Below are 54,162 nucleotides of genomic sequence, written 5' to 3' on the forward strand. Positions count from 1 at the left end.
ACACCCTTGAGTGCCGTCACCGACACCTGCGACAGCTCAGTCATACCCTGGCTTAGCTCGCGGCAGTCGGCTTGGCGACCGAACACAGGCGGATCGAGTCGGCGAGGATCTCAATCGCTTTGGGCCGTGGGAAGCTGGCGCGCCAGGCGATCGCCACGGTGCGGAACGGCACCGGCGGCGTGAGTGGGCGCACTTCGATCACGCCGGGGGCGTAGTGATGGCTGTCCACCGCCGACAGCGGCAGGATCGAAATGCCCAGGCCGGACGCGACCATGTGACGGATGGTTTCCAGGGAGCTGGATTCCACGGTGGTGTGCTTGGCGCCGTCATTGCCCTTGGTCAGGGTCGGGCAGGCTTCCAGGACCTGGTCGCGGAAGCAGTGGCCTTCGCCGAGCAGCAGCAAGCTCTTGTCGTTGAGCAGGCCAGCGTCGATGGTGTCTTTCTGTGTCCACGGGTGCGAGGCCGGCATGAGCACGTAGAACGGCTCGTCGTAGAGCGGCAGGGTCAGCACGTCGGCTTCATTGAACGGCAGGGCAATGATGATAGCGTCCAGCTCGCCGTTGCGCAGTTTGTCGCGCAGCACGTGGGTGAAGTTTTCTTCGATATACAGCGGCATCTGCGGCGCGACGCGGTGCAGTTGCGGGATCAGGTGCGGGAACAGGTAAGGCCCGACGGTGTAGATGGCGCCGACCTTGAGCGGCGCGGTCAGCTGGTTCTTGCCGGCCTGGGCCAGTTCGCGAATGCTCTGCGCCTGCTCAAGTACCTTCTGGGCCTGGGCCACAATGCCTTCGCCCACCGGTGTGAGGCGCACGGCGCTCTTGCTGCGCTCGAAAATCAGCACACCGAGTTCGTCTTCAAGCTTTTTCACGCCCACCGACAGCGTCGGTTGGCTGACATGGCAACGCTCGGCCGCGTGGCCGAAGTGCTGCTCTTGGGCGAGGGTAACGATGTAGCGCAATTCTGTAAGAGTCATAGCGGGCGTCCATGAGGTTGCGGGCCAAGCATACCGGCTGCAATCGATAGACGCACGTTATCAGACACGATGGGGTTTGCGACACCGGCTAATCGGGTGCCGCAGGTGTTTTGCCGGTTATTTCTGCGGGTATTTGAAGGTGAAGGTCTCGGTGAAAGGACCCCACCACTCGGGTACGCCGGTTTCTTTGTCGACGTGGTGGAAGAAACCATTGATCTGCGGGCTCTCGTAGCGCAGCACCACGGTATAGGTGCCTGGGCCGTCCATCTTCACGTTGTTCGCATAGTGGGCGCCGTCTTTGGCGACCATCGGCAGGAGCGTGCCGATTTGCTTGTAGTCCGGAGCGCCTTCCTTGACCAGGGAATAGGAGATGCTCAGGTAAGGTACCCATTCACCGTTGGACAGTCCGTACTTGTTGTCAGCGGTGGCATGCACATCGGTTTCAAGGTGCACCGAGTCCTTGTCCATGACCATGCCCGGTGGCATTGGCGCCATCTCGATTCCGGTGAGGTACGAGGAGGCGATTTCCATGTCGTGGGTCTGGACCGGGCCGCCGATGGGGTATTCACGGGCTTGGCTGAAGGCAGAAAAAGCCAGGGTGCTGGTCAGGACCAATGCAGCGGCCACAGGTTTGTGCAGGTGTTTCATGGGTGACGCTCCAGGGTGGGTGACGACGATTGAGTGGTGCGCGACTGCACAAGGCGGCTACCCAGTACCAACAGGGTAAGGGTGGTCACCCAGGCAAACAGTTGAACGCCCAGGGGGCGGTCGGTGTAGCCGGTCAGCGCTTGCAGCGCCCGACCGGTGAGGCTTGCGTCGGACACCAGCCAGGAGGTGTCCCACAACTCGTAGCCCCAGGCCGGGATCAGGTTGATACCGGCCAGGATCGCGGCGGCGCGGTCGGCCATTCCCGCCGCGAGTACGGCGATCATCCACGTGGTGACCGAGAACAGACGCTTGAGGCTGATCACCACCAGCCCGCGATACAGCAGCCACGACAGCACGCCGCCGCCGGCAATCCCGAGCATGCCGCCGATGAGCATCGTCAGGGGTTCGGTGTGGGTGGATGCAGCGATGCCATACAGGAACAGCACGATTTCCGAGCCTTCGCGCAACACGGCAACGGTGATCACGATGGCCAGTGCCCACAGGGTCTTCTCGCCGCGTTGCACCGCGGCGCCGCTTTCGCGCAGTTGAGTGGCGAGTTCGCGGCCATGGCTGCTCATCCACAGGTTGTGCCAGCCGAGCATGCACACCGCGACGATAAGGATGGCGGCGTTGAAGATTTCCTGGCCGAAACCGTCCAGGGCCTGGGTGATGGCGCCGGTGAACAGCGCGAGGATCGCCGCGCCGCCAACACCGGCAGCGATGCCGCCGATGATGTAGGTACTGCGCCGCGCCAGCCCCTGGGTGGCGGCCATGACGATACCGATGACGATGCCGGCTTCCAGCACTTCACGAAACACGATCAGCAGACAGGCCAGCATGACTTACTCCTTGGCCGCGACGACGGTGACGGTGCCTTTGGCCTGGTCGGGATGGTAGTCGTCGAAAAAGCTGTAGGTGCCTGGATGCATAGGGCCGGCGAAGACGGTAATAGTGTTGCCGGGCACGACGATCTTTTCGAACTTCATGTCGTAGCTTTCAAATTCGTCGACGGTGTCGTCGTTATTGGTGAGCTGGATGCGAAAGCGCTCGCCGGCCGGCACGGTGAAGCTGGCCGGCGTGAAGGTGTGGTTCTGCACGGTCAGGCTGACCAGTTGATCCGCATGGGCTGCGCAGGGGGCGCCAGCGATTGCGAGCAGGGCAAGCGTCAGGCGGGGAGGGCAGGACATGGCGAAAGGCCTCTCAAATGAGAATTGTTCGCGCATGATTGGTGGTGTATTGAAGTGTTACAAGTGAAGAACCATGACATTGGTTTCACATTCAGTCACGGTTCAGCTTGCGGGTCTGCAAGGCTTGAAATACGGGGGAGGGGAAATGCAATGGGCACCCGAGGGTGCCCATTGGGAGCGGCTCAGCGACGACGTTTCTCGATGTTGTACACGAACGGTGCAACGATCTCGATACTGCCACCCTTGAGCATGTCTGCCGGCGGCTTGGGCAGCGGCTGGGCACGCCGGATCATGTCCAGCGTGGCGCGGTCCAGGTCGGCGTTGCCGGAGCGGCCCACCAACTCGTAGGACAGCACGTTACCCTCGGCATCCACCACGAACTTCAGGCGGTTGAGGCCTTCCTTGCCACGTGCCTGGGCACCTGGCGGGTACTTCTTGTACTTCTGCAGGTGAGCCAGCAGGGTGCCTTCCCAGGACGCTTTGGCGGCGATCTGTTGCGGCGATGGGCCAGGAACGGGCTGGGCTGATTTTTCAGCCGGTGCCTGGGTCGGCGGAGCGTCGCTCGGCGGATCCTCGGAAGGTTTCTCCTTGGGCGGCTCGATTTTCTTCTCCACCGGCTTGGGCGGCTGCGGTTTGGGCTTGGGCTTGACCGGCTTGGGCACCTGGATCGTCGGCTTGGGTGCCTCGGCCAGTTTCGGCAGGGGCAGCTCTTCCACCGGTGCAGGCGGTTGCGGCGGCGTGACCACCTTGGGCGGTGCCGGCGGCGGTGGGGCTGGCATCGGTGCCAGGTCGATGACCATGGCAGCCGGTGGCAACTGCACCGTGCGCGGCGCCGACCAGTGAAGCGCGATAGCGATCGCGATGGCATGCACGCCCAGTACGACGGCGAGGCTGGTGCCATAACGCGTCAGTTTGTGGCGCGTCGTGATCATTTCTTGGCTGCCGTCTCGAGTCCGACCAGGCCTACCTTGAGGTAGCCGGCTGCCCGCAGGGCATCCATCACGCTCATCAGGTCGCCGTAGTCCACGCCTTTGTCAGCCTGGAAGAAGATCGTCGTGTCCTTCTTGCCCTGGGTCTTGGCGTCGAGCACCGGCCCCAGGGTTTCAGCCTTGACTTCTTCTTCACCCAGGAACAGGCGTTGGTCCGCCTTGACGCTGAGGAAGATCGGTTTCTCCGGCCGTGGCGCTGGCTTGGCGCTGGACGCGGGCAGGTCGACCTTGATGTCCACGGTGGCCAGCGGTGCCGCCACCATGAAGATGATCAGCAGCACCAGCATCACGTCGATAAACGGCGTGACGTTGATTTCGTGGTTCTCGACGAGTTCGTCGTCGCCTTGATTCAAATGCAGGCCCATGGCCGATTACCCCACTTTCACCATGTGCGGTTGCGAGCTGCGCTCGGTAGGCAGGTGATCGAGGTCGCGGCTGACCAGCAGCAGGACTTCCGCCGACGCGTCCGATACCTGGGCCTTGTAGCCGGCAATCGAACGGGCAAAGACGTTGTAGATCACCACCGCAGGAATCGCGGCAACCAGGCCCAGGGCGGTGGCCAGCAGGGCTTCGGCGATGCCTGGGGCAACGACGGCGAGGTTGGTGGTCTGGGTTTTGGCGATGCCGATGAAGCTGTTCATGATGCCCCACACGGTACCGAACAAACCGACGAAGGGCGCGGTGGAACCGATGGTCGCCAGCACGCCGGTGCCGCTGCTCATGTTACGACCGCAGGCTGCCACCAGGCGCTCCAGGCGGAAGGCCACACGTTCCTTGATGCCTTCTTTTTCGCGGGTGTTGGCCGACAGGCGCATTTCTTCCAGCGCGTCGTGCACCAGGGTGTTGGCCAGGGTGCCTTTCTTGGTCGCGCTTTCGCTGGCTTCCTTGAGGGTGGTGGCCTTTTTCAGGTGGACGATTTCGGTGCGCAGACGACGCTTGGCGCCCAGCAGCTCGAAGCCTTTGGCGATCCAGATGGTCCAGGTGATGATCGAGGCGATGGCCAGGCCGATCATCACGGCTTTTACCACCACGTCAGCGTTCTGATACATGCCCCAGGGCGACAGGTCGTGGGCCATGCCCAGGGTGTTGTCTTCTTCCAGCACTACGCCGGTGTCGTCGGCGGCGGCAGGGTCAGCGGCCTGGGCCGGGTCGGTGGCAGCGGGTGCTGCGGCAGGTGCTGCCGGTGCCGCGGTGTTGTGCTCGGCAGCCGCGGGGGTGGCTGGTGCGGTGGCATCAGCGAAGGCGGCGGTCGGTGCCAGCAGTACGCTGAACAGCAGCGCAGCAATCGCGCGCCAGGCGCGGGATGGGCTGTGAAGCTTGGTTGGCGAAGCGGGGGTTGTATTACGTGTCATGCTGGCCGGACCTGAGTAAAAAAATGAGTGATCGTCCTTCCAGACCCAGGGGTCGAGGACAAATGGGTGGTTATTATTGCAAGTAATTCTTGTTAACAGAAGTAATACAGTAACTTTATTTGTGCTTTTTCTGGCCGTCTGTCATCTGCGAAGGCTAACCTAGACCTTTCTGTGCGGAGTTTTGTGATGTCAGCGCCTTCTGTTGTGATTGCCGGATGTGGCGATGTGGGGAGCCGGCTGGCCAGCCAATTGCTTGCCTCGGAATGGGAGGTATATGGCCTGCGCCGTGATATTTCGCGGCTTCCCGACGGCGTGATCGGCATTGCCGGTGACCTGTTCAAAAAGGATTGCCCCGACACCTGGCCGATTGGTGGGGTGGATTACCTGGTGTACTGCGCGGCTGCGACGGATCACGACGAGGCGGGCTACCGCGCCGCTTATGTAGAAGGGCTGAAACATGTGCTGGAGTGGCTGAGTGACTACGGCCAGGAACCCAAACACCTGCTGTTCGTATCCAGCAGCAGCGTCTACGGGCAGCAGAATGGCGAGTGGGTCGACGAAACGTCGGAGACTCAATCGAAAGGATATTCCGGGCAGGTGATGCTGGAAGCCGAGCAAGTGGCGCTCAATAGCGGCATCCCGGCGAGTGTCGTGCGGCTTACCGGCATCTATGGTCCTGGTCGCGAACGGCTGCTGACCCAGGTTCGCCAAGGCTATCGCGTGGCAATCGATCCACCTTTATATGGCAATCGCATTCATGCGGACGACGCGGCGGGGCTACTCGCCTTTTTGTTGCGCCATGTGGAAGAGGGCGGCTCGCTGGACAAGGTCTACATCGGTGTCGACGATGCACCTGCTCCACTGGCCGAAGTGGTGGGCTGGTTGCACGAATACCTGGGTGTGACTGAGTGGGCTGAGGATGCGAGTGTGCGGCGAGCGGGCAGCAAGCAGTGCAGCAATGCTCGGGTGAAGGCGTTGGGTTGGACGCCGACTTACCCGACCTTCCGCGAAGGCTACGCAGCAATTCTCAAAGGCTGAAACTCAAAACCCGATAGCAGTGTGTCAGACACCGTTGTAGTGGCTGATGCGCCGCCATCGGTGGCAAGCCCCCTCCCACATTTGGATCATGTTTGGTTGCTTATTGCTTTTCAAGCAGCCATTGGCGTGGGCCTGGTGTGAACGAGGGCACTTCATCCGCCTGCGCGGTGTTGATCGCCTGGAAGATTTCCAGCTGTTTGCCTTTGCGGGTAAAGATCCACGGGTTGCCCTGGCCGTTGAGCTGCAGCCAGATGCTGTCGTAGCCACCGCTCATTGAGGCGCAATCACCGGCCAGGCACAGCGAATACCGGTCCACATTGGGCAGGCCGGCGACCTTGCCGTCAGCCTGGAACTGCACGATGGCGCCGCTGCCGAAGCCGTCGCTGATCTTCCAGTCGCCGCCCAGGTAGGCTCCGTACAGCGCTCGCTCGAAGTTGGCACCCAAAGGTGCACCTTCCGGGGCCGGGTCTTTGGCGCGGGCAAACAGCTGTTCGGGCTCGTTGTCGTTGGCCACTTGCAGCAGTTGCTTGCCTTTGCGCTTGAGTTCGGTGGCGGAGCTGCCGTAGAAATCCACGCTCCACGCGCCGGACTGTTCACCCAGCAACTTGCCTTCCGCTACTTCAAAACCGTTGTAGTAGCGGGCCTGTGAAGCCTTGGTATTGACCTCCCACTCGAGGTTCGGGCCATAGCTCTGCAGGGCTTCACGCAAAGGGCCGCCCTTGGCTGCCGCATCGATGGCGACCTGGTTGATCCAGGTGCCGCTCACATCCCTGTCGGCAGGGTTACTGGCACAGCCGCCGAGCAACAGGGCGAGCATTGATGAGGCTACAAGCGCTTTGCGCATCATGAAATCCTTCTGAAACGAAGTCGGCGCAGCCTGTGGGGGCTGCGCCGGGTGTTTTACTCGATGACCAGGATCGCGTCCATCTCGACCTGCGCACCCTTTGGCAGGGCGGCAACGCCGATGGCGGCGCGGGCTGGATACGGCTGTTCGAAGTACTTGCCCATGATCTCGTTGACCTTGGCGAAGTGGCTCAGGTCGGTGAGGAAGATGTTCAGCTTGACGATGTCCTTGAACGAACCACCGGCTGCTTCAGCCACCGACTTGAGGTTTTCGAAGACCTGTACGGTCTGTGCTTCGAAGCCTTCCACCAGTTCCATGGTCTTCGGGTCCAGCGGGATCTGGCCGGACATGTAGACGGTGTTGCCCGCCTTGATCGCCTGGGAGTAAGTGCCGATGGCGGCAGGGGCTTTATCGCTGGTGATAACGGTCTTGGTCATGAATGACTCCTTGTAATGTGGGTTAGGCGCGCATGCGAGTGATGCGGATCACACCGGTCAAGGCACGCAGTTTCTTGATCACGCGGGCCAGGTGCACGCGGTCGTGTACGCTGACCACCAACTGGACCACGCTGATGCGGCCATCGCGCTCGTCCATGCTGATTTTTTCGATATTGCCGTCGGCTGCGTTGACGCTGCTGGCGAGCAGGGCGATCAGGCCGCGCTGGTGTTCCAGCTCCACCCGCAACTCGACGTTGAATTCGCCGGTGACATCCTTGGCCCACGAGAGCTGGATGCATTTTTCCGGGTTGTGGCGGATTTCGGTGATGTTGCGGCAGTTGTCCAGGTGCACCACCATGCCTTTGCCTGCGGACAAGTGGCCGACAATCGGGTCGCCCGGGATCGGCGTGCAGCACTTGGCGTAGCTGAGCACCAGGCCTTCGGTGCCGCGAATCGCCAGCGGGCCTTCCGGGCTTGGCAACTGTTCGCCTTCGCCGAGCAGGCGGCGGGCGACTACATAGGCCATGCGGTTGCCCAGGCCGATATCTTCCAGCAGGTCCTCGATGGTTTCCTGGCGGTACTCGTGGAGCATCGCTTGCACGCGTTCCTGCGGGATCTTGTCGAGGGCGCTGTCGAAACCGTTGAGCACCTTGTTCAGCAGGCGTTCGCCCAGGCTGATGGACTCGGAGCGGCGCTGCAATTTCAGCGCGTGACGGATGTGCGTGCGCGCCTTGCCGGTGACCACGAAGTTGAGCCACGCCGGGTTCGGGCGTGCGCCCGGGGCGCTGACGATCTCGACCGTGGAGCCACTTTGCAGCGGTTCGGACAGCGGTGCGAGACGACGATTGATCCGGCAGGCGATGCAGCTGTTGCCCACATCGGTGTGCACCGCATAGGCAAAGTCGACCGCCGTGGAGCCCTTGGGCAGCTCCATGATCCGGCCTTTGGGCGTGAACACGTAGACCTCGTCCGGGAACAGGTCGATCTTCACGCTTTCGATAAATTCGAGGGAGTTGCCGGCGCGTTGCTGCATTTCCAGCACGCCTTTGACCCATTGGCGGGCGCGGGCGTGAGTGCCCTTGGGCTGCTCGTCGCCGCTGGACTTGTACAGCCAGTGGGCGGCGATGCCGTTGTTGGCCATCTCTTCCATTTCGCGTGTGCGGATCTGGATCTCGATCGGCACCCCGTGCATGCCAAACAGCGTGGTATGCAGCGACTGATAGCCGTTGGCCTTGGGAATCGCGATGTAATCCTTGAAACGGCCCGGCAGGGGTTTGTACAAATTATGTACAGCGCCCAGCACGCGGTAGCAGGTGTCGACCTTGTCGACGATGATCCGGAACGCGTACACGTCCATGATTTCGTTGAAGGCCCGGCGCTTGCCGCGCATCTTCTTGTAGATGCCGTAGATATGCTTTTGCCGGCCGCTGACCTCGCCTTCGATCTCATCGATTGCCAGGCAATGGCTCAGCGACTCTTCGATCTTGTTGACGATTTCCTTGCGGTTGCCCCGGGCGCGCTTGACTGCCTGGTAGATGCGCGCCGAACGCATCGGGTGCATGGCCTTGAAGCCGAGGTCTTCGAACTCGATACGTATGGCGTGCATGCCCAACCGGTTGGCGATGGGCGCGTAGATTTCCAGGGTTTCCTTGGCAATGCGCCGGCGTTTTTCGCCGGACAGCACTTCCAGCGTGCGCATGTTGTGCAGCCGGTCGGCCAGTTTGACCAGGATCACGCGAATATCGCGGGCCATGGCCATGGCCATCTTCTGGAAGTTTTCCGCCTGGGCCTCGGCCTTGGTCTCGAAGTTCATCTGGGTCAGTTTGCTGACCCCGTCGACCAGTTCGGCCACGGTTTCGCCGAATTGCGCGCTGAGCGCTTCCTTGGCGATGCCGGTGTCTTCGATCACGTCATGCAGCATCGCGGCCATCAGGCTCTGATGGTCCATGTGCATGTCGGCAAGAATGTTTGCCACCGCAAGGGGATGGGTGACATACGCCTCGCCGCTACGGCGGCGTTGGCCGTCGTGGGCTTGTTCGGCGTAGAAATACGCTCGGCGGACCAGGTTGACCTGGTCTGGGCCGAGGTAGGCCGATAAGCGATCGGCGAGGGCGTCTATGCTCGGCAAAGTGTGAACTCCTGCCGTTGGCTGTGACCCCGCGCCGTGCTACGTCGACCAGGCATAGGCTTAGACGGCCTCGTTGGACTCGTCCTCGAACGCTGCAAACAGCGGTTCGTCTTCAACGATTTCAGCGTTGGCGATGAACTCGTAGCTCATCAGGCCTTCGGCGATTTCACGCAGGGCCACAACGGTAGGCTTGTCGTTTTCCCACTGGACCAGGGGCTCTTTGCCGCCAGTGGCCAGTTGACGGGCACGCTTGGTAGAGAGCATGACCAGCTCAAAGCGGTTATCCACGTGTTCTAGGCAGTCTTCAACGGTTACGCGGGCCATGGTATTCCTCGGAGCGAATGCAAGATGCGCGCTGCCCGGTTGGGCGAGCGGACTAAACAGTTTAAAAAATCACCAGCGTTTAGGGAAGCGCTGATTTTTCGCAGGCCCTCGCAAAACCGCTACAAGCGCCAATGTAAAGCCCTTGCAGCGGTTTTGGGAAGAGCCAATCAACCGAGCAGTTCGGCGAGTAATTTGCCGAAACGCTGTTGCTGACGCTTTTGCTGGAGCTGATTGGCGCGGAAAATCGCCTTCAAGTCGTCCAGCGCGTGGGCAAAATCGTCGTTGATGATCAGGTAGTCGTAGTCGACGTAGTGGCTCATTTCGCTGACGGCTTCACGCATGCGGCCTTCGATGATCTCGTCGCTATCCTGGCCGCGGTTGGTCAGGCGCTGATGCAAGGCTTCAAGCGACGGCGGCAGGATAAAGATCGAACGCGCCTTGGGCATCAGTTGGCGCACTTGTTCGGCACCCTGCCAGTCGATTTCCAGGATCAGGTCGTGGCCTTCGTCCAGGGTCTGCTGCAAGTGGCTTTGCGAAGTGCCATAGAGGTTGCCGAACACTTCGGCGCGCTCCAGGAAGTCGCCGTGTTCGATCATCTTGACGAACTCGGTGCGCTCGACGAAGTGATAGTGCACGCCGTTCACCTCGCCCGGGCGCATGGCGCGGGTGGTGTGGGAGACCGAGATGCGGATCTGCTCGTCAGCGTCGGTCAGGGCCTTGACCAGGCTGCTCTTGCCTGCGCCAGAAGGCGCGGAAATGATGTAAAGGGTGCCGGTGCTGTGGGTCATGGAGGTTGCCTTACTCAATATTCTGTACTTGTTCGCGCATCTGCTCGATCAACACCTTGAGGTTGACCGCAGCCGTGGTGCTGCGCGGATCGAAAGCCTTGGAGCCCAGTGTATTGGCTTCGCGGTTGAGTTCCTGCATCAGGAAGTCCAGGCGCCGACCGGCGGCGCCGCCGGACTTGAGCACGCGGCGTACTTCGAGGATGTGGGTGCTCAGGCGGTCCAGTTCTTCGGCCACATCGCTCTTCTGCGCCAGCAGCACCATTTCCTGCTCCAGGCGCACCGGGTCGAGATCGGCCTTCATGTCGGTGAAGCGGTCGAGGACCTTCTGGCGCTGGGTGGCAAGCATCTGCGGGACCAACTCGCGCAGGGTGACCACGTCTTCTTCGATCGAGGTCAGGCGCTCGCTGATCAGGCGGGCCAACTCGGCGCCTTCACGCTCGCGGCCGGCCTTGAGCTCCTTCAAACCCTGATTGAACAGGGCGAGGGCTTCGGCGTTGAGCGCCTGCGGGTCGGTGGCGTCGGCCACCAGCACGCCGGGCCAGGCCAGCACTTCCAGGGGGTTGAGCGCGGCCGGCTGCTTGATCAGACCGGCGATGGTTTCGGCGGCGGCGACCAATTGCGCGGCGCGGTCGCGGTCAACCTGCAGCGGCTTGCCGGTGGTTTCTTCGGTAAAGCGCAGGGTGCATTCCAGCTTGCCGCGGGAAATGCCCTGGCGCAGCGCTTCACGCACAGCGCCTTCGAGGTCGCGGAACGATTCCGGCAGACGCAGATGCGGCTCCAGGTAGCGGCTGTTGACCGAGCGCAATTCCCAGCTCAGGGTGCCTTGTGCGCCGGCTTTTTCGACGCGGGCAAAGGCGGTCATGCTGTGCACCATGGAGGTACCTCGCGTTGCAGCCCTTTAAATGCGGGCTGATGATTGGGAAGGCGCAGGATTGTAGCGCAGTGGGGCGAGTGCGCCCAAACCCGGGCATTCGTAACTGGATTTTTTAGCAGTGCCCCGAATCGGCTCGCGGCTCTATAATGCTCGGCAGTTTTTCGTCCTCAGTACAGGTGTTCCCTATGAAACGTCCAAGTGGTCGCGCTGCCGATCAGCTCCGCTCGATCCGCATCACCCGCAACTACACCAAACACGCCGAGGGATCCGTACTGGTCGAGTTTGGCGATACCAAGGTGATCTGCACCGTCAGCGTCGAAAACGGCGTGCCGCGCTTCCTTAAAGGCCAGGGCCAGGGCTGGCTGACCGCCGAGTACGGCATGCTGCCGCGCGCCACCGGCGAGCGTAATCAGCGTGAAGCCAGCCGTGGCAAGCAAGGCGGCCGCACCCTGGAAATCCAGCGCCTGATCGGCCGTTCACTGCGCGCCGCCCTGGACATGTCCAAGCTGGGCGACGTGACCCTGTACGTCGACTGCGATGTGATCCAGGCTGACGGCGGTACGCGCACTGCCTCCATCACCGGTGCCATGGTGGCCCTGGTTGACGCGCTGAAAGTGATCAAGAAGCGTGGCGGCCTCAAGGGCGGTGACCCGCTCAAGCAAATGATCGCCGCTGTTTCGGTGGGCATGTACCAGGGCGAGCCAGTGCTGGACCTGGACTACCTGGAAGACTCGGCCGCCGAGACCGACCTGAACGTGGTGATGACCAGCACCGGTGGTTTCATCGAAGTGCAAGGCACCGCCGAAGGCGCCCCATTCCAGCCGGCTGAATTGAACGCGATGCTGGCCCTGGCCCAGAAAGGCATGACAGAGATCTTCGAACTGCAGAACGCCGCCCTGGCTGACTGAGCCCGCCTCAAGGAGAAGCGCCATGAATGACAGCAGCCAAATGCCTGTGCCGACGCCTTCCTACGAAGTGCGCCAGGGCGCAATGTTGTGCCATCTCGCGGCGTTTCTGGGTTTCGTGTTCCCCTTCGGCAGCGTCGTGGGGCCACTGATCCTGTGGCAGATGAAGAAAGAAGTGGACCCGTTCATTGATGATCAGGGCAAGGAAGCCCTGAACTTCCAGATCACCGTCGCCATCGCCTGGATCGCTTGCATTGTGCTGGCCTTCGCAGTGATCGGTTTTTTCCTGATGGTTGCCCTGGCAATCGCCACGGTGGTGCTGACCATCATTGGTAGCATCAAGGCCAACAAGGGGATCGCTTACCGCTACCCCTTGACCTGGCGAGTGATCAAATAGTGAACAGGCACAAAAAAACCGACAGCGATGTCGGTTTTTTTGTGCCTGGGAAAAGACCTCAGATGGTCAATGTCCAGTCGTAGTCCACGATCAGCGGCGCGTGCTGCGAGAATCGCGGCTGGCGCGGCAGGCGTGCACTGCGAACGAACCGGCGCAGGCCCGGGGTCAGCAGTTGGTAGTCGAAGCGCCAGCCCAGGTTGAGCATCTCAGCCTGTTCGTTATCCGGCCACCAGCTGTACTGGTCGCCTTCGCGGCTGACTTCGCGCAGGGCATCCACATAGCCCATGTTGCCGACAATCTCGTCCATCCAGGCCCGTTCCGGCGCCAGGAAACCCGGGGATTGCTGGCTGTCGCGCCAGTTCTTGATATCCAGCTTCTGTTGCGCCACGTACAGCGAGCCACAATAAATGTACTCGCGACGTTTGCGTCGCTGTTTATCCAGGTAACGGGCGAAATCGTCCATTAGCTTGAACTTCTGGTTCAAGTCTTCATCGCCGTTCTGCCCCGAAGGAAGCAGCAAGGTCGCGATGCTGACCTTGTCGAAATCGGCTTGCAGGTAGCGCCCGTAGCGGTCGGCTGTCTCGAAGCCGAGGCCGCTGATGACCGCCTTGGGTTGCAACCGCGAATACAAAGCCACGCCACCTTGGGTGGGCACTTCGGCATCGCAGGCATAAAGGAAGTAGCCATCCAGTTGGAAGGCTGGGTCGTCCAGTTCAAAGGCGGAGGCGCGGGTATCCTGCAGGCAGATGACGTCGGCATTCTGGGCTTGCAGCCAACTGAGCAAACCACGCTCGACTGCAGCCTGAATACCATTAACGTTCACACTGATGATCCGCATAAATGGCCCCAAAAATCGCGTGCGTGTATGATACACGCCGTCTACCTAATTAGCTAAATCCGTGGTATCTGAGGCTTTTTTCATGCAGGCGTATCAACGCGATTTCATTCGTTTTGCCATCGATCGCGGGGTTTTGCGCTTCGGTGAGTTCACCCTCAAGTCAGGGCGCACCAGCCCGTACTTCTTCAATGCGGGCCTGTTCAACTCGGGATCGGCCCTGGCTCAGCTGGGTCGTTTCTATGCGGCTGCCATCGTTGAAAGCGGTATTTCCTTCGATGTGCTGTTTGGCCCGGCCTACAAGGGTATTCCCCTGGCGGCCGCGACCGCCGCGGCGCTGGCTGAGCATCACGGGCAGGACCTGCCTTGGTGCTTTAACCGTAAAGAGGCCAAGGCCCACGGTGAAGGCGGCAGCCTGGTCGGGGCTCCACTCAAGGGCGACGTGCTGATCATCGACGACGTGATCACCGCCGGCACCGCTATCCGCGAAGTCATGCAGATCATCGCTTCCCAGGACGGCGCCAAGGCCGCTGGCGTGCTCATCGCGCTGAACCGCCAGGAGCGTGGCAACGGTGAGTTGTCGGCCATCCAGGAAGTGGAGCGCGATTTCGGCATTCCAGTCGTGAGCATCGTGTCGTTGAACCAGGTGTTGCAGTTCCTGGAAGATGATCCGCAGCTCAAGCAGCACCTGCCAGCGGTGAAGGCGTATCGCGAGCAGTTCGGCGTTCAGTAATCACAATAAAAAAGGCCCCGTTCCATTCAATTGATCGGGGCCTTTTTTTAGCTCGTGTTTCGGGGTGCTGCTACTCCCGCAGTCGCAAGGCGCGCAATAAAGCGTCAACCTGCCCGAAAGCGTCTTGTTGCCATTGGTCCGGTGTGCGATCTCCGAGTATTTGGCTGTCTTCGACGAATCGCCTTACGGCAGTTGGGCCATAGCCTTCGGCGATATCAAACTTTTCGCCGATGAACTGAAACCCTTGTTCTCCACTCCCGGTTTCCAGTACTGATCGACATTCCTCTGCAAGCGCTTGCATGCCACCGGGGAAATTACGGACGCAGTAGTAGATGTCATATGCGTCCTTCTGTTTGTGCCTTCCGTTCAGGGCGTACCCCTTCATCGCCAGCAGGGCGGGGATCGAGCACACCGCGACCTCGACACGATTTCTGCCACCCGTAGGCATGGAGCCTTCAATGGCAACCATTTGATAGAAGCGCATCGCCAAGTCCGCACCGTCAGCGCGTTGAACTGCAAAGTCGTTGAGAATGGGAGGTTTGTTTTGGATGATTTCGGCGTCGCGCGGCATCAAGAAGTCCACGATCACATCTATCGCCGATCCACCGTCTTGTACGGGAACCTGGCGAACGAGCTGGAATCGCCGCAGTTCTCCTCTTTGTTCGTACCCATTACCCATCAGTGCCTCAATCAACGTCGCGTACTCGCCATCACCGAGAGCCTCTGCGGCCAAGCTCAAATCGACATCGAGGGTTCCAACGTGCTGCATATCGTCGTTCGCCAGCAGGAGCCAGGGCACCGCTCCACCGATCACTGCAAACTTGCCTTTGAAGGAACCAAGGATCTGACCGATCTCGACTAATACCGCCTTCACGGCAGCTGTCGTTCTGTCGTCATAATCTGAGGCGGATTGAGGTTCTTGAGGGATTAACGAGACCATGTCAGTTTTTCCTGTCGTAGATATTCGGCGGCTTCCTTTCCGCGCTCTCCCGCAACCGATAGATCCAAATATGTCTGAACTGGGCTGGTGCACAGGGCACCCGGTGCGGGTTCAACGGCGTCCAGTAGGAGTCCTTCGTCGTTGGGTAAAGTGATGACAACGTTCTCTCCCTTTGATGCAGGAACCAACTGTAGTGCTTTAACCAGTCTCTCTAGCCCTTCAATGTCGGCATAAAAGTAAGTCGTGCTGATGCGGGCATAGGGCGCGAGCCATTGAGCGGCAGAAAAGGATGAAAAAAGTGCGTGTCCGCCGCTCCTTTCTTCAATAGCGATGCGCGCGGCATTTTCCAATGCGCTGCCATGTAAGGTGGTATAGAAGCCTTTACGCTCTCCTGATGGAGGCGCGTATGCTTCGGCCCATGCATCCAGGAGCGCTTTAGGATCGGATAGACATACGCCGTCGTTTGTCACTCTTGCCCATTCTCGATTCAGTAGTGCTGTGCGGACATTGCTGACTTGTCCCAGGCTCACCCCGGCGGCCTCGCACAGTTCTACCACCCGCCAGGCTCGGCCCGGATCCCGAAGCATTGTGCGTATGATCTGCGCTGATTTCGGTTTGAAGAAAGACTTAAGCTCCCTGTGCTCCGAGAGCGGCTTGTCAGCTACTTGGTGATCAATGAATACACCATCGAACGAGATCCAGGCATTACCTTCCAGGTCCAGATATCCCACACCCTTTTCCCGACACAGTTGTCTTGCTACGGGTGAAAGATAGGGTGCTACCACAATAGGCGTAGCCTCTGGCCTTTGCTCGCTCACGTAGTCGCGAAGCTGAAGTATGGCCGTGTTTATGAATCGTGGCTGGCCGTTTGCTTTTACCTCGCACACCAGAGGGCGTGATTTTCCTGATGCGTTAATCTCGATAATGAAGTCGGGAGTCCAGCCTTTTGAAGGAGGCATAGATTTGAGGCTTTTAATCTCGAGAATCGGTACCTTGCTCAGGAGGCTTCGCAGCGCATCTCTGGAGTGAATTTCAAATTCTTTCATTATTTTGGCCCTTTTCAGCGAATGTTGAAAATAGCTATTGCAATGAAAAAAGTCGAGAAATTTCACCGTTTATAAGGTTTTCAGTGAATGTTGAAATATCAACTAATACTGAAAAACTTCAGCAGCGCGTTCGTGATCATCGTTGTAGGCTGCGTTTCCATTGCGCATAAAAAACCGCAGACTCTACTTTGCCTAACGAAGATTCCGTACACGGGTACGTATGTCGTCGGCGCCGTAAGAAACTGCGGTTTTTTAGTGTTTTATAAATCAGGGACGCTTGCGATTACTGATCAGCGTACCCATGCCGGTATCCGTGAAGATCTCCAGCAGTACCGCATTCGGCACTCGACCATCGATGATCAACGAGCTACCCACCCCGCCTTGCACCGCTTCCAGCGCGCAGCGGATCTTCGGCAGCATGCCGCCGTAGATGGTGCCGTCGGCGATCAGGTCGTCCACCTGTTGGGTCGTCAGGCCGGTCAGGACTTTGTCCTGCTTGTCCATCAGGCCGGCGATGTTGGTCAGCAGCATCAGCTTTTCAGCCTTCAGCGCTTCGGCCACCTTGCCGGCCACCAGGTCGGCGTTGATGTTGTAGGACTCGCCATTGGCGCCCACGCCGATCGGCGCGATCACCGGGATGAAGTCGCCCTTGACCAGCAGGTTCAGCAGGTCGGTGTTCACGCCAACCACTTCGCCCACCTGGCCGATGTCGATGATTTCCGGCTGGGTCATCTCCGGTGTCTGACGGGTCACCGTCAGCTTTTTCGCGCGGATCAGCTCCGCGTCCTTGCCGGTCAGGCCGATGGCGCTGCCGCCATGGCGGTTGATCAGGTTGACGATGTCCTTGTTGACCTGGCCGCCGAGGACCATCTCCACCACGTCCATGGTCTGCGCGTCAGTGACGCGCATGCCATCGATGAAGTGACTCTCGATCGACAGGCGCTTGAGCAGGTCGCCGATTTGCGGGCCGCCGCCGTGCACCACCACCGGGTTGATCCCCACGGCTTTCATCAACACGATGTCGCGGGCAAAGCCGGTTTTCAGCTCGTCGCTTTCCATGGCATTGCCTCCGTACTTGATCACCAGCGTCTTGCCGACGTAGCGTCGGATGTAAGGCAACGCTTCGGACAGGACCTTGGCAGTGTTGGCAGCGGCTTCGCGTTCGAGGGTCATTCAGGGCTCCGGTAAAAAATCAGAACGGTAATTGGAGATCAGGGGCAACACGTTTCAACTGGGCGTGGAACACGTCCTTGATGCGCTGCAACTCAGCCTCGGTATCCGCCTCGAAACGCAGGACCAGCACCGGTGTGGTGTTGGACGCGCGGACCAGGCCCCAGCCTTTGGCGTAATCGACTCGCACACCATCAATGGTGGTCAGGTTGGCGCCTTCGCCCCATTGCGCATCTTGCAGTGCGTCAATGATGCTGAATTTGCTCTCCTCGGTCACATGGATATTGATCTCTGGCGTCGAAATATCGTTCGGGAAGGTCTGAAACAGCTCCTGGGCCGTGGATTTTTCCTTGCTGAGGATCTCCAGTAGGCGAGCGGCGCTGTAAATACCGTCGTCAAAGCCGAACCAGCGTTCCTTGAAGAACACGTGGCCGCTCATTTCGCCGGCCAACAGGGCGCCGGTTTCCTTCATTTTCTTTTTGATCAACGAATGACCGGTCTTCCACATTAGCGGGCGGCCGCCGTATTCCTTGATCAGCGGGGTGAGGCGGCGAGTGCACTTCACGTCGAAGATGATCTCGGCGTTGGCATTGCGCGCCACCACGTCGCGGGCGAACAGCATCAGCAGGCGATCGGCGAATACGTTCTCGCCGGTGTTGGTCACCACACCCACGCGGTCGCCGTCGCCGTCGAAGGCCAGACCCACGTCAGCCCCGGTTTCTTTGACCTTGGCGATCAGGTCCACCAGGTTCTCCGGCTTGCCTGGGTCTGGGTGGTGGTTGGGAAAGTTGCCGTCGACCTCGCAGAACAGCGGGATCACTTCGCAGTTCAGGGCTTCGAGCAACTGCGGGGCGATCACGCCGGCTGCGCCGTTGCCGCAGTCCACCACCACTTTCAGGCGGCGCGCGAGTTTCACGTCGCCGGTGATTTGGTCAGAGTAGCGCTGCAGGATATCGACTTTGGTGACGGTACCCTTGCCGCTGGTCAGGTCGTTGTTCTTCAGACGGTCGTGCAGGGCCTGGATCTGTTCGTTGGCCAGGGTGTCGCCGGCGATGACGATCTTGAAACCGTTGTAGTCGGACGGGTTGTGGCTGCCGGTGAGCATCACCCCGGACTTGCCGGCCAGTACGTTGGCCGCGTAGTACAGTGCCGGCGTCGGCACCAGGCCCACGTCACTCACATGGCAACCGCTGTCGGCCAGGCCCTGGATCAGTTGCTCAACCAGCTCCGGGCCGGACAGGCGACCGTCACGGCCGACCGACACGTTTGGCTCGTCCTGGGCCAGGCTCTGTGCGCCGATGGCGCGGCCAATCCAGTAGGCGGTTTCGGCAGTCAGGGTCTTTGGCACCACGCCACGGATGTCATAGGCGCGGAAAATGCTGTCGGGGAATGTCGGGGCTACTCGGGCTGCGGTACTCATCGCGGGGGGAAACTCCATCTGAAGGGGGCAAGGCTGGCCTTAATGTGGCTGACCGGCAGGCTCAAACTGAAGGGTATGACGGTGTTTTCGGCAGAGAGTTCGTGGTGCAAAAGTGCCATCGGCGTGCTGGCGCTGCTTTTCTTTCTGCTTAATGCTTTGATTTCAATAGGGAAATCTCGCTGATAAGGTCCGCGCATTCTTCGTCCTGAAAAGCCTTGCGGTGGCGTCGAGCCGGGCAAAGGCGCCCGGCCGGATTCAGCTTAGTCAGTGACTGCCGGAATGCCCAAAACCGCCTGCGCCGCGTTGGGTTTCATCAAACTCCTGTACCAGTTCGAAGTGCGCCTGCACCACTGGCACCAGTACCAACTGGGCAATGCGTTCGCCGACAGCGATGTTGAACGCGGTCTGGCCACGGTTCCAGCACGACACCATCAATTCGCCCTGGTAGTCCGAGTCGATCAGGCCGACCAGGTTGCCCAGCACGATGCCGTGTTTGTGGCCCAGGCCCGAGCGCGGCAGGATCAGCGCCGCCAGGCCAGGATCGCCTACGTAGATCGACAAGCCGGTCGGAATAAGAATGGTCTGGCCCGGTTCAAGGACAGTGTCTTGCTTGAGCATGGCGCGCAGGTCGAGGCCTGCGGAGCCTGGGGTGGCGTAGGCCGGCAGTGGGAATTCGTTGCCGATGCGTGAATCGAGGATCTTGGCTTGCAAAGCGTGCATGGAAATTAAACCTGGTTCAGCCGTTGGGCGATAAAAGAGATCAGTTGGCGGGCAATCTTGCCCTTGCTGGTCTGGGCGAAAAGGGTGGCGTGCAGGTCGCGGTCGATCACGCTGCAGGCGTTTTCCTCGCTGTTGAAGCCGATGCTCGGGTTGGCGACATCATTGGCAACGATCAGGTCGAGGTTTTTGTCTTTCAATTTGCGTGCGGCGTAGTCCAGCAAGTGCTCGGTCTCGGCGGCGAAGCCGACACTGAACGGACGGTCCGGACGCGTGGCGATGGTGGCCAGGATGTCCGGGTTGCGCACCATTTGCAGGAGCAGGCCGTCACCGCTCGTAGGGTCTTTCTTGAGCTTTTGCGGGGCGACGACTTCCGGGCGGTAGTCCGCAACCGCCGCCGAGGCGATGAACAGGTCGCACGGAATGGCTGCCTCACAGGCCGCCAGCATGTCGCGGGCGCTGACCACGTCGATTCGCGTGACCCGATCCGGGGTCGGCAAATGCACCGGACCGGTGATCAGGGTGACGCGTGCGCCTGCCTCGACCGCCGCTTCAGCCAGGGCAAAGCCCATTTTTCCTGAGCTATGGTTGGTGATGTAGCGCACCGGGTCGATGTTTTCCTGGGTCGGGCCGGCAGTGATCAACACGTGCTTGCCAGTGAGGGCCAGGTGCTGAAAGCACTCGGCGGCGCACAGCGCCAGGTCGGTGGCTTCAAGCATGCGGCCCATGCCAACGTCGCCGCAGGCCTGGCTGCCGGATGCCGGGCCGAACACCTTGAGGCCTCGGCTTTGCAGAAGCTGGGTGTTGGCCTGGGTCGCAGGGTCGCGCCACATGGCCTGGTTCATGGCCGGGGCGATGGCGACAGTGGCGTCGGTGGCCAGTACCAGAGTGGTCAGCAGGTCATCGGCGATGCCTTGGGCCAGGCGCGCGATCAGGTCGGCGGTGGCCGGAGCGATCAGCACCAGGTCGGCCCATTTGGCCAGTTCGATGTGCCCCATGGCGGCTTCGGCCGCAGGGTCCAGGAGATCCAGGTGAACCGGGTGCCCGGACAAGGCCTGCATGGTCAGCGGGGTAATGAACTCATTACCACCGCGCGTCATGACCACGCGCACTTCGGCGCCCTGGTCCAGGAGCCTGCGGACCAGCTCTGCGCTCTTGTAGGCGGCAATGCCGCCGCCAACGCCGAGAACGATGCGTTTCCGATACAGACGCTGCATTGGTTTGCCTTTCCAGTTCAGTGTTGCCAGTTCAATGACGCCTGCGATGCCCCCTCCCCAGGGGAAATCGCCTGCAAAAAAGAGGGCCTACGATAACACAGCGTCCGCAAGGCAACAGCGGCACGCATGGCATACAGGGAGAGGGAGGAGGGATGAGTATTCGTGATTGGCCGGCGGCAGAGCGGCCGCGAGAGAAGCTTTTGGAGTGGGGGGCGGCGAGTCTGTCGGATGCCGAGTTGCTGGCGATCTTCCTGCGTACCGGGGTTTCCGGCAGGAGCGCGGTGGACCTGGCGCGCCATCTGCTGGCGCAATTCGGCGGCTTGCGCCCGTTGCTGGAGGCCAGCCAGACGCTGTTCAGCCAGCAATTGGGCCTGGGGCCGGCGAAGTTTGCCCAGTTGCAGGCGGTGTTGGAAATGGCCAAGCGTCATATGGCCGAGCGCCTGCGACACGACTCGGTGCTGGAAAGTCCGGTGGCGGTGCGCGATTACCTCAAGGCCATGTTGCGCCATGAGCCCCACGAGATATTCGGCTGTCTGTTCCTTGATTCAAGGCACAGGGTGCTGGGTTTTGAGGCGTTGTCCCAAGGCACCATCGACGCGGCGATGGTGTATCCCCGGCAAGTGGTCAAACGCGCATTGGCCTACAACGCGGCGGCGTTGATCCTGTGCCACAACCATCCTTCCGGGAGCCTGGAGCCGAGCGCCGCTGATCGAAAATTGACCAAATTGCTGCAGAAGGCCTTGGAGGTGGTGGATGTGCGGGTACTGGATCACATCATTGTGGGGGATGGAGATCCGTTGTCGATGGCGGAGTATGGGTGGATGTAGGCGGGAAGCAGCTGCAAGCCTCAAGCGGGCTTGCAGCTTTCAGCTCAGGGCTTGACGCTGACTTTCGAGAAATCCTGGCGGCCGAACGGGCTCACCTGGTAGCCCTCGACAGTCTTGCGGGCCAGGGCGAACGCCGTCGGGTGCGCCAGCGGCAACCACAAGGCCTGCTGCTGGATCTGTGCCTGGGCCTGCTGGTACAGCTTGCTGCGCACACCTTGCTCGCTGGTGGTCTTGCCAGCGCTGATCAGCTTGTCCAACGCAGGGTCGCAGTAGCGGGCGAAGTTGGTACCCGACTTTACCGCCGCGCAGGAAAACTGCGGGGTCAGGAAGTTATCCGGGTCGCCGTTGTCACCGGCCCAGCCCATGAATAGCAGGTCGTGTTCGCCGGCTTTGGCGCGGCGGATCAACTCGCCCCATTCGATCACGCGGATCTCGGCCTGGATGCCGACCTTGGCCAGGTCAGCCTGCAGCAGTTGTGCACCAAGGTTCGGGTTGGGGTTCAGCAGGCTGCCGGTGGGGCGGGTCCAGAGGGTGGTCTTGAAGCCGTCCTTGAGTCCGGCGCGGTCGAGCAGCACCTTGGCCTTGGCGAGATCCTGTGGATAACCCGGCAGGTCCTTTGCGTAGCTCCAGGTGTTCGGCGGATAAGGACCGTTGGCGGCCTCGGCGGTGCCTTCAAACACGGCTTTGAGGTAGCTGCCCTTGTCGAACGCCAGGTTGATCGCCTGGCGGACTTCTGGCTTGTCCAGGGGCGGGTGCTGGCTGTTGATGGCCACGAAGGCGGTCATGAAGGCCGCGGTCTTCTCCACCTTGAGCGCCGGGTCCTTTTCGGCCTCGCCTACGTCCAGCGGCTTGGGTGACAGCGCAATCTGGCACTCATCGCGGTGCAGCTTCTGCAGGCGTACGTTGGCGTCGGGAGTGATGGCGAAGATCAAGTTATCCACAGCCGGTTTGCCGGCGAAGTAGTCCGGGTTGGCCTTGTAGCGCACCACGGCATCTTTCTGGAAACGGCTGAAGATAAACGGTCCAGTGCCGATCGGCTGGCTGTTGAGCTTCTCCGGCGTGCCGGCCTTGAGCAGTTTGTCGGCATATTCCGCCGGGTAGATCGACGCGAACCCCATGCTCAACGCGGCGAGGAAGGTGGAGTCGGCGTGATCCAGGGTGAAACGCACGGTCAGTGGGTCGAGAGCGTCGATCTTTTTTACCAGCGTCGGCAGTTGCAGCGACTGAGCGTGAGGGAAGCCGCTCTGGGCGATCTTGTGCCAGGGGTTGGCCGGGTCGAGCATGCGCTCGAAGCTGAAGCGCACGTCTTCTGCGCTCAGGGTGCGGCTTGGGGTGAAGTACTCGGTGCGGTGGAACTTCACATCCGGGTGCAGCTTGAAGGTATAGGTCAGGCCATCCGGCGAGACGTTCCAGCTGTCCGCCAGGCTGGGCACCAGTTGGCCTCTGGTCGCGTCATAGTCCACCAGGCGGTTCATCAGCACATCGGCCGAGGCGTTGGTGGTGGTCAGCGAGTTGTATTGCACCACATCGAACCCTTCGGGGCTGGCCTCGGTGCAGACGCTCAAGTTGCTGGCGGCCGAGGCCAGCGGGGCGATAAATAGAGGGGCTAGCAATAACGGTAGGGCAGCGAGGCGCATGTTCGGTTTCCTTTGCAGATCGAAGGCCCATCTGCGAGTGCAGTCTGGAAAAGTCCTACCGTAGTGGTCTGATAGGTAAATGACTAGCCCATTTTTGCCTGTGCTTTTGCGCCAAATGCTGTTTTGATGGCGTCTCGGCGCGTTTCGTCGTGCACTTCACTGTGCCCGCGCGCGCTGTAAATCATTCTGTGCGACGAGCGGTCGGCTGTGACAGCGGCCCCTCCTGGCAACGGTTCAGGCGTCTGCCGCCAAGATTTACGCCAGTAAAAACACGCGGGCTGTTGTTGCACTGGGGTCTTTCTGGTATAAAGCAGCGCTCTTTTCTAGGGGCCCGGTTCCTTCGCTTGTAGGTGTAGCCGGTAAGACCCTAAAGAAACGCGGCGCCTGGCGCCAAATGACTGAGAGATTAAGCGGCCAACCCATGCCGGGTTGGGCATGTGGTTTTAGAGGGCTGAGGCATGTCGAGAGTCTGTCAAGTTACCGGTAAGGGTCCGGTGACTGGGAATAACATTTCCCACGCAAATAACAAAACCCGTCGTCGTTTCCTGCCGAACCTGCAGCATCACCGCTTCTGGGTTGAAGAAGAGAAACGTTTCGTCCGTCTGCGCGTATCTGCCAAAGGCATGCGCATCATCGACAAGCGTGGCATCACTGTCGTGCTGGCTGAATTGCGCCGCGCTGGCACAATCTAAGGAGCTATATCATGCGTGAATTGATTCGAATGATCTCTAGCGCCGGTACTGGTCACTTCTACACTACCGACAAGAACAAGCGTACTACCCCGGACAAGCTCGAAAAGAAAATGTTCGACCCGCGCGTTCGCAAGCACGTGATCTACAAAGAAGGCAAAATCAAGTAATTGATTTTCCTCCTGAAAAAAAGCCCGTATCTCATGATCCGGGCTTTTTTTTGCCTGTTGATTTGGCTGATCAGGCTTTCTGTTCGAACACCACGTAGATCTTGCGGCACGCCTCCAGCACTTCCCAAGTGCCGCTGAAGCCGGCGGGAATCACGAATCGGTCGCCAGCGCGCAAGGTCTTGGCATTGCCGTCGGCGTCACGCAGCACGGATACACCTTGCACAATCTCGCAGTACTCATGTTCGGTGTAATTGACCGTCCACTGTCCGACTTCACCTTCCCACACGCCCGCGCTCATCTGGCCGCAGGGGCTGTTGTAGTGGTTGTAGATCGTTTGCTCGGGATCGCCCTTGAGGATTTTCTCGGCGGCAGGGCGGTAGCGCTCGGCGGCGGTCTTGGCTTGGCTGAAGTCGACGATGTCCTGGATGCTCATGTGCGTGTCCCGTCTGGCCTGCGGTTGGAGAGCCCAAAGTCTATGTTTATTAAAATGAACATCGCAAGGGCGTTTGCCGGCGTTATGTCAAATATATTGAAACACCCCCAGCCGCTGGTTTAGGGTGGCAGCTGCCTTGCGCCGAACCATTGGCTGGCGGGCAAGAATTCTTTAAGGCTGCCGTGGGACATCCCATGGCCCTTGTATTCAATAAGAGGAGGACACTCGCATGACCACCCTGACCCGTGCCGACTGGGAACAACGTGCCAAGGATCTGAAGATCGAAGGCCGCGCCTACATCAATGGCGAGTACACCGCCGCTGTTTCCGGTGACACCTTCGAATGCATCAGCCCGGTCGATGGTCGCCTGCTGGCCACCGTTGCCAGCTGTGACGCCGCCGACGCCCAGCGCGCCGTCGAAAACGCCCGCGCCACCTTCAACTCCGGCGTGTGGTCACGCCTGGCGCCGGCCAAGCGCAAATCTGCCATGATCCGTTTCGCCGCGTTGCTCAAGGCCAATGCCGAAGAGCTGGCGCTGCTCGAAACCCTGGACATGGGCAAGCCGATCAGCGACTCCCTGAACATCGACGTGCCCGGCGCGGCGAATGCCCTGAGCTGGAGCGGCGAAGCGATCGACAAGATCTACGACGAAGTCGCCGCGACCCCGCATGACCAATTGGGCCTGGTGACGCGCGAGCCGGTTGGCGTGGTTGGCGCTATCGTGCCGTGGAACTTCCCGCTGATGATGGCCTGTTGGAAACTGGGCCCTGCGCTGTCCACCGGCAACTCGGTGATCCTCAAGCCGTCCGAAAAATCCCCGCTGACCGCCATCCGCATTGCGGCCCTGGCCGTGGAAGCCGGTATTCCAAAAGGCGTGTTCAACGTACTGCCGGGCTATGGTCATACCGTGGGTAATGCGCTGGCGTTGCACATGGATGTCGACACCCTGGTGTTCACCGGTTCCACCAAGATCGCCAAGCAACTGTTGATCCGCTCTGGTGAGTCGAACATGAAGCGCGTCTGGCTGGAAGCCGGCGGCAAGAGCCCGAACATCGTGTTCGCCGATGCCCCGGACCTGCAAGCCGCCGCAGAATCCGCCGCCGGCGCCATCGCCTTCAACCAGGGGGAGGTCTGCACCGCCGGTTCGCGCCTGCTGGTGGAGCGTTCCATCAAGGACAAATTCCTGCCGCTGGTGATCGATGCCCTCAAGGGCTGGAAGCCAGGCAACCCGCTGGACCCGGCAACCAATGTGGGCGCACTGGTGGACACCCAGCAGATGAACACTGTGCTGTCGTACATCGAAGCGGGTCACGCAGATGGCGCCAAGTTGGTCGCCGGCGGCAAGCGGACCCTGGAAGAAACCGGTGGCACCTATGTTGAACCGACGATTTTCGACGGTGTGACCAATGCCATGAAGATCGCCCAGGAAGAAATCTTCGGCCCGGTCTTGTCGGTGATCACCTTCGACAGCGCCGAGGAAGCAATTGCCATCGCCAACGACACCCAATACGGCCTGGCCGCAGCGGTGTGGACGGCGGACATCTCCAAGGCCCACCTGACTGCCAAGGCGCTGCGTGCCGGTAGCGTGTGGGTCAACCAGTACGATGGCGGCGACATGACTGCACCGTTTGGTGGCTTCAAGCAGTCGGGCAACGGTCGCGACAAGTCGCTGCATGCGTTCGACAAATACACCGAGCTGAAGGCCACCTGGATCAAGCTCTAAGCAACACCGCAGGCTAAATGTGGGAGGGGGCTTGCCCCCGATAGCAGTGTGTCAGGCGCCAGCGGTGCTCACTGATCCACCGCAATCGGGGGCAAGCCCCCTCCCACACTGTTTTGTGTGTTTTCAAGAATTATCCACAGGAGCGTGGAAATGCGTTGGGCGACTTATTTCGCCGTCCTGGCCTCGGTGCTCAGCGTCGGCCTGGCCCTGGGCGTCAGCATGCCGCTGGTGTCCCTGCGCCTCGAAAGCTGGGGCTACGGCAGTTTCGCTATCGGCGTGATGGCAGCGATGCCGGCCTTTGGCGTGTTGCTCGGCGCGAAGGTCTCCAGTCGCCTGGCCTCATGGCTTGGCACCGCCAACCTCATGCGCCTGTGCCTGTGGGCGGGTGCGGTGTCCATCGGCCTGCTGGCGATCCTGCCCAGCTACCCGGTGTGGCTGGTGTTGCGCCTGATGATCGGCGTGATCCTGACCATCGTGTTTATTCTCGGCGAGAGTTGGATCAACCAGTTGGTGGTGGAGCAGTGGCGTGGCCGGCTGGTGGCGTTGTACGGCTGCAGCTATGCCTTGAGCCAGCTGTCGGGGCCGCTGCTGTTGGGCCTGATCGGCACCGAGCATGACTACGGTTTCTGGGTGGGCGTCGGCCTGTTGATGGTCGCGCCGCTGTTGCTGCTGGGGCGCTCCGGTGCACCGAGCGCCGAGTCCTTCAGCGTGACCTTCGCGCAACTGTGGCGCTTCTGCCGGAGCCTGCCGGCGATTGCCTGGGCGGTTGCGCTGTTTGCTGCGTTCGAGGCGATGATCCTGACATTGTTGCCGGTGTACTGCCTGCAACAAGGGTTCACCGCCGAGATCGCCTTGGCCATGGTCAGCACGGTGGTGGTTGGCGACGCGTTACTGCAATTGCCCATCGGTGCACTGGCCGACTACTTGCCTCGGCGCACGTTGTTCCTGGGGTGTGCGCTGCTGTTGCTGGTGTCGAGCCTGGCGATTCCCCTATTGATGCACACACCAATGATCTGGCCGATCTGGGTCGTGTTCGGCGCGAGTGCCGGCGGCTTGTTCACCCTGTCGTTGATCCTGATCGGCGAGCGTTACCGCGACGACGCGCTGGTGCGCGCCAATGCCCACGTGGCGCAGTTGTGGGGTATTGGCTGCCTGATCGGCCCGCTGGTGGCGGGGGCGGGTAGCCAGTGGATCAGCGGGCATGCGTTGCCGCTGCTGATGGCAGCGGGTGCGCTGGGCCTGGTGATGTTGCTGCTGCGCCAGGGTGCATTCGGCGCGGCACAGCCGGCCTAGAGCATGCGCTCAAGGCCGACGCTGGTGGCAAACCACGCATTGAACCGTCGCCACCAGCTCCCCGGCTCGCGGGTCAGGGTGTGCAACTGGCCGTTGTCTTCGGTCACCCACACCACTTGGCCGTCCTGCAATTTCGCTTCATAGCTCAGGGGCGGCGCCATGCCTTGCAGTGCAAGGTTGCGCACGTGTTCCGCCAGCTCGGGGCTGTCGACCAGCACACCGACTTCGGTGTTCCACAGTACCGAGCGTGGGTCGAAGTTGAACGAGCCGATAAAGGATTTCTCCCGATCAAAGATCATCGCCTTGCTGTGCAGGCTGGAATCCGAGCCCCGGAAGGCGCCTCGGCGAAACAGGTGCGGGCCACTGCCGCCGCCATCCCCGGGCTGGCGGCGCAACTCATAGAGCTTGACCCCATGCTCCAGCAGCGCCTTGCGGTACGGCGCATAACCCCCGTGCACCGCGGGCACGTCGGTGGCTTCCAGGGAGTTGGTCAGCAGGCTCACCGACACGCCCGCATCGGCACGCCCCGTCAGGTACACCAGGCCTGGCTGTCCCGGCACGAAGTACGCCGAAATCATCATCAGTTCGTGATTGACCCCTTCCAGTTCCGGCGCCAGTTGCGTGGTGAGCAGCAACCTGGGGTCAGGGTCCTCCTTGGCCAGCACCTTGCTCGGCGCATCCCACAGCGCCTGGTTCCAGGCCCAGATCAGCTCGCGGCGCCAGGTGTCCATGCGGGGTTGGGTCTGGTAGGTGCGCAGGCGGTTGTACAGTGCGTGGTTCTGCTGGCGTGACTCGGCCAGGGACGCTTCCAGGCGTACGCGCGCGGCGGCCAGGTCACCCTTGGACGGTGCGTTGGAGACGAAATCATCGATGGGCTTGCTCAGTGCGCTGTTCCAGTACTGGTCGAAACTGTGGCCCAGTTGCTCGGCCACCGGGCCGACGCTGAGCATGTCGATATCGGTGAAGTTCAGGTTGGGCTCGGCATCGAAATACTCATCCCCCAGGTTACGCCCGCCAACGATGGCCACGCTATTGTCCGCCAGCCACAGCTTGTTGTGCATGCGTCGATGTTGCAGCGACAGGTTGAACAAGCGGCCCATGGCCCGCGTTACGCCGGTGCTGCGCCCGAGGTGCAGCGGGTTGAACAGGCGGATCTCGATTTTGGGATGGGCGGCGAGGGTGGCGATGATCTGGTCCAGGCCGTCGCTGGTTGTGTCATCCAGCAAGATGCGCACACGTACGCCACGGTCGGCGGCCTTGAGCAGTTCGTCCACCAGCATGCGGGTGCTGATGCCGTCGTGCACGATGTAGTACTGCAGGTCGAGGCTGGTCTGGGCGTTGCGGATCAGCTCGGCACGGGCCATGAATGCCTCGCTGCTGTTGGGCAGCAGGCGAAAGCCCGAGCGCCCTTGATAGGGCGCGGCCTGGGCCTGGATCGAGCGGCCGAACGATGACTGTGCGGCGGGCAGGGCGTCACTGGGGACGCGTGGCGTGCTCACGCTGGCGCAGCCGCCCAGGATCAGGGCTCCCAGCAGGCAAAACGGTAATAGCCGTTGAATCATCAAGGGAGCGGCTTCCAGATCAGGGCGGTTGTCGATATATGACGGCAATTTCCCGTGAAAGGTCAGTCGGCCGTGTCTGCCAGCATCTTGATCGCCGCAGCCCCGACCTTGCGCACGGCTTCTTCAATCTGCGCGGTTGGCTTGGCAGCGTAGTTCATGCGCAGGCAGTTCCTGTACTTGCCCGACGCCGAGAAGATGCTGCCTACGGCCACCTGGACGCCTTGTTCTACCAGGACACGGTTGAGCTTCAGCGTATCAAAGCCTTCCGGCAGTTCGATCCACAGCATGAAGCTGCCTTGAGGGCGGCTGGCGCGAGTGCCTGTGGGGAAGTAGCGGCTGACCCAATCGAGCATCAAGTCGCGATTGCGCTGGTATTGGGTACGCATCCTCCGCAAATGCGGTTCGAAGTGACCACCTTTGAGGAATTCCGCAATCGCGATTTGCGGCTGCGTGGCGGTGCTGCCAGTGCTGATGTATTTCATGTGCAGCACTCGCTCCAGGTAACGTCCGGGCGCTACCCAGCCGATGCGCAGGCCGGGCGCCAGGGTCTTCGAGAACGAGCTGCACAGCAGGACGCGTCCGTCTTCGTCGAAAGACTTGATGGTGCGCGGGCGCGGGTAGCTGAAGGCCAGTTCGCCGTAGACATCGTCTTCAATGATCGCCACGTCAAAGCGCTGCGCCAAGGTGAGCAATGCCCGCTTGCGCGCCTCCGGCATGATGTAGCCCAGGGGGTTGTTGCAGTTGGGGGTCAGTTGGATGACTTTGATCGGCCACTGTTCCAGCGCCAGCTCCAAGGCTTCGAGGCTGATGCCGGTGATCGGGTCGGTGGGGATTTCCAGGGCTTTCATGCCCAGGCCCTTGAGGGTCTGCATGGCGCCGTGAAAGCTCGGTGAGTCCACCGCAACGATATCGCCCGGCTCACAGATAGCATGGATGCTGGCGGACAGCGCCTCATGGCAGCCGGTGGTGATCACGATGTCCTCGGCCGTCAGCTGGCAGCCGGAATCCAGGGACAGGCGCGCAATCTGTTCGCGCAGTTCCATACAGCCCAGGATGTTGTCGTAATACAGCCCCGGCAAATCCTGGCGGCGACTCACGCGGGCCAGGCTGCGCAGCAGGGGCTTGAGGGTGGGCGACAATACATCCGGCATGCCGCGGCCCATCTGTATGACATCCTTGCGCGGCGTTGCGCGTATCAATTCCAGCACTTGGTCCCATTGGGAAATTTCTACGGGGCGCTGAGCCGGACGACCGACTTCCGGCAGGGCCGGCAACTCGCGGCCCACCGGAACAAAGTAGCCGGATTTCGGCTTGGGCATCGCCAGACCGTTGTCCTCCAGCAAGCGATAGGCCTGCTGCACGGTGCTCAAACTGACCCCGTGTTCCACGCTCAAGGCCCGTACGGAAGGCAGTCGATCCCCGGGGCGATAGAAGCCTTGTTCGATGCGGGTGCCCAGCAATTCGGCGAGGTTCATGTACAGGGTCATGGCGGTCGCTCCAGAGGGACCATTACAGATAGGCAGAAAATACAGGATTCAGCGGTATATAGGCAGTATCTGTATGGATTTAATAAAGGTGGGTTGAATCTGTAATGGTTTTGGCTGCGCGCTCATGCTGGTCACTCAAGGCAACAAGCAACTGAGGGGCAGCAAAATGAACGGCATGGGGGATGTGCGGCTGGCGTTACACAGTCAGGAACTGGTGGCTGGGCAGGAGCGGGCGACGGCGCGGCGCGATATCAGTCGCTGGTGTCTGTTCTGGCACCGTCGCCATACGCGCAAAGCTTTACTGCACCTGACCCGCGAGCAATTGCGCGATATCGGGCTGACCGCCGAGCAGGCGCGCCACGAAGGCCTGAAACCGTTCTGGCGCGATTGATCAGACCAGCTCTTTGAGGCGGTGCCAGAGCATTCCCAGCGCCAACAGCGGCGAGCGCAGGTGCCTGCCGCCGGGGAAGGTGATGTGCGGCACCTGGGCGAACAGGTCGAAGCGCCCGTGTTGCTGGCCGTTGATGGCTTCGGCCAGCAACTTGCCCGCCAGGTGCGTGGCGTTGAGGCCATGGCCGGCGTAGGCCTGGGCGTAATACACGTTGGGCTGGTCGGCCAGGCGGCCTATCTGCGGCAGACGGTTGGCGCCGATGCCGATCATGCCGCCCCATTGGAAGTCGATGTTTACATCGGCCAGTTGTGGGAACACCTGCAGCATCTTCGGGCGCATATAGGCGCCGATGTCCTTCGGGTCGCGACCGGAATAATGACAGGCACCGCCGAACAGCAGGCGGCGGTCGGCGGACAGCCGGAAGTAGTCCACCGTGACACGCTGGTCGCACACCGCCATGTTCTGCGGCAGCAGGTTGGCGGCCTGGGCTTCGCCCAACGGTTCGGTGGCGATGATGTAGCTGCCGGCAGGCAACACTTTGCCGCTGAGGTGCGGGTTGAGGCCGTTGAGGTAGGCATTGCAGGCCAGCACCAGGGTCTTGGCGCGCACGTTGCCTTGGGCGGTGTATACGTTGACTTCGGGGCCGTAGTCGATGCGCGTCACTTCGGACTGCTCGAACAGCTTCACGCCCGATTGCTGCGCGGCGGCGGCTTCGCCGAGGGCCAGGTTCAGCGGGTGCAGGTGGCCGGAGCCCATGTCGATCATGCCGCCCACGTAGCGCTCGGAGCCGATGACGCTGCCCATTTCGTTGGCTTGCAGCAGGCGTATGTCGTGACGATAGCCGAGGCTGCGCAGTTCTTCGGCATCTTCGGCCAGGCCGTGCAGGTCGCGGGGTTTGTTGGCGAGGTCGCAGTAGCCCCAGGTCAGGTCGCAGGGGATTTGGTAGCGCGCGACGCGCTCACGCACAATCTCCACCGCTTCCAGGCCCATCAACTTCATCTGGCGTACGCCCTCGGTGCCGATCACGCTGGCGAACTGGTCCAGGCCATGGCCGACACCGCGAATCAGTTGGCCGCCGTTACGCCCGCTGGCGCCCCAGGCGATCTTGCGCGCTTCCAGCAACACTACGCTGAAACCGCGTTCGGCCAGCTCCAGCGCGCTGTTCAGCCCGGAAAAACCGCCGCCGACCACGCACACATCCGCCGTCAGTTCGCCGGTCAATACCGGGTAATCAGTTTGCGGCACGCTGCTGGCGGCGTAGTAGGAAGCGGTATGCCGGGCGCTGGCAGTCATGGGGAGCATCCCTGTTTGGAAAATTTGACGCAGGATACAGCGGTCGGACGAAGCTGTCTGCGCGGGGCGTTTTGCGGCAGAATCCACGCCTATTCGCCGTTCGGTACGTGTTTCGATGAGTTGCAACAGTCAGAAAATCAGTGCGCTGCGCCGGCAGATTCCTTCGTTCGAGTGCGTCCCCGGTTGCCATGACTGCTGTGGGCCGGTGACCACCTCGCCCGAGGAAATGTCGCGCCTGCCGCGCAAGACCGCCGCCGAGCAGGACGCGGCCATGGAGGAGCTGAACTGCGTGCACCTGGGGCCGAACGGCTGCACGGTGTACGACGAGCGCCCGTTGATCTGCCGGCTGTTCGGCACCACCAAGACCTTGCCGTGTCCGAATGGGCGGCGCCCGGTGGAGCTGATTCATCCACGGGTGGAGAAGCAGATCCACGAGTACATGGCGAGCACCCGGCAGGTGCTGGTTTAGCGGTTTTACACCGTCCAAATGTGGGAGGGGGCAAGCCCCCTCCCACATGTTGACCCGAGTGTGTCAGGTCAGTCCGGGATCGGCAGGTTCAGGCTCTCTTTCACCTCTTCCATCACGATATAGCTCTTGGACTCCCGCACATGGGGCAGCTTGAGCAGGATGTCGCCGAGCAATTTGCGGTACGACGCCATCTCGGATATCCGCGCTTTCACCAGGTAGTCGAAGTCGCCAGAAACCAGGTGGCACTCGAGCACATGGGGCAGTTTCAGCACCGCGCGGCGGAATTCCTCGAAGGTGTCGCCGGACTTGTAATCCAGGCTGATCTCGACAAATACCAGCAAACTGCCCTTCAAATGCTGGGGGTTGAGCCGCGCGTTGTAGCCCATGATGATCCCTTCACGCTCCAGCCGCCGCACACGCTCGGTACAGGGCGTGGTCGACAGCCCGACCTTTTCCCCCAGCTCCGTAAACGAAATGCGCCCGTCGGTTTGCAGGATGCGCAGGATGTTGCGGTCGATCTTGTCCAGCTCCCGCTTGGTCTGGGTGTTGGTACGCATAGGGGATACGCCTCTGTGAAAAGGGTTTTTGCCGAGAATTGTCGCCAAATATAGGCAGTTATATAGTGAAATGCACTGGTCATTGTTTTTTACACTGCGCTCATCATTGCTCGAACAACACACGTCAGCGGCCATGCCCGCGATGAGGATATAAAAATGCGCGTTCTGGTCTTGGGTAGCGGCGTCATTGGTGTGACCAGTGCCTACTATTTGGCGCGGTCCGGCTTTGAAGTGGTTGTCGTCGACCGTCAGCCTGCCGCTGCCATGGAAACCAGTTTCGCCAACGCCGGGCAGGTGTCTCCAGGCTATGCCTCGCCATGGGCCGCACCGGGTGTGCCGCTCAAGGCCATCAAGTGGTTGCTGCAACGCCATGCGCCGCTGGCGATCAAGGCCACCGCCGACATCGACCAATACCTGTGGATGGCGCAGATGCTGCGCAACTGCACCGCCAGCCGTTATGCGGTGAACAAGGAGCGCATGGTGCGCCTGTCCGAGTACAGCCGCGACTGCCTCGACGAACTGCGCGCCGAGACCGGCATCGCCTACGAAGGCCGTAGCCTTGGGACTACCCAACTGTTCCGCACCCAGGCACAACTCGATGGCGCCGCCAAGGACATCGCCGTGTTGAAGGAGTCCGGCGTGCCGTTCGAGCTGCTCGACCGCGCCGGTATCGCCCGGGTCGAGCCGGCCCTGGCCAGCGTCACGGATATCCTCGCCGGCGCACTGCGCCTGCCGAATGACCAGACCGGCGACTGCCAGATGTTCACCACCCGCCTGGCCGAGATGTGCAAACAGTTGGGTGTGGAATTCCGTTTTGAGCAGGACATCCAGCGCCTCGACTACGCCGGTGATCGCATCAACGGCGTGTGGATCGACGGCAAGCTGGAAACCGCCGACCGCTACGTGCTGGCCCTCGGCAGCTACTCGCCGCAGTTGCTCAAGCCGTTGGGGATCAAGGCGCCGGTGTATCCGCTCAAGGGCTACTCGCTGACCGTGCCGATCACCAACCCGGCGATGGCGCCGACCTCGACCATTCTCGACGAGACCTACAAGGTCGCGATCACTCGTTTCGACAACCGCATCCGCGTCGGTGGCATGGCTGAAATAGCCGGTTTTGACCTGTCGCTGAACCCGCGCCGGCGGGAAACCCTGGAGATGATCGTCAACGACCTTTATCCTCAGGGCGGCGATTTGACCGAAGCTACCTTCTGGACCGGCCTGCGCCCGACTACCCCCGACGGCACGCCGATTGTCGGTGCCACCCCGTTCAAGAACCTGTTCCTGAATACCGGCCACGGCACCCTCGGTTGGACCATGGCCTGTGGCTCCGGTCGTTTGCTGGCCGACCTGATGGCCAAGAAAACGCCGCAGATCAGTGCCGAAGGCCTCGATATTTCCCGTTATGGCAACCACCAGGAGTCTGCAAAACATGTCAATCCAGCGCCAGCTCACCAATGAGCGCATGAGCCAGATCGTTGTCCACAGCGGTACCGTGTATCTGGCCGGGCAAGTCGGCGACGACATGAACGCCGGGATTGAACAGCAGACCCGTGAAACCCTGGCCAATATCGAGCGTTTGCTCGACCTGGCCGGTACTGACAAGACCCGGTTGCTGTCGGTGACGATCTACCTGAAGGACATCGACGCAGATTTCGCCGGCATGAATGCGGTGTGGGACAAATGGCTGCCAAAAGGCGTTGCCCCGGCCCGTGCCACGGTTGAAGCCAAGCTGTGCGAACCGCAAATCCTGGTGGAGCTGTCCGTCGTGGCCGCGCTGCCTTAAACAACGATCCCTCTCCCGGTGCCGAAGCCGTTGGTCGGTGCCGGTTTTTCTTCACTTTGCCGCCTAGAAGCCTGCCGCCATGCGTCCTGCCCGTGCCCTGATCGACCTCCAAGCCCTGCGTCACAACTACCAATTGGCCCGTGAAGTCACGGGTGCCAAGGCCCTTGCCGTGATCAAGGCCGATGCCTACGGCCATGGTGCCGTGCACGTTGCCCAGGCGCTGGAAGCCGAGGCGGACGGGTTTGCCGTGGCTTGCATCGAGGAAGCATTGGAGCTGCGCGCCGCCGGGATTCGTGCGCCGGTGCTGCTGCTGGAAGGTTTCTTCGAGGCGGATGAGCTGCCGCTGATCATCGAACATGATTTCTGGTGCGTGGTGCACTCGCTGTGGCAATTGGAGGCCATCGAGCAGGCCAGACTGAGCAAGCCGCTGACCATCTGGCTCAAGCTCGATTCCGGCATGCACCGTGTCGGCCTGCACCCCAAGGACTATCACGAGGCTTACCAGCGCCTGCTGGCCAGCGGCAAGGTGGCCAAGATCGTGTTGATGAGCCATTTCGCCCGCGCCGATGAGCTCGACTGTGTGCGCAGTGATGAACAGGTGGCTGTGTTTGACGCGGCGCGCCAGGGTTTGTCGGCCGAGGTCAGCCTGCGCAATTCGCCATCGGTGATGGGCTGGCCGGCTGTGTCCAGCGATTGGGTGCGCCCTGGCATCATGCTCTACGGCGCGACGCCGTTTGCCGAGGACCAGGCCGTGGCCGCGCGTTTGCAGCCGGTGATGACCCTGGAATCCAAGGTGATCTGCGTCCGTGAACTGCCGGCCGGTGAGCCGGTGGGTTACGGCGCCAAGTTCATCACGCCCAAACCCATGCGTATCGGTGTGGTTGCCATGGGCTATGCCGATGGCTATCCGCGTCACGCGCCGACGGGTACGCCGGTACTGGTGGCCGGGCAGCGCAGCCAATTGCTGGGCCGTGTGTCCATGGACATGCTGTGCATCGACCTCACGGACGTGCCTCAGGCTGTCCTCGGTTCCACCGTGGAGCTATGGGGCAAAAATATCCTCGCCAGTGACGTCGCGGTCGCCGCCGAGACCATTCCGTATCAGCTCTTTTGCAACCTGCGCCGCGTGCCGAGGCTCTATTCCGGCGCTTGACCGCCGGGTACGAACGCAACAGCCCGGGATTTAGGCCCAAGTGTTGTAAATACTGAACGCTGTCGCCATGATAACGCTCAATTACAACAAAGCCTGAATCCTAGGAGGCTCCTGCATTGGACGTCGGCGAACGACTGCAATCCATCCGTAAACTGAAGGGTCTGTCCCAGCGCGAGCTCGCCAAGCGCGCGGGTGTCACCAACAGCACCATTTCGATGATCGAAAAAAACAGCGTCAGCCCCTCGATCAGCTCCTTGCGCAAGGTGCTGGGAGGCATCCCCATGTCGATGGTCGAGTTCTTTTCCGAGGAGATCCTCCAGGAAATACCGACGCAGATCGTCTATAAAGCCAATGAGCTGATCGACATCTCCGACGGCGCCGTCACCATGAAACTGGTAGGCCGGGCGCACCCTAGCCGGGCCATCGCGTTTCTCAACGAGATCTACCCGCCGGGCGCCGACACAGGCGAAGAAATGCTCACCCACGAAGGTGAAGAAACCGGGATTCTGGTGGAGGGTCGCCTGGAGTTGGTGGTCGGTCTTGAAACTTTTGTGCTCGAAGCTGGCGATAGCTACTACTTTGAAAGCACCAAGCCCCATCGTTTTCGCAATCCGTTCGACGTGCCGGCGCGACTAATCAGCGCAGCCACGCCTGCGAACTTTTAAGAAAAGAGGCGTCCTGCCAGCGTTGCAGAGGCACCCGAGCTGTATTCCGCGGGGTCGAATCTCCCTTTAGTTAATAGGGTTGTTTCGGCCAGGCGGGCTAACCGTTATACTTTCGCCGCCTGCGAAACCGTGGCCGCAGGCGTGAATAGCCACCATTGAGGGTGAACGCGTGAACCTAATTATGAAAATGCTGGCTGCACCAGCAACCGTACTGGCCCTATGGGCTGTCAGCGCTCAAGCTGCGACCAATGATGATATTGCCAAGCGCCTGGAGCCTGTTGGCCAGGTCTGCGTCCAGGGCCAGGAATGCAAGGGCATGGAAGTGGCGGTCGCCGCAAGCGGTGGCGCTGCGAAGACGCCGGATGACATCATCGCCAAGCACTGTAATGCTTGCCACGGCACCGGCCTGTTGGGCGCGCCGAAAATCGGCGATACCGCAGCCTGGAAAGAACGCGCCGATCACCAGGGCGGCCTCGATGGCATCCTGGCCAAGGCGATCACCGGGATCAACGCCATGCCGCCAAAAGGCACCTGCGCCGATTGCTCGGATGATGACCTCAAGGGTGCAATCAAGAAGATGTCCGGCCTCTGATCCGCCGATCTTCGTCAAAAATGCCGCTTACGAGCGGCTTTTTTGTGCCTGGGGTTCGTGTTTCAGCGCTGTTCATTGCAGCAAAGACCCGGCAAGCTCGGTCCAACCCCTAATCATGGAATGTTCAGGAGGGTCGGATGGTGCAGTTGTGTTCAATCGAGCAAGCAGTTGATGACGTACTGGCGCGGTTGCCGGCGCATATCCACATGGGCATGCCCCTCGGGCTGGGCAAGCCGAACCGGTTTGCCAATGCCTTGTACCGGCGCATCGCCAAGTTGCCGGAGCGGGCGCTGACGATCTATACCGCGTTAAGCCTGGGCCGCCCGACGATGGGTGATGGTTTGCAGAAACGCTTTCTCGAACCCTTTATCGAGCGGGTGTTCGGCGATTACCCCGAACTGGATTTCCTCGCCGACCTGCACAACGACAGCCTTCCGAACAATATCCACGTCCAACAGTTTTTCATGCAGCCCGGCAGCCTGCTGCACAGCGAGTCGGCGCAGCAGGATTACGTCAGCAGCAACTACAGCCACGCCGCTCGCGACATAAACGCCGCCGGCCTGAACCTGGTGGCGCAGTTGGTCGCCAGCAGTGCCGAACATCCTGATCGCCTGAGCTTGAGCTGCAACCCGGATATCACCCTCGACCTGCTGCCGATGATTGCCAAGCGCCGCGACGCCGGCGAGACCGTGCTGATCGTCGGGCAAGTCCACACCGATTTGCCCTACATGCCCGGCGACGCTGAGCTGGGCATGGATACCTTCGATTACCTGATCGATGAAAAAGACACCACCACGCTGTTCTCCACGCCGAACATGCCGGTGGGTTTCCAGGACCACTTCATCGGCCTGCATGCCAGCACCCTGGTACGCGACGGCGGCACCTTGCAGATCGGCATCGGCTCCATGGGCGATGCGCTGACTGCCGCGCTGCTGGCGCGCCAGGCCGACAACGAGTCCTATCGGTCGCTGCTGACGGACCTGGACGTGTACCAGTGGGCGCCGCTGATCAGCCGTGAAGGCGGCGTCGATCCCTTCGCCCGGGGCCTTTACGGGTGCAGCGAAATGTTCGTCAACGGCCTGCTGGTGTTGGCGGACGCGGGGATTATCCGTCGCAAGGTCTACCCGGACGTAGCGACGCAACAGCAGGCCAACGCCGGCACGCTCGACGATGCGGCGCAGCCCGACGGCATTTCGATCCACGGCGGATTTTTTCTTGGCCCGCGCAGTTTCTACCAGCGCCTGCAGGAAATGACCCACGCCAAGCGCCTCGAATTCAACATGACGCGCATCAGCTACATCAACGAGCTGTACGGCCAGGAAGAACTCAAGCGCCTGCAACGCCTGGATGCGCGGTTTATCAACAGCGCGATCATGGTGACGCTGCTCGGCGCGGGTGTGGCCGACCAGTTGGAAGACGGTCGTGTGCTCAGTGGTGTGGGCGGGCAGTACAACTTTGTGGCCCAGGGCCATGCGCTGGAAGGTGCGCGGTCGATCCTGATTCTGCGCAGTTGGCGCGAGTCGGCGGGGGAGGTCAGTTCCAATATCGTCTGGGACTACGGCCACTGCACCATTCCCCGGCATCTGCGGGATATTGTCATCACGGAATACGGCATTGCAGACTTGCGCGGGCAGACGGATGCCAAGGTGATCGAGGCGTTGCTCAATATCACCGACTCACGCTTCCAGGACGATTTGATCAAGCAGGCGCAAAAGGCTGGCAAGTTGCCCAAGGATTTCCAGCTGGATCCGCGCTTTGCCGAGAACACGCCGGAGCGGTTGCAGGGGATTCAGGCACGCCATCGTCGGTTGTTTCCGGAGTATCCGTTGGGAAGCGATTTCACCGATGAAGAGCGGGATTTGTTGCGGGCGCTGAACTGGCTCAAGAGCAAATTCAAGCTGACGGAGATTCTGGAGCTGGGCAAGGCGGCGTTGGATGCGCCGCAGGCGCAGGTGTTTCCCAAGCATCTGGAACGCATGCAGTTGACCAAGCCGGAAGGCTTGAAAGAGGATCTGTACCAGCGGCTCCTGCTCGCCGGCCTGCAGGCCACCGCGCACTAACCGACAACACAGGGTCGATGTGGGAGGGGGCAAGCCCCCTCCCACTTTTACCACCACTTTGAGGCAGGAGTTATTCGATGAAGGTGACGACGCCACCTTCCAGCGACTTGACCCGCGCCAGCGATTCAACCCGATAACCCTGCGCATCCAATTCCGCACGGCCGCCCTGGAACGACTTCTCGATCACGATCCCCAAGCCTGCCACGGTCGCGCCGGCCTGCTTGATGATCGAGATCAGCGCCTGGGATGCCTTGCCGTTGGCCAGGAAGTCATCAATCACCAGCACGCGGTCGCTGCTGGTCAGGTGGCGCGGCGAGATCGCCACGGTGCTTTCGACTTTCTTGGTGAAGGAATACACCGTTGCCGACAGCAGGTTTTCGGTCAGGGTCAGGGACTGTTGCTTACGCGCGAAGATCACCGGTACACCCAGGTTCAGGCCGGTCATGATCGCTGGCGCTATGCCCGACGCTTCGATGGTGACGATCTTGGTGATGCCCGAGTCCTTGAACAGCGCGGCGAATTCGTCGCCGATCAACTTCATCAGTGCCGGGTCGATCTGGTGGTTCAGAAAGGCGTCGACCTTGAGTACCTGATCGGAAAGCACGATGCCTTCTTCGCGAATTTTCTTGTGCAGTGCTTCCACGGAAAGCTTCCTCTAATGGCGCGTTGTGCGCCGAAAGTAGATTGAAAAGTAGTCGATTCTAGCGCTTTAACATCGCGCGTATGTCCGCCAGGGCTGTGTTGCCGCGAACGGCCTTCACCTCGGTCGGGGTGTCGTCATTGCCTTCCCAGGCCAGGTCGTCCGGCGGCAGTTCATCCAGGAACCGGCTGGGGGCACAATCGATGATTTCGCCGTACTGCTTGCGCTTGGCGGCAAAGGTGAAGGCCAGGGTCTGACGCGCGCGGGTAATGCCCACGTAGGCCAGGCGGCGTTCCTCTTCGATGGTGTCGGCTTCGATGCTGGAACGGTGCGGGAGGATTTCCTCTTCCATGCCCATGATGAACACGTAGGGGAATTCCAGGCCCTTGGAGGCATGCAAGGTCATCATCTGTACACCTTCGGCGCCGTCTTCCTCTTCCTGCTGGCGTTCGAGCATGTCGCGCAGCACCAACTTGCCGATGGCGTCTTCGACGGTCATCTCGCCGTCTTCGTCTTTTTCCAGGGTGTTCTTCAGCGCTTCGATCAGGAACCAGACGTTGCTCATGCGGTAATCTGCGGCCTTGTCGCTGGAACTGTTGGTGCGCAGCCAGTTCTCGTAGTCGATGTCCATGACCATGCTGCGCAGCGCGCTGATCGGGTCTTCGCCGGCGCACTGCTCGCGCACCTTGTCCATGAAGCGCTTGAAGCGCGACAGGCGATCGGTGAAGCGCGAGTCCAGGTGTTCGCCCAGGCCGATTTCGTCGGTGGCGGCGTACATCGAAATCTTGCGCTCAGTGGCGTAGTTGCCGAGCTTTTCCAGGGTGGTGGAGCCGATCTCGCGACGCGGCACGTTGATCACGCGCAGGAAGGCGTTGTCGTCGTCCGGGTTCACGATCAGGCGGAAGTAGGCCATCAGATCTTTTACTTCCTGGCGTCCGAAAAAGCTGTTGCCGCCCGACAGGCGATACGGCACCTGGTGGTGCTGCAATTTCAGCTCGATCAGCTTGGCCTGGTAGTTGCCGCGATAGAGGATCGCGAAATCGCTGTAGGGCCGGTCGGTGCGCAGGTGCAGGCTGAGGATCTCGACGGCCACGCGTTCGGCTTCGGCGTCTTCGTTGCGGCAGCGGATCACGCGGATCTCGTCGCCGTGGCCCATCTCGCTCCACAGTTGTTTTTCAAACTCATGGGGGTTGTTCGAGATCAACACGTTGGCGCAGCGCAGGATGCGGCTGGTGGAGCGGTAGTTCTGCTCCAGCATCACCACTTTCAGGGACGGGTAGTCGTCCTTGAGCAGCATCAGGTTTTCCGGGCGCGCGCCGCGCCAGGCGTAGATCGACTGGTCATCGTCACCGACCACGGTGAACTGGTTGCGCTTGCCGATCAGCATTTTTACCAGCAGGTACTGGCTGGCGTTGGTGTCCTGGTATTCGTCCACCAGCAGGTAGCGCACCTTGTTCTGCCATTTTTCGAGGATGTCGGCGTGTTCCTCGAACAGCTTTACCGGCAGCAGGATCAGGTCGTCGAAGTCCACTGCGTTGAACGCCTTGAGCGTGCGCTGGTAGTGGGTGTAGACGATGGCGGCAGTCTGTTCCTTGGGGTTGCGTGCGTTTTCCAGGGCCTGGGGCGGCAGGATCAGGTCGTTTTTCCAGGCGCCGATCATGTTCTTGATCTCATCCACGCCGTCGTCGCCTGCGTATTCCTTTTGCATGATGTCGGTCATCAGCGACTTCACGTCGGTCTCGTCGAAGATCGAGAAGCCCGGCTTGTAGCCCAGACGCGCATGCTCCTTGCGGATGATGTTCAGGCCCAGGTTGTGGAAGGTACACACGGTGAGGCCACGGCCTTCGCCACCCTTGAGCAAGGTGCCGACGCGCTCTTTCATCTCCCGCGCGGCCTTGTTGGTGAAGGTCATGGCGACGATGTACTGGGCGCGGATGCCGCAGTGCTGGATCAGGTGCGCGATCTTGCGGGTGATCACGCTGGTCTTGCCGGAGCCTGCGCCGGCGAGCACCAATAGAGGGCCGCCGACGTAGTTCACGGCTTCTTGCTGCCGGGGATTGAGTCGGGACATACAGAATTCAGGGAGTCGTTGTTCAAAAGGGCGGGCATTTTAACAGGCTGGCAGGATTCTGCTCTGTCAGAACGACAGTGTGACGTACCACTCGATCTAAATTTGCCGGTTTTGATACTTTGCCGCAGGATGTGAGGGTTGTTTTGAGGCTAATGTTCACAGTTCGCGTGTTTGAAAACCCCTATCATTGGTGATTCTCAGGCCGCACGTCATAATGCCCGTCGCCACGAATTTTTGCAGAGTCTAGGGAGCTAGCTTGTCTACGCCTGTCGAACCCTTGCGTTTGCTGCTGCTGGCCGATGAGCCCGCGTGGGCAGCGTTATTGCGCGAGTGCCTGGCGCCGATGGGCGATGGGGCTGTGCTGATCAGCGCACCAAACTGGGAATCCGTGAGCCGTCTGTTCGATGACGACCACAGCGCCGTGCTATTGACCACGCCCAGCCTGCAACCCGGGCCTGGCCGTTGCAGCCTGCCGTGCGTGTTGTTGCTGGAACAGGAACCGCTGGTTTCACCGCTTGGCGTCAGCGATTGGCTGGTGCGTGATGTATTGGATGCCGATACAGTGCGCCGCTGCCTGCGCCACGTCCGCGAGCGCGGCGTGCTGGAAAACACCCTGCAACGCCTGGCCGAGCAGGACCCGCTCACCGGCATCGCCAACCGCCAGGGCTTCCAGACCCTGTTGACCGCGCGTCTGGCCGAGAATGAAGGGCGTGGCCTGGCCCTCGGTCACTTGGACCTCGACAACTTCCGCCACGCCAACGATGCCCTCGGCCACCAGGCCGGCGACCGGTTGATCCTGCAAGTGGTGTCACGGCTCAAGAGCCAGCTGGAGGTCGGCGACCAACTGGCGCGCCTGGGCAGCGATGAATTCGCCCTGCTGATCGATACCCGCCGTGCACCCCAGCGTGCCGAGTGGATGGCCGAGCGCATTACCGAGGTCATGGCCGAACCCTATTGGGTGGATGGCGAAAGCCTGCTGATCGGTTGCAGCCTGGGCGTGGCCCATGCCCGCGCTCGCGCCGGTGCCGACCCTTTGATGTGGCACGCTCATATCGCCATGCAGCAGGCCAAGAGCACCCAAGGCTGCACCTTTCATATCTTCAACGAACGTATCAACCGCAACGCGCGCAGCCTGGCCGACCTGGAAAGCGAGCTGCGCCGCGCCTTGCGCCGTGACGAACTGGAGCTGCATTACCAGCCACGCCTGGACCTGGACGACGGCCATATCGTCGGCCTGGAGGCCCTGGTGCGCTGGCGTCATGGCGAGCGCGGCCTGTTGCCGCCAAGTGAATTCGTGCCGTTGGCCGAGCAAAGCGGCTTGATCGTGCCGCTGGGCTACTGGGTGATCTCCCGGGCCCTGCGCGACATGCAAGACCTACGCGAACGCGGCCTGCCGGCGTTGCACATGGCGGTCAACCTGTCGTTCCGCCAGTTCCAGGACAGCCAGTTGCTCTCCACACTCAGCCGGCTGATTGCCGAGCGGGGCGTGGAGGCGCAATGGCTGGAGTTCGAACTGACCGAAACCGCCGTGATGCGCCGCAGTGACCTGGTCAAGCAGACCATGGATGCCCTCGGCCGCCTGGGTGTGCGGTTTTCCCTGGATGACTTCGGTACGGGTTTCTCATCGTTCGTGCACCTCAACAGCCTGCCGATTGCCTTGTTGAAGATCGACAAGAGCTTTGTCGGTGGCATGGAGGAGCGCGAAGAAAACCGCAAGCTGGTGCATGCCATGATCAACCTGGCGCACAACCTCAACCTGGAGGTGGTGGCCGAAGGGGTGGAAACGCCTGAGCAACTGGCGCTGTTGCGCTTGTTTGGCTGCGACCAGGCCCAGGGTTACCTGATCAGCAAGCCGCTGCCGTTGCCGGAGTTGGTGGAGTACCTGACCTTCGGCAAAAGCCAGCAAGCTTTGCTCGGTTAGGAATGTGGGAGGGGGCTTGCCCCCGATGGCGGAGTGTCAGCCAGTTCATCTGCAACTGACCCAACGCTATCGGGGGCAAGCCCCCTCCCACATTTCCTGCCGCGGCGGCTCCTGGCGAATCATCCGCTTCATCTTCGCCTCAAACGCCCAGGTCAGGCTCACTGCCGCGCATGCCAGGCCCAGCGCCAGGCCCCACCACACACCGGTCGGTCCCCAGCCCAGGGTGAAGGCCATCAGCCAGGCCGATGGTGCGCCAATCAACCAATAGCAGCCCGCGCCGATCAGGAAGGTGGTCTTGGCGTCCTTGAGCCCGCGAATGCAGCCCATGGCGATGGTCTGCACGCCATCGAACAGCTCGAACCAGGCGGCGACGGCCAGCAGGCTGACGGCCAGGACGATCACGTCGTGGAACGCCGGGTCGTTGTGGTCGATGAGCAGTCCGATCAGCGGGTCGGAATAGAGCCACAGCACGGCAGCAAATCCCAGCATGATCGCCGCGCCAAAGCCGATGCCGACACGACCGGCCAGGCGCGCCTGCAGCAACTGCCCGGCGCCGTAGTGCTGGCCGATGCGCATGGTCACCGCGTAGGACATTCCCGCAGGCACCATGAACGCCACCGAGACGATCTGCAATGCGATCTGATGCGCCGCCAACTGCGTACTGCCCATGGTGCCCATGCACAGCGCCGCAAACGCAAACAACCCGACCTCCACCGCATAGGTGCCGCCGATCGGCAGGCCCAGGCGCCACAATTCGCGCAGGTACTGGGTGTTGAGGCGAAACAGGCCTGTGCTCAGCGGGTAGGCCGCATAGGTGCGGTTGCTGCGGATGTACCACATCAGCGTCAGCGCCATGCCATTGGCAACGATGGCCGTGACCAGGCCGATACCCATCAGGCCGAGCTTGGGCAGGCCGAACATGCCTTCGATCAGCGCGTGGTTGAGCAGGTAGTTGGCTACCGTGCCGCCAAGGCTGATCACCATCACTGGCGTCGCCTTGCCGATTGCACTGGTGAAGCCGCGCAGGGCCATGAAACTCAGGTAGCCGGGCAGGGCGAACGGCAAGATCGTCAGGAATTGCCCGGCCGAGTGCACGTTGGTCTCGGTCTGGCCAAACATCAGCAGCACTGGCTTGAGATTCCACAGCAGCAAACCGGCCGCCAGGGCCATCAGCCACGCCAGCCATAGCCCGGCCTGGGTCAGGCGGGTGGCGCCGTCGATATCGCCCGCGCCGTGACGGATGGCCACCAGCGTGCCCACGGCGGCAATCACGCCGATGCAGAAAATCGCCACGAACGAGTAGGTCGCCGCGCCCAGGCCGCCACCGGCCAGGGCTTCGGGGCTCAGGCGCGCCATCATCAGGGTGTCGGTCAGCACCATCAGCATGTGTGCCAACTGTGAGGCAATCAACGGCCCTGACAGCCGCAGAATGGCCCAGAGTTCGGTACGTGCCGGATGTTGCATGATCATCACGCTCGACAAGTCAGAGGGTTGGGGAAGGCTTGATTCTCGGCGCTCTGGGTTAATTACACAAAAGGATTAAAGCGATGGTGTACATGACTTAAACTCATGTGTATTGATCTGATAGTGTTGGTGGATCGCTATGCAGGAATTTACCGATGTCTCGTCGCCTTGCTCCGCTGTATGCCTTGCGCGCATTCGAGGCCGCCTCTCGGCACAATTCCTTCACTCGGGCAGCGGAGGAACTCTCCATCACGCAAAGTGCGGTGAGCCGACATATCCGCACGCTGGAAGAGCATTTCGCCTGTCGCCTGTTCCAGCGCAGTGGCCGCACCTTGCAGCTCACCGAGGCGGCGCGCCTGCTCTTGCCCGGCGTGCGCGAAGGTTTTGCAGCGTTGGAGCGGGCCTGCCATACCTTGAACGCCGAAGACGACATCCTGCGCATGAAGGCACCGTCGACCCTGACCATGCGCTGGCTGCTGGCGCGGCTTAGCCGCTTCCGCGCGTTGCAGCCAGGCAATGAGGTGCAACTGACCAGCGCGTGGATGAGCGTGGACGAGGTGGATTTCAACCAGGAGCCCTTCGACTGCGCGGTGCTGCTGAGCTACGGGCACTTCCCGGCGGACTGGGAGGCCAGCTACCTGTTTCCGGAGCTGCTGATCCCGGTAGGTGCGCCGAACCTGCTGGAGGACGGGCCCTGGGATGCTGCACGCCTGGCCACCGCTGAATTGCTGCACCCCACGCCCGACCGTCGCGATTGGCGCAATTGGTTGGAGCGCATGGGGTTGTCATCCCAGGTGTCGCTCAAGGGCGGGCAGGTATTCGATACCCTCGAACTGGGCATGATCGCCGCTGCGCGGGGCTACGGTGTGTCCATGGGCGATTTGCTGATGGTGGCCGAAGACGTGGCCCAGGGTCGATTGAGCCTGCCCTGGCCAACGGCGGTGGCCAGTGGCGAAAACTACTACCTGGTATGGCCGAAAACCCGCCCCGGCGGTGAGCGTTTGCGGCGCTTGGCGGAGTTTCTGCAGGCGGAAGTCAAGGCGATGGAATTGCCTCAGGTCGAACGCCTCGAGTGAGGGGCGACAGACTGTTTGTGCAATCGTTTGCGTGATACCCCTGCGGATCGCTCAAGTATTGCCTCGGCTCGCCGAAGTAGGTGTGTTGGAACCATCGTACACCAACGTTTCCCACTGGATAATTTGCCGAGCAACGCTATGAGATCAGGATGATCCTGGCCTCGGCCAGGAGCCGTCATGTCTCAACCTCGCGCCCGGATAGCCTCCCAGTTAGGCCTGGCATTAGCCGTGATTCTGGCTGTCGTCATCAGCGGCAGCACCGTGTTTGCCTTGCGTTCCCTCGACTCCGCCAACCTCGCTACCCGCGAGGAGCACCTGGCCAGCGAGGCACGTTTGCTCGCCGACCAACTCAACACCTTCCACAGCACCTTGCGCGAAAGTACCCAGCGTTTGAGCGGGCTGTTTGAAAAGCGCTTCGGCGCCGGCTTGAGCGTGCATGCGGACCAGCCTGTGACCGTGGCCGGTGTGCAGACGCCTAGCCTGTACCTGGGCAATCAGGTGTTGAACAACAACTTCAATGAAGTGGATGAGTTCAAGCAGATGTCCGGCGGCGTGGCCACGGTATTCGTGCGCAGCGGCGAAGACTTTATCCGCATCAGCACCTCGTTGACCAAGCAGGATGGCAACCGGGCCATCGGCACGGTGCTGGATCGCCAGGGCCCGGCTTACCAGCGGGTGCTCGGCGGGCAGACCTATATCGGCCGCGCGGTGCTGTTCGACCGCTCCTACATGACCCAGTACAGCCCGGTGCGCGACAGCAGTGGGCAGGTGATCGCGGTGTTGTTCATCGGGTTCGACTACACCGATGCGCAGAATGCCCAGTTCGAGAACCTCAAGCGTTTCCGCATCGGCCAGACCGGCTCCCTCGCCTTGCTGGATGAGCAGAAGCGCTGGCTTGTACCGCCGGCGGGCGTGCAGGCGCTGGATCAAGCCGTACCCGTGATGCTGGACCTGGCCAAGACGCCGGGCACCGGGCGCTTCTGGGCAGACAAAAACGAAGATTTCTACAGCGTGTCGGTACCCTTCGAGGGCGGGCCATGGGCCGTTGTCGCGAGCATGCCCAAGGCTGAGATCCGCTCGGTGACGTGGGACGTCGGTATCCGCCTGGTCATAGGCAGCGTGCTGGCCATGCTGCTGGCGGTTGGTGCAACGGTGTGGCTGCTGCGCAGCAAGCTGGCGCCGTTGGGCGACCTGGTGCGCCAGGCCGAAGCCCTGGGCGCGGGCGACTTGAGCGCGCGCTTGAATGTGTCCAGTCATGACGAAATCGGCCAACTGGCGCGCAGCTTCAACCAGATGGGTGAAGCGCTGTCGACCATGGTCTCGCATATCCGCAAGGCGGCTGAAGAGGTCAACAGCCGTGCGCAGGCGCTGTCCGGCTTGTCCGGTGGCGCCTATGAAGGCATGGAGCAGCAGTCCGGCGAGATCACCAGCATGGCCGGCGCGGTGGAAGAGTTCAGCGCCACCTCGCTGAACATCGCCGACAACATGGGCAGCACCGAACGCCTGGCCCAGGAAAACGCCCAACAAACCCGCATCGGGCGCAACTCGATGCAAGAGGCGTCGTCATCCCTGGAACACATCGCTGCCGCGCTCAACAGCACAGCCACGGTGATCAACACCCTGGGACAACGCTCCCAAGAGATCGGCGGAATCGTCGGTGTGATCACCTCGATTGCCGAACAGACCAACCTGCTGGCGCTCAACGCCGCCATCGAGGCTGCCCGCGCTGGTGAACAAGGCCGTGGGTTTGCGGTGGTCGCCGATGAGGTGCGCAACCTGGCGTCGCGTACTCGAGAGGCCACTGACGAAATCTCCGGAATGATCCAGAGCATCCAGCAGGAAACCGGCAACGCCATCAGCACTATGGAGCGCGGCAATGTGTTGATGCAGGAAGGCCTGTCGCGTAACGCCGACGTGGCGTCGGCCCTGGCGCGTATCGACGAGCAAAGCCGCTCGGCCGGTCAGCAGTTTGCCGCGATCACCACCGCCACTCAGGAACAGAGCAGCACCGCGACCTTGCTCAGCAGCAACTTGCAGAGCATCGCGCTGGCCAATAGCGAGCAGCGGGAAGTGGTGTCGAACCTGGCGATTACCGCCAAGGAACTGGAGACCCTGGCGGCAGGCTTGCGGCATGAGGTAGATCGGTTTCGTTGAGGCCTAGCGGTCGCCCAGGCCGGGGTCCACGCGCTTGCCGATGTCCTTCAGGCGCGCCAGTTGGTCGACCATGCCGGGGGCTTCGTCCATGCTGGTGACGAAGGTCCACAGGTAAGTCATGACTGCATAGATATGGCCGGCCTTGACCGCGGGTGACTGTGCCAACTGGCTGATGGCGACCACAAACAGCAAGGCGGCCAGCGTGCCAAGAAACAGGTACGCAGCCGCCTCGCGGTCTGACAGCCAGATGCGCAGGCGCGAAAGCACCTGGTAGTGGCGCCGCAGGGTCGGTGCGCCGACCTTTTCCACCAGGCCGATTTCTTTTTCCAGCCGGTTGTTCAGCCGTTCATGCAGCGCTTGGTTGCGCCGGGCAAAGCGTGGCAACAACGTGATGCACAGCACTAGCGCGCCCAGGCACGCCAGGCCTACCCAGGGCTCGATCACGATCAACATCACTGCCGCGCCGATAATCGACACCAGCGCCGTGGCGATGATCGGTACATGCTTTTCAAAGAAGTCGACGAACTCCCGAGCAAGCACCACCCGCGCCGCCGATTTCGACGTGCTGTGGTTCTGCAGGCGTTGGTTGAGGATCACCGGCACCGCCAGATCGGCGTAGATCCGCGTGAAAGTCCGCGTATCCAACGCCCGGCGCGCCGCGCCGACCACCCAGAACGCCAGGACCACGGCGGCGTAGAGCAGCGCGTTACCCGTGTCGCCGCGGATGATCGCGTCCACCGCAAACCCGGCAAACAACGGGTAGGCCAGCAGCAGCGCGTTCTCCAGCGCGACCAGCGACAGCGTGGCGGACAGCTTGCCCGGATAGGCTTTGGCAATGGCCTTGAGCGTCTGGCCGGCGGATTGCTGGCCGATTTTCTGACTTTCTTCGATCAGGATTTGCGGTGTGACGGATGACATGGGGTGCACCAAAGGAGTGATAGACGCTATTATTGAGCGACTGCTCAAGTATCCTTGAGCGATCGCTCAAAAAGCAAGCGCCGCTTATCTGCCGGTGCCTGGAAGGAATTGCCCATGTCGCGTATCGACCGTAAAGACCAGATCATCGCCGCCGCCCTGGAACTGTTTCGCAGCAAGGGTTTTGCCGATGTGTCCACCCGCGACCTGGCCGAACATGCAGGCCTGTCCCGCAGCCACGTCTATCACTACTTCAGCGACTGGAAGGAACTGCGCCGCGAAGCCTTCGTGCGGTTTGCCAACGAGCAGCTGGACGAAGTACGCGCGCCCCTGGCAGAAGCAGCGCCCCTGGAAGCCTTTGTGGGTTTTTTGCGCGACTGCCTGCCAAGCACCGCCGATGCGGGGTGGGCGCTGTGGCTGGATGCCTGGGACGAAGCCATGCAGGACCCGGAAATGGCCCAGGCTTACCTGGCGATCAACGCCCAATGGCAAGGCATGCTCGCCGAGGTGATCGAGCGGGGTGTGGCTGCCAACGTCTTGCGTTGTGACTCGCCACAACGCGCTGCCCGCCAGATCTTTGCCGTGGCGATGGGCTATGCCGACGACCTGATGCTCAAACCCTCCATGGAGTCGGCCGAAGCGGCCCTGGATGAAGTGATGGAAGTGGCGCGGCTGCTGCTGGACTTCCCAGAGGCGCCCTAGCCGACGGCCGCGGGCCGATATTGCAGCGCTTCCGCCAGGTGCGGTCGAGTGATGTTATCGGCGTGCTCAAGGTCGGCCAGGGTACGCGCCACTTTGAGCAGACGATGGGCCGCGCGCAGGGATAGCGTCAACCGTTCACAGGCGGTTTCCAGCCAGCCTTCATCGGTCTTGGTCAGCTTGCAGTGCTTGCGCAGCCCTGGCAGGTCAAGGAACGCATTCGCACAGCCCTGGCGTTGCAGTTGGCGATCGCGGGCCTGGGCGACCCGTGCCGATGCCTCGGCCGTGTTATCGCCCACCTGCTGGGTTGGATTCAGCGCGGTGGTTTCCCGCGCCACAGTGAGGTGCAAGTCGATGCGGTCCAACAAAGGGCCGGAGAGCTTGTTGCGATAGCGCTGAACCTGCTCCGGCGTGCAGCGACAACGCCCGTTGGGTTCGCCCATGTACCCGCAAGGGCAGGGGTTCATGGCGGCTACCAGTTGGAAGCGGGCCGGGAAGCTGACGCGATCGCGAGCGCGGGAGATGACGATGTGGCCCGATTCCAGAGGCTCGCGCAGCACCTCCAGCACCTTGCGGTCGAACTCCGGCAATTCATCGAGGAACAGTACGCCGTGATGGGCCAGGGTAATCTCCCCAGGCTGCGGTTTCGACCCGCCGCCCACCAATGCCGGACCTGATGCAGAGTGGTGCGGCTGGCGAAACGGTCGGTGTGGCCAGTGACTCAGCGGTGCCAGGCTGACGACCGACTGGATAGCCGCCACTTCCAAGGCTTCCTGCTCGCTCAACGGTGGCAACAAACCCGGCAGGCGACTGGCAAGCAGTGTCTTGCCGGTGCCGGGCGGGCCGCTGAACAGCAGGTTATGCGCGCCCGCCGCCGCGATCAGCAGTGCGCGCTTGGCGGCGAGCTGGCCCTGTACTTCGCTCAGGTCCGGGTATGGCTTGTTCAGGTACAGCAAGCCGTCGGACTTGTAGGGCTCTATGGGCTGATGCCCATTCAGGTGCGCCACGACCTGCAGCAAATGATCTACCGCAATCACCTTCAACCCCGAGGCCAGGCACGCCTCCTCGGCATTCGCCCGCGGCACTATCACGGTGCGCCCGGCCTTGCGTGCCGCCAACGCGGCCGGCAGCACGCCTTTCACTGCTCGCACTTCGCCGGACAGCGCCAACTCGCCGAGGCATTCCACCTCATCGAGCATCAGCGCCGGCACTTGAACGCTGGCCGCCAGGATGCCCAGCGCTATCGCCAGGTCAAAGCGCCCGCCGTCCTTGGGCAGGTCGGCGGGTGCCAGGTTGAGGGTGATGCGCCGGGCAGGGTATTGCAGGGCGGAGTTGAGAATGGCGCTGCGCACCCGGTCCTTGCTTTCCTTGACGGCGGTTTCCGGCAAACCCACCAGGGTGAGGGATGGCAAACCGTTGGCCATGTGCACTTCGACGGTGACGGCAGGGGCTTCGACGCTGATCTGGGCGCGGCTGTGGACGATGGCGAGGGACATGCTCGTTCCTTGAAAAGAGGGCCGCTTCCTGCGGTTTTTCAAGGGTAGACGAGGTGGAGAAATGCGAGGCGAGGGAGGTTTTACAGAACGTATCCAGCGTCGTTCGCAGCGCTTTATGTGGGAGCTGGCTTGCCTGCGATAGCATCGCCTACGTGCAACTGATACACCGAGGCGTCTGCATCGCAGGCAAGCCAGCTCCCACACTGACCGCGTTTATTCAGCAGAGGGCGGCGTCAGTCGTGCTTCCAGCTCCGCCACCTTCGCCTCCAGGCTCTCCAGCCGCGCACGTGTGCGGGCCAGCACCACCATCTGGCTATCAAACTCTTCCCGGCTCACCAGGTCGAGTTTGCTGAAGCCGCTTTGCAGCAGCGCCTTGAACTGGCTTTCGATTTCATTGCGGGGCAGCGGGGTGTCGCCGCTGAACAGGCGAGAGGCGTGGCCGCTCAGGGCGTCGAGGAGGTCTTTGGGCGCGAGCATGGGAAATATTCCGGAATACTGTTGGCCGGCAGTGTACCACGCAGCGTCTATAGTCTTTTCCGTGGCGGCGAGCGCACGCTTTTCGCGCAGCGGGTCGGGCGGTTGCGCACTGTTTTTGTGCGCATTGCCGCCATCAAAAAGCCCCGCAGTTGGGCAAAAGTGAGCAAAGGACTGATTTCAGTGATTTTTACGGAGCTGGCAAGGTTTCTGCTTAGACGATCATGACCCATGCACTGATGCAGTCGCTGTGACGAATGCAGTGCGCCGACGGATCAGGGGTACAGGTTTCGTCACCAGTGGTTCGCTGGCGTCGCAACGGCAAATGCCGAGGCGACGACGCGTTACAAAGCCAGGCACTGCGCTTAGACTTGAGACGGGTTTGTTTTCCTGGGGCAAGTCCACCAATTCGGGAGAGAGTTTTCATGAAGCTAGTCACTGCCATCATCAAGCCGTTCAAGTTGGACGATGTACGCGAGTCGTTGTCCGAGATCGGCGTGCAGGGCATTACCGTTACTGAGGTCAAAGGCTTCGGTCGGCAGAAGGGTCACACCGAGCTGTATCGCGGCGCGGAATACGTAGTCGATTTCCTGCCGAAGGTGAAGATTGATGTCGCGATTGACGACAAGGATCTTGACCGGGTTATCGAGGCGATAACCAAGGCCGCCAACACCGGCAAGATCGGTGACGGCAAGATCTTCGTGGTCAATCTGGAACAGGCTATTCGCATCCGTACCGGCGAAACCGATACCGACGCAATCTAAGCCGCCAAACCCCAACGCCCCAGGAGAAAACAATATGACTCTGCGTAAATTCGCAGGGCTCGGAGCCCTGTTGTCCATCGTAATGCCAAGCCTGGCCATGGCGGCAGACGAAGTGGCGGCTCCAGTCCTCAATTCCGGTGACACAGCGTGGATGCTCACATCCACCGCGCTGGTGCTGTTCATGACCATTCCAGGCCTGGCGCTGTTCTACGGCGGCATGGTGCGCTCCAAAAACATTCTTTCCGTGATGATGCAATGCTTCGCCATCACTGGCCTGATCAGCGTGTTGTGGGTCATCTACGGCTACAGCATCGCGTTCGACACGACCGGTATGGAGCAGGGCGTCGTCAACTTCAACTCCTTTTTCGGCGGCATGGGCAAGGCGTTCCTGGCGGGCGTGACCCCGGCCAGCATCACCGGGCCTGCGGCGTTGTTCCCGGAAGCGGTGTTCATCACCTTCCAGATGACCTTCGCCATCATTACCCCGGCGCTGATCGTCGGTGCGTTCGCCGAGCGTATGAAGTTCTCCGCGATGCTGATCTTCATGGCCATCTGGTTCACCCTCGTCTATGCGCCAATCGCACACATGGTCTGGAGCGGTAATGGTGGCTTGCTGTGGGACTGGGGCGTGCTGGACTTCGCCGGTGGCACAGTGGTGCACATCAACGCCGGTGTGGCTGGCCTGGTGGCGTGCATCGTGCTCGGCAAGCGTAAAGGTTTCCCGACCACCCCGATGGCACCG

The 54,162-nt window shown here is 61.3% G+C and carries 56 protein-coding genes and 1 pseudogene (2 of these 57 only partly in view); 23 read left to right on the top strand and 34 right to left on the bottom strand.

The window, feature by feature from the left end:
- The 8 genes from recG to exbB all read right to left on the bottom strand — a co-directional run.
- Positions 1 to 44, bottom strand: the start of a protein-coding gene (gene recG, locus BMX59_RS05200) for an ATP-dependent DNA helicase RecG (RefSeq protein ID WP_093120897.1). It extends 2,032 nt beyond the left edge of the window; only the first 44 of its 2,076 coding nucleotides appear in the window; the start codon lies at positions 42 to 44; its stop codon lies beyond the left edge, outside the window.
- Between the two features lie 8 nt (positions 45 to 52).
- Positions 53 to 973 carry a hydrogen peroxide-inducible genes activator gene (locus BMX59_RS05205; protein ID WP_016975936.1) on the bottom strand — a complete coding sequence of 307 codons (921 nt, stop codon included), beginning with the start codon at positions 971 to 973 and terminating at the stop codon, positions 53 to 55.
- A 117-nt stretch (positions 974 to 1,090) separates the two neighbouring features.
- Positions 1,091 to 1,621: an iron transporter gene (locus BMX59_RS05210; protein WP_071488082.1), complete on the bottom strand. Its 531-nt coding sequence runs from the start codon at positions 1,619 to 1,621 to the stop codon at positions 1,091 to 1,093.
- Positions 1,618 to 2,460: an FTR1 family iron permease gene (locus BMX59_RS05215; RefSeq protein WP_093120375.1), complete on the bottom strand. Its 843-nt coding sequence runs from the start codon at positions 2,458 to 2,460 to the stop codon at positions 1,618 to 1,620. Before BMX59_RS05215 ends, BMX59_RS05210 begins: the two co-directional genes overlap by 4 nt.
- Before the next feature lie 3 nt (positions 2,461 to 2,463).
- Entirely contained in the window at positions 2,464 to 2,808 is a 345-nt protein-coding gene (locus BMX59_RS05220) for a cupredoxin domain-containing protein (RefSeq protein ID WP_071488080.1), read from the bottom strand.
- Between the two features lie 182 nt (positions 2,809 to 2,990).
- Positions 2,991 to 3,740, bottom strand: a complete 750-nt coding sequence (locus tag BMX59_RS05225; RefSeq protein ID WP_071488079.1) for a TonB family protein — start codon at positions 3,738 to 3,740, stop codon at positions 2,991 to 2,993.
- Positions 3,737 to 4,162 carry a TonB system transport protein ExbD gene (exbD, locus tag BMX59_RS05230; protein WP_003195519.1) on the bottom strand — a complete coding sequence of 142 codons (426 nt, stop codon included), beginning with the start codon at positions 4,160 to 4,162 and terminating at the stop codon, positions 3,737 to 3,739. The genes BMX59_RS05225 and exbD overlap by 4 nt, the downstream gene beginning before the upstream one ends.
- 6 nt (positions 4,163 to 4,168) lie before the next feature.
- Positions 4,169 to 5,149: a tonB-system energizer ExbB gene (exbB, locus tag BMX59_RS05235; protein WP_092241664.1), complete on the bottom strand. Its 981-nt coding sequence runs from the start codon at positions 5,147 to 5,149 to the stop codon at positions 4,169 to 4,171.
- A 186-nt stretch (positions 5,150 to 5,335) separates the two neighbouring features.
- Here exbB and BMX59_RS05240 point away from each other — a divergent pair, with 186 nt between their 5' ends.
- Positions 5,336 to 6,187: an SDR family oxidoreductase gene (locus BMX59_RS05240; protein WP_092241666.1), complete on the top strand. Its 852-nt coding sequence runs from the start codon at positions 5,336 to 5,338 to the stop codon at positions 6,185 to 6,187.
- 100 nt (positions 6,188 to 6,287) lie between these two features.
- Here BMX59_RS05240 and BMX59_RS05245 read toward each other — a convergent pair whose 3' ends face one another.
- The 6 genes from BMX59_RS05245 to BMX59_RS05270 form a co-directional block, all read right to left on the bottom strand.
- Positions 6,288 to 7,031 (bottom strand): hypothetical protein, encoded by a 744-nt coding sequence (locus BMX59_RS05245; protein ID WP_093120380.1) that lies wholly within the window; start codon positions 7,029 to 7,031, stop codon positions 6,288 to 6,290.
- 56 nt (positions 7,032 to 7,087) lie between these two features.
- Entirely contained in the window at positions 7,088 to 7,468 is a 381-nt protein-coding gene (locus BMX59_RS05250; protein WP_003176922.1) for a RidA family protein, read from the bottom strand.
- A 22-nt stretch (positions 7,469 to 7,490) separates the two neighbouring features.
- Positions 7,491 to 9,596, bottom strand: a complete 2,106-nt coding sequence (gene spoT / locus BMX59_RS05255; RefSeq protein ID WP_058424246.1) for a bifunctional GTP diphosphokinase/guanosine-3',5'-bis pyrophosphate 3'-pyrophosphohydrolase — start codon at positions 9,594 to 9,596, stop codon at positions 7,491 to 7,493.
- Between the two features lie 60 nt (positions 9,597 to 9,656).
- Positions 9,657 to 9,920 (bottom strand): DNA-directed RNA polymerase subunit omega, encoded by a 264-nt coding sequence (gene rpoZ / locus BMX59_RS05260; RefSeq protein ID WP_003176920.1) that lies wholly within the window; start codon positions 9,918 to 9,920, stop codon positions 9,657 to 9,659.
- A gap of 167 nt (positions 9,921 to 10,087) precedes the next feature.
- Positions 10,088 to 10,708 (bottom strand): guanylate kinase, encoded by a 621-nt coding sequence (gmk, locus tag BMX59_RS05265; RefSeq protein ID WP_003213284.1) that lies wholly within the window; start codon positions 10,706 to 10,708, stop codon positions 10,088 to 10,090.
- Positions 10,709 to 10,718: 10 nt separating this feature from the next.
- A complete protein-coding gene (locus BMX59_RS05270; RefSeq protein ID WP_093120383.1) occupies positions 10,719 to 11,582 on the bottom strand; it encodes a YicC/YloC family endoribonuclease in 864 nt (287 codons plus the stop codon).
- 185 nt (positions 11,583 to 11,767) lie between these two features.
- On the opposite strand from BMX59_RS05270, the gene rph reads away from it, so the two are divergent.
- Positions 11,768 to 12,490, top strand: coding sequence for a ribonuclease PH (gene rph, locus BMX59_RS05275; RefSeq protein ID WP_016975928.1), 723 nt, complete (start codon positions 11,768 to 11,770; stop codon positions 12,488 to 12,490).
- Positions 12,491 to 12,512: 22 nt separating this feature from the next.
- The gene (locus BMX59_RS05280) at positions 12,513 to 12,884 is read left to right on the top strand and encodes a DUF4870 domain-containing protein (RefSeq protein ID WP_071488075.1); all 372 of its coding nucleotides are present in this window, start codon (positions 12,513 to 12,515) and stop codon (positions 12,882 to 12,884) included.
- 58 nt (positions 12,885 to 12,942) lie between these two features.
- Here the strand turns inward: BMX59_RS05280 and BMX59_RS05285 are convergent, their stop codons facing one another.
- Positions 12,943 to 13,722, bottom strand: a complete 780-nt coding sequence (locus BMX59_RS05285; RefSeq protein ID WP_003195493.1) for an exodeoxyribonuclease III — start codon at positions 13,720 to 13,722, stop codon at positions 12,943 to 12,945.
- A gap of 82 nt (positions 13,723 to 13,804) precedes the next feature.
- Here BMX59_RS05285 and pyrE point away from each other — a divergent pair, with 82 nt between their 5' ends.
- The gene (gene pyrE / locus BMX59_RS05290; RefSeq protein WP_093120386.1) at positions 13,805 to 14,452 is read left to right on the top strand and encodes an orotate phosphoribosyltransferase; all 648 of its coding nucleotides are present in this window, start codon (positions 13,805 to 13,807) and stop codon (positions 14,450 to 14,452) included.
- Positions 14,453 to 14,522: 70 nt separating this feature from the next.
- Here pyrE and BMX59_RS05295 read toward each other — a convergent pair whose 3' ends face one another.
- The 7 genes and pseudogenes from BMX59_RS05295 to coaBC form a co-directional block, all read right to left on the bottom strand.
- The gene (locus BMX59_RS05295; protein ID WP_092241672.1) at positions 14,523 to 15,392 is read right to left on the bottom strand and encodes a hypothetical protein; all 870 of its coding nucleotides are present in this window, start codon (positions 15,390 to 15,392) and stop codon (positions 14,523 to 14,525) included.
- A complete protein-coding gene (locus BMX59_RS05300; protein ID WP_256572934.1) occupies positions 15,380 to 16,504 on the bottom strand; it encodes a type IV toxin-antitoxin system AbiEi family antitoxin in 1,125 nt (374 codons plus the stop codon). Before BMX59_RS05300 ends, BMX59_RS05295 begins: the two co-directional genes overlap by 13 nt.
- Positions 16,505 to 16,705: 201 nt before the next feature.
- Positions 16,706 to 17,611, bottom strand: a complete 906-nt coding sequence (gene argB, locus BMX59_RS05305; RefSeq protein WP_093120393.1) for an acetylglutamate kinase — start codon at positions 17,609 to 17,611, stop codon at positions 16,706 to 16,708.
- Positions 17,612 to 17,630: 19 nt separating this feature from the next.
- Positions 17,631 to 19,052, bottom strand: a pseudogene (locus BMX59_RS05310) (phosphomannomutase/phosphoglucomutase); the annotation flags it as partial.
- A complete protein-coding gene (locus tag BMX59_RS05315) occupies positions 19,025 to 19,225 on the bottom strand; it encodes a hypothetical protein (RefSeq protein WP_083351513.1) in 201 nt (66 codons plus the stop codon). The pseudogene BMX59_RS05310 and the gene BMX59_RS05315, both read right to left, overlap by 28 nt.
- A gap of 67 nt (positions 19,226 to 19,292) precedes the next feature.
- Positions 19,293 to 19,748: a dUTP diphosphatase gene (gene dut, locus BMX59_RS05320; RefSeq protein ID WP_093120397.1), complete on the bottom strand. Its 456-nt coding sequence runs from the start codon at positions 19,746 to 19,748 to the stop codon at positions 19,293 to 19,295.
- A gap of 5 nt (positions 19,749 to 19,753) precedes the next feature.
- Positions 19,754 to 20,962, bottom strand: coding sequence for a bifunctional phosphopantothenoylcysteine decarboxylase/phosphopantothenate--cysteine ligase CoaBC (gene coaBC / locus BMX59_RS05325; RefSeq protein ID WP_093120400.1), 1,209 nt, complete (start codon positions 20,960 to 20,962; stop codon positions 19,754 to 19,756).
- A 152-nt stretch (positions 20,963 to 21,114) separates the two neighbouring features.
- On the opposite strand from coaBC, the gene radC reads away from it, so the two are divergent.
- On the top strand, positions 21,115 to 21,789 hold the full coding sequence (gene radC / locus BMX59_RS05330) for a RadC family protein (RefSeq protein WP_092241676.1): 675 nt from the start codon (positions 21,115 to 21,117) through the stop codon (positions 21,787 to 21,789).
- Positions 21,790 to 21,833: 44 nt separating this feature from the next.
- On the opposite strand, the gene BMX59_RS05335 is transcribed toward radC, so the two are convergent.
- Positions 21,834 to 23,426, bottom strand: coding sequence for an ABC transporter substrate-binding protein (locus BMX59_RS05335; RefSeq protein ID WP_093120404.1), 1,593 nt, complete (start codon positions 23,424 to 23,426; stop codon positions 21,834 to 21,836).
- A gap of 458 nt (positions 23,427 to 23,884) precedes the next feature.
- On the opposite strand from BMX59_RS05335, the gene rpmB reads away from it, so the two are divergent.
- Together rpmB and rpmG are read left to right on the top strand one after the other, a co-directional pair.
- Positions 23,885 to 24,118 carry a 50S ribosomal protein L28 gene (gene rpmB / locus BMX59_RS05340; protein ID WP_010207494.1) on the top strand — a complete coding sequence of 78 codons (234 nt, stop codon included), beginning with the start codon at positions 23,885 to 23,887 and terminating at the stop codon, positions 24,116 to 24,118.
- Between the two features lie 11 nt (positions 24,119 to 24,129).
- Positions 24,130 to 24,285, top strand: a complete 156-nt coding sequence (rpmG, locus tag BMX59_RS05345) for a 50S ribosomal protein L33 (protein ID WP_003176906.1) — start codon at positions 24,130 to 24,132, stop codon at positions 24,283 to 24,285.
- 70 nt (positions 24,286 to 24,355) lie between these two features.
- Here rpmG and BMX59_RS05350 read toward each other — a convergent pair whose 3' ends face one another.
- The gene (locus tag BMX59_RS05350) at positions 24,356 to 24,718 is read right to left on the bottom strand and encodes a cupin domain-containing protein (protein WP_092241680.1); all 363 of its coding nucleotides are present in this window, start codon (positions 24,716 to 24,718) and stop codon (positions 24,356 to 24,358) included.
- Between the two features lie 229 nt (positions 24,719 to 24,947).
- On the opposite strand from BMX59_RS05350, the gene BMX59_RS05355 reads away from it, so the two are divergent.
- Positions 24,948 to 26,441 (top strand): aldehyde dehydrogenase, encoded by a 1,494-nt coding sequence (locus tag BMX59_RS05355; protein WP_071488069.1) that lies wholly within the window; start codon positions 24,948 to 24,950, stop codon positions 26,439 to 26,441.
- A 150-nt stretch (positions 26,442 to 26,591) separates the two neighbouring features.
- Positions 26,592 to 27,734, top strand: a complete 1,143-nt coding sequence (locus BMX59_RS05360) for an MFS transporter (protein WP_092241682.1) — start codon at positions 26,592 to 26,594, stop codon at positions 27,732 to 27,734.
- Here BMX59_RS05360 and BMX59_RS05365 read toward each other — a convergent pair.
- Both BMX59_RS05365 and BMX59_RS05370 read right to left on the bottom strand, forming a co-directional pair.
- Positions 27,731 to 29,296, bottom strand: coding sequence for a phospholipase D family protein (locus BMX59_RS05365; RefSeq protein ID WP_093120408.1), 1,566 nt, complete (start codon positions 29,294 to 29,296; stop codon positions 27,731 to 27,733). The genes BMX59_RS05360 and BMX59_RS05365 overlap by 4 nt on opposite strands.
- 62 nt (positions 29,297 to 29,358) lie before the next feature.
- Positions 29,359 to 30,783, bottom strand: coding sequence for an aminotransferase-like domain-containing protein (locus BMX59_RS05370; protein WP_092241686.1), 1,425 nt, complete (start codon positions 30,781 to 30,783; stop codon positions 29,359 to 29,361).
- Between the two features lie 166 nt (positions 30,784 to 30,949).
- On the opposite strand from BMX59_RS05370, the gene BMX59_RS05375 reads away from it, so the two are divergent.
- Positions 30,950 to 31,174, top strand: coding sequence for a DUF1127 domain-containing protein (locus BMX59_RS05375; protein ID WP_093120900.1), 225 nt, complete (start codon positions 30,950 to 30,952; stop codon positions 31,172 to 31,174).
- On the opposite strand, the gene BMX59_RS05380 is transcribed toward BMX59_RS05375, so the two are convergent.
- The gene (locus BMX59_RS05380; RefSeq protein ID WP_093120412.1) at positions 31,175 to 32,467 is read right to left on the bottom strand and encodes an NAD(P)/FAD-dependent oxidoreductase; all 1,293 of its coding nucleotides are present in this window, start codon (positions 32,465 to 32,467) and stop codon (positions 31,175 to 31,177) included.
- 115 nt (positions 32,468 to 32,582) lie between these two features.
- Between BMX59_RS05380 and BMX59_RS05385 the strand changes: the two genes are divergently transcribed.
- Entirely contained in the window at positions 32,583 to 32,936 is a 354-nt protein-coding gene (locus tag BMX59_RS05385) for a YkgJ family cysteine cluster protein (protein ID WP_092241690.1), read from the top strand.
- A gap of 68 nt (positions 32,937 to 33,004) precedes the next feature.
- On the opposite strand, the gene BMX59_RS05390 is transcribed toward BMX59_RS05385, so the two are convergent.
- A complete protein-coding gene (locus tag BMX59_RS05390; protein WP_003176896.1) occupies positions 33,005 to 33,493 on the bottom strand; it encodes an Lrp/AsnC ligand binding domain-containing protein in 489 nt (162 codons plus the stop codon).
- Positions 33,494 to 33,649: 156 nt separating this feature from the next.
- Here BMX59_RS05390 and dadA point away from each other — a divergent pair, with 156 nt between their 5' ends.
- The 6 genes from dadA to BMX59_RS05420 all read left to right on the top strand — a co-directional run bounded on the left by dadA (position 33,650) and on the right by BMX59_RS05420 (position 39,746).
- On the top strand, positions 33,650 to 34,951 hold the full coding sequence (gene dadA, locus BMX59_RS05395) for a D-amino acid dehydrogenase (protein WP_092241692.1): 1,302 nt from the start codon (positions 33,650 to 33,652) through the stop codon (positions 34,949 to 34,951).
- A complete protein-coding gene (locus tag BMX59_RS05400) occupies positions 34,923 to 35,276 on the top strand; it encodes a RidA family protein (protein ID WP_058424231.1) in 354 nt (117 codons plus the stop codon). The genes dadA and BMX59_RS05400 overlap by 29 nt, the downstream gene beginning before the upstream one ends.
- 79 nt (positions 35,277 to 35,355) lie before the next feature.
- Entirely contained in the window at positions 35,356 to 36,429 is a 1,074-nt protein-coding gene (alr, locus tag BMX59_RS05405) for an alanine racemase (protein ID WP_093120418.1), read from the top strand.
- 116 nt (positions 36,430 to 36,545) lie between these two features.
- On the top strand, positions 36,546 to 37,094 hold the full coding sequence (locus BMX59_RS05410; RefSeq protein ID WP_003176893.1) for a cupin domain-containing protein: 549 nt from the start codon (positions 36,546 to 36,548) through the stop codon (positions 37,092 to 37,094).
- 181 nt (positions 37,095 to 37,275) lie between these two features.
- On the top strand, positions 37,276 to 37,686 hold the full coding sequence (locus tag BMX59_RS05415) for a c-type cytochrome (RefSeq protein WP_093120421.1): 411 nt from the start codon (positions 37,276 to 37,278) through the stop codon (positions 37,684 to 37,686).
- A gap of 137 nt (positions 37,687 to 37,823) precedes the next feature.
- Positions 37,824 to 39,746 carry an acetyl-CoA hydrolase/transferase C-terminal domain-containing protein gene (locus BMX59_RS05420; RefSeq protein ID WP_093120424.1) on the top strand — a complete coding sequence of 641 codons (1,923 nt, stop codon included), beginning with the start codon at positions 37,824 to 37,826 and terminating at the stop codon, positions 39,744 to 39,746.
- Positions 39,747 to 39,816: 70 nt separating this feature from the next.
- Here BMX59_RS05420 and BMX59_RS05425 read toward each other — a convergent pair whose 3' ends face one another.
- Complete coding sequence (locus tag BMX59_RS05425) at positions 39,817 to 40,389, bottom strand: xanthine phosphoribosyltransferase (protein ID WP_025856334.1); 573 nt, start codon at positions 40,387 to 40,389, stop codon at positions 39,817 to 39,819.
- A gap of 58 nt (positions 40,390 to 40,447) precedes the next feature.
- Positions 40,448 to 42,457 carry a DNA helicase Rep gene (rep, locus tag BMX59_RS05430; RefSeq protein ID WP_071488059.1) on the bottom strand — a complete coding sequence of 670 codons (2,010 nt, stop codon included), beginning with the start codon at positions 42,455 to 42,457 and terminating at the stop codon, positions 40,448 to 40,450.
- A gap of 256 nt (positions 42,458 to 42,713) precedes the next feature.
- Here rep and BMX59_RS05435 point away from each other — a divergent pair, with 256 nt between their 5' ends.
- Entirely contained in the window at positions 42,714 to 44,378 is a 1,665-nt protein-coding gene (locus BMX59_RS05435; RefSeq protein WP_071488058.1) for a putative bifunctional diguanylate cyclase/phosphodiesterase, read from the top strand.
- 66 nt (positions 44,379 to 44,444) lie between these two features.
- Here the strand turns inward: BMX59_RS05435 and BMX59_RS05440 are convergent, their stop codons facing one another.
- A complete protein-coding gene (locus tag BMX59_RS05440) occupies positions 44,445 to 45,848 on the bottom strand; it encodes a NorM family multidrug efflux MATE transporter (protein ID WP_093120427.1) in 1,404 nt (467 codons plus the stop codon).
- Between the two features lie 149 nt (positions 45,849 to 45,997).
- Here BMX59_RS05440 and BMX59_RS05445 point away from each other — a divergent pair, with 149 nt between their 5' ends.
- Together BMX59_RS05445 and BMX59_RS05450 are read left to right on the top strand one after the other, a co-directional pair.
- Positions 45,998 to 46,918: a LysR substrate-binding domain-containing protein gene (locus BMX59_RS05445; RefSeq protein WP_058424225.1), complete on the top strand. Its 921-nt coding sequence runs from the start codon at positions 45,998 to 46,000 to the stop codon at positions 46,916 to 46,918.
- A 177-nt stretch (positions 46,919 to 47,095) separates the two neighbouring features.
- Complete coding sequence (locus BMX59_RS05450) at positions 47,096 to 49,072, top strand: methyl-accepting chemotaxis protein (protein ID WP_092241702.1); 1,977 nt, start codon at positions 47,096 to 47,098, stop codon at positions 49,070 to 49,072.
- Positions 49,073 to 49,075: 3 nt separating this feature from the next.
- Here the strand turns inward: BMX59_RS05450 and BMX59_RS05455 are convergent, their stop codons facing one another.
- On the bottom strand, positions 49,076 to 49,990 hold the full coding sequence (locus BMX59_RS05455) for an ABC transporter six-transmembrane domain-containing protein (protein ID WP_093120431.1): 915 nt from the start codon (positions 49,988 to 49,990) through the stop codon (positions 49,076 to 49,078).
- Between the two features lie 114 nt (positions 49,991 to 50,104).
- Between BMX59_RS05455 and BMX59_RS05460 the strand changes: the two genes are divergently transcribed.
- Positions 50,105 to 50,689 (top strand): TetR/AcrR family transcriptional regulator, encoded by a 585-nt coding sequence (locus BMX59_RS05460; protein ID WP_071488054.1) that lies wholly within the window; start codon positions 50,105 to 50,107, stop codon positions 50,687 to 50,689.
- Here the strand turns inward: BMX59_RS05460 and BMX59_RS05465 are convergent.
- The gene (locus BMX59_RS05465; protein WP_093120434.1) at positions 50,686 to 52,182 is read right to left on the bottom strand and encodes a YifB family Mg chelatase-like AAA ATPase; all 1,497 of its coding nucleotides are present in this window, start codon (positions 52,180 to 52,182) and stop codon (positions 50,686 to 50,688) included. The two genes, BMX59_RS05460 and BMX59_RS05465, sit on opposite strands and share 4 nt — an antisense overlap.
- A gap of 213 nt (positions 52,183 to 52,395) precedes the next feature.
- A complete protein-coding gene (locus tag BMX59_RS05470; RefSeq protein ID WP_071488052.1) occupies positions 52,396 to 52,659 on the bottom strand; it encodes an accessory factor UbiK family protein in 264 nt (87 codons plus the stop codon).
- Between the two features lie 422 nt (positions 52,660 to 53,081).
- Between BMX59_RS05470 and glnK the strand changes: the two genes are divergently transcribed.
- Both glnK and BMX59_RS05480 read left to right on the top strand, forming a co-directional pair.
- Positions 53,082 to 53,420 (top strand): P-II family nitrogen regulator, encoded by a 339-nt coding sequence (gene glnK / locus BMX59_RS05475; protein ID WP_002555808.1) that lies wholly within the window; start codon positions 53,082 to 53,084, stop codon positions 53,418 to 53,420.
- Positions 53,421 to 53,454: 34 nt separating this feature from the next.
- A protein-coding gene (locus BMX59_RS05480; RefSeq protein WP_071488051.1) for an ammonium transporter crosses the window boundary here: on the top strand, positions 53,455 to 54,162 show its 5' portion. Its footprint extends 630 nt past the window's final position; the window shows 708 of its 1,338 coding nt (coding positions 1-708); its start codon is at positions 53,455 to 53,457; its stop codon lies beyond the right edge, outside the window.

Source organism: Pseudomonas sp. NFR09 (genome assembly GCF_900111535.1).
Classification (GTDB): domain Bacteria; phylum Pseudomonadota; class Gammaproteobacteria; order Pseudomonadales; family Pseudomonadaceae; genus Aquipseudomonas; species Aquipseudomonas extremorientalis.

What these genes read in the sequence shown, in the direction of transcription:
- BMX59_RS05205 (WP_016975936.1), bottom strand. Translation starts at nt 973, where the DNA reads ATGACTCTTACAGAATTGCGCTACATCGTTACCCTCGCCCAAGAGCAG.
- BMX59_RS05210 (WP_071488082.1), bottom strand. Translation starts at nt 1,621, where the DNA reads ATGAAACACCTGCACAAACCTGTGGCCGCTGCATTGGTCCTGACCAGC.
- BMX59_RS05215 (WP_093120375.1), bottom strand. Translation starts at nt 2,460, where the DNA reads ATGCTGGCCTGTCTGCTGATCGTGTTTCGTGAAGTGCTGGAAGCCGGC.
- BMX59_RS05220 (WP_071488080.1), bottom strand. Translation starts at nt 2,808, where the DNA reads ATGTCCTGCCCTCCCCGCCTGACGCTTGCCCTGCTCGCAATCGCTGGC.
- BMX59_RS05225 (WP_071488079.1), bottom strand. Translation starts at nt 3,740, where the DNA reads ATGATCACGACGCGCCACAAACTGACGCGTTATGGCACCAGCCTCGCC.
- exbD (WP_003195519.1), bottom strand. Translation starts at nt 4,162, where the DNA reads ATGGGCCTGCATTTGAATCAAGGCGACGACGAACTCGTCGAGAACCAC.
- exbB (WP_092241664.1), bottom strand. Translation starts at nt 5,149, where the DNA reads ATGACACGTAATACAACCCCCGCTTCGCCAACCAAGCTTCACAGCCCA.
- BMX59_RS05240 (WP_092241666.1), top strand. Translation starts at nt 5,336, where the DNA reads ATGTCAGCGCCTTCTGTTGTGATTGCCGGATGTGGCGATGTGGGGAGC.
- BMX59_RS05245 (WP_093120380.1), bottom strand. Translation starts at nt 7,031, where the DNA reads ATGCGCAAAGCGCTTGTAGCCTCATCAATGCTCGCCCTGTTGCTCGGC.
- BMX59_RS05250 (WP_003176922.1), bottom strand. Translation starts at nt 7,468, where the DNA reads ATGACCAAGACCGTTATCACCAGCGATAAAGCCCCTGCCGCCATCGGC.
- rpoZ (WP_003176920.1), bottom strand. Translation starts at nt 9,920, where the DNA reads ATGGCCCGCGTAACCGTTGAAGACTGCCTAGAACACGTGGATAACCGC.
- gmk (WP_003213284.1), bottom strand. Translation starts at nt 10,708, where the DNA reads ATGACCCACAGCACCGGCACCCTTTACATCATTTCCGCGCCTTCTGGC.
- BMX59_RS05270 (WP_093120383.1), bottom strand. Translation starts at nt 11,582, where the DNA reads ATGGTGCACAGCATGACCGCCTTTGCCCGCGTCGAAAAAGCCGGCGCA.
- rph (WP_016975928.1), top strand. Translation starts at nt 11,768, where the DNA reads ATGAAACGTCCAAGTGGTCGCGCTGCCGATCAGCTCCGCTCGATCCGC.
- BMX59_RS05280 (WP_071488075.1), top strand. Translation starts at nt 12,513, where the DNA reads ATGAATGACAGCAGCCAAATGCCTGTGCCGACGCCTTCCTACGAAGTG.
- BMX59_RS05285 (WP_003195493.1), bottom strand. Translation starts at nt 13,722, where the DNA reads ATGCGGATCATCAGTGTGAACGTTAATGGTATTCAGGCTGCAGTCGAG.
- pyrE (WP_093120386.1), top strand. Translation starts at nt 13,805, where the DNA reads ATGCAGGCGTATCAACGCGATTTCATTCGTTTTGCCATCGATCGCGGG.
- BMX59_RS05295 (WP_092241672.1), bottom strand. Translation starts at nt 15,392, where the DNA reads ATGGTCTCGTTAATCCCTCAAGAACCTCAATCCGCCTCAGATTATGAC.
- argB (WP_093120393.1), bottom strand. Translation starts at nt 17,611, where the DNA reads ATGACCCTCGAACGCGAAGCCGCTGCCAACACTGCCAAGGTCCTGTCC.
- BMX59_RS05315 (WP_083351513.1), bottom strand. Translation starts at nt 19,225, where the DNA reads ATGCGCGGACCTTATCAGCGAGATTTCCCTATTGAAATCAAAGCATTA.
- dut (WP_093120397.1), bottom strand. Translation starts at nt 19,748, where the DNA reads ATGCACGCTTTGCAAGCCAAGATCCTCGATTCACGCATCGGCAACGAA.
- coaBC (WP_093120400.1), bottom strand. Translation starts at nt 20,962, where the DNA reads ATGCAGCGTCTGTATCGGAAACGCATCGTTCTCGGCGTTGGCGGCGGC.
- radC (WP_092241676.1), top strand. Translation starts at nt 21,115, where the DNA reads ATGAGTATTCGTGATTGGCCGGCGGCAGAGCGGCCGCGAGAGAAGCTT.
- BMX59_RS05335 (WP_093120404.1), bottom strand. Translation starts at nt 23,426, where the DNA reads ATGCGCCTCGCTGCCCTACCGTTATTGCTAGCCCCTCTATTTATCGCC.
- rpmB (WP_010207494.1), top strand. Translation starts at nt 23,885, where the DNA reads ATGTCGAGAGTCTGTCAAGTTACCGGTAAGGGTCCGGTGACTGGGAAT.
- rpmG (WP_003176906.1), top strand. Translation starts at nt 24,130, where the DNA reads ATGCGTGAATTGATTCGAATGATCTCTAGCGCCGGTACTGGTCACTTC.
- BMX59_RS05350 (WP_092241680.1), bottom strand. Translation starts at nt 24,718, where the DNA reads ATGAGCATCCAGGACATCGTCGACTTCAGCCAAGCCAAGACCGCCGCC.
- BMX59_RS05355 (WP_071488069.1), top strand. Translation starts at nt 24,948, where the DNA reads ATGACCACCCTGACCCGTGCCGACTGGGAACAACGTGCCAAGGATCTG.
- BMX59_RS05360 (WP_092241682.1), top strand. Translation starts at nt 26,592, where the DNA reads ATGCGTTGGGCGACTTATTTCGCCGTCCTGGCCTCGGTGCTCAGCGTC.
- BMX59_RS05365 (WP_093120408.1), bottom strand. Translation starts at nt 29,296, where the DNA reads ATGATTCAACGGCTATTACCGTTTTGCCTGCTGGGAGCCCTGATCCTG.
- BMX59_RS05370 (WP_092241686.1), bottom strand. Translation starts at nt 30,783, where the DNA reads ATGACCCTGTACATGAACCTCGCCGAATTGCTGGGCACCCGCATCGAA.
- BMX59_RS05375 (WP_093120900.1), top strand. Translation starts at nt 30,950, where the DNA reads ATGAACGGCATGGGGGATGTGCGGCTGGCGTTACACAGTCAGGAACTG.
- BMX59_RS05380 (WP_093120412.1), bottom strand. Translation starts at nt 32,467, where the DNA reads ATGACTGCCAGCGCCCGGCATACCGCTTCCTACTACGCCGCCAGCAGC.
- BMX59_RS05385 (WP_092241690.1), top strand. Translation starts at nt 32,583, where the DNA reads ATGAGTTGCAACAGTCAGAAAATCAGTGCGCTGCGCCGGCAGATTCCT.
- BMX59_RS05390 (WP_003176896.1), bottom strand. Translation starts at nt 33,493, where the DNA reads ATGCGTACCAACACCCAGACCAAGCGGGAGCTGGACAAGATCGACCGC.
- dadA (WP_092241692.1), top strand. Translation starts at nt 33,650, where the DNA reads ATGCGCGTTCTGGTCTTGGGTAGCGGCGTCATTGGTGTGACCAGTGCC.
- BMX59_RS05400 (WP_058424231.1), top strand. Translation starts at nt 34,923, where the DNA reads ATGTCAATCCAGCGCCAGCTCACCAATGAGCGCATGAGCCAGATCGTT.
- alr (WP_093120418.1), top strand. Translation starts at nt 35,356, where the DNA reads ATGCGTCCTGCCCGTGCCCTGATCGACCTCCAAGCCCTGCGTCACAAC.
- BMX59_RS05415 (WP_093120421.1), top strand. Translation starts at nt 37,276, where the DNA reads ATGAAAATGCTGGCTGCACCAGCAACCGTACTGGCCCTATGGGCTGTC.
- BMX59_RS05420 (WP_093120424.1), top strand. Translation starts at nt 37,824, where the DNA reads ATGGTGCAGTTGTGTTCAATCGAGCAAGCAGTTGATGACGTACTGGCG.
- rep (WP_071488059.1), bottom strand. Translation starts at nt 42,457, where the DNA reads ATGTCCCGACTCAATCCCCGGCAGCAAGAAGCCGTGAACTACGTCGGC.
- BMX59_RS05440 (WP_093120427.1), bottom strand. Translation starts at nt 45,848, where the DNA reads ATGATCATGCAACATCCGGCACGTACCGAACTCTGGGCCATTCTGCGG.
- BMX59_RS05445 (WP_058424225.1), top strand. Translation starts at nt 45,998, where the DNA reads ATGTCTCGTCGCCTTGCTCCGCTGTATGCCTTGCGCGCATTCGAGGCC.
- BMX59_RS05450 (WP_092241702.1), top strand. Translation starts at nt 47,096, where the DNA reads ATGTCTCAACCTCGCGCCCGGATAGCCTCCCAGTTAGGCCTGGCATTA.
- BMX59_RS05455 (WP_093120431.1), bottom strand. Translation starts at nt 49,990, where the DNA reads ATGTCATCCGTCACACCGCAAATCCTGATCGAAGAAAGTCAGAAAATC.
- BMX59_RS05460 (WP_071488054.1), top strand. Translation starts at nt 50,105, where the DNA reads ATGTCGCGTATCGACCGTAAAGACCAGATCATCGCCGCCGCCCTGGAA.
- BMX59_RS05465 (WP_093120434.1), bottom strand. Translation starts at nt 52,182, where the DNA reads ATGTCCCTCGCCATCGTCCACAGCCGCGCCCAGATCAGCGTCGAAGCC.
- BMX59_RS05470 (WP_071488052.1), bottom strand. Translation starts at nt 52,659, where the DNA reads ATGCTCGCGCCCAAAGACCTCCTCGACGCCCTGAGCGGCCACGCCTCT.
- glnK (WP_002555808.1), top strand. Translation starts at nt 53,082, where the DNA reads ATGAAGCTAGTCACTGCCATCATCAAGCCGTTCAAGTTGGACGATGTA.